Origin of the sequence: Pedobacter sp. ASV28 (assembly GCF_016428855.1) — a bacterium.
Lineage (GTDB): Bacteria > Bacteroidota > Bacteroidia > Sphingobacteriales > Sphingobacteriaceae > Pedobacter.
This window is the reverse complement of sequence record NZ_JAELTN010000008.1, coordinates 1-57,671: the sequence shown is the minus strand read 5'-3', so window position 1 is coordinate 57,671 and position 57,671 is coordinate 1. Positions and strand designations below refer to the sequence as shown.

The window sequence follows — 57,671 nt, the reverse complement described above, 5'->3', positions numbered from 1 at the left end:
ATTGGCCAATGCTTATGCCGAATATAAGTTCCTGAACTATTTCACCTTTAAGGCATCTGGTGGAATTACCAAAAGGGATACGAGGAAAGAAATATTTAACAATTCAAACACCAGATCGGGTAATCCACTTTCAAGTAGTAACGGGGTAAATGGCTCGATTATGAATTACGATGTGAATAATTATTTGAGTGAAAATACCATCACTTTTAAGCGAAATATTAGGAAGGTTCATAACATCAATGCGCTTGCAGGTTTTACCCTTCAACAAATATCAAGTTTCAGCTCTGGTTTTGCGGCTACGCAAGTACCTAATGAATCCTTAGGCATTAGCGGATTGGAAGAAGGAATTCCTAGTCGTATATATTCTACCAGTTCAAAATCGGCGTTAATGTCATTCCTAACAAGGTTGAACTATAGTTATAAATCTAGGTATTTGTTCACGGCTTCATTCAGGGCAGATGGTTCTTCTAAATTTGCTCCTGGGAACAAATGGGCTTATTTCCCTTCGGGCTCTTTCGCTTGGGTAGTGAGCGACGAATCTTTTATGAAAAGAATCAAGCCCATTACAAGTGCTAAATTAAGGGCCAGCTACGGTTTAACTGGAAACAACAGAGTGACTGATTTTGCTTATTTATCATCATACCAAATTATTTCCAACTCTGGCTATAACTTTAACAACAGTCCAGTGAACGGATCCATTCCAAATCTTTTAGGAAACAAAAACTTAAAGTGGGAAACTACCGCTCAAGCTGATATTGGCTTAGATTTGAGTTTATTGAAAAATCGCATTTCTGTAACGGCAGACTACTATGATAAAAGAACCTACGATTTGCTGATCAATTCATCGTTAGCTCCTTCGCAAGGCTTTTTAAATGGGATGCGCAACATTGGTAAAGTAGGCAACAAAGGTTTTGAATTTACTTTGAACACCACCAATATAAAGAATAAAACTTTCTCGTGGAACAGTAGCTTTAACATTTCCTTTAACCGAAATAAAGTATTAGAATTAACGGAGGAAGACCCATCCATCTTATCTAGAATCAACTGGGGCAACTTCAACAATGCCTATCCTTACATTGCTATTCCAGGGCGCCCAATAGGACAATTTTATGGTTACGTTTGGGATGGCGTGTATCAGTACAGTGATTTTAACCAGTTGGCCAATGGCAGTTATGTGCTAAAAGATAATGTGCCTAACAACGGTCAGTCCAGAGCAACCGTACAGCCTGGTTTTATCAAATACAAAGACATTAATGGCGATGGACAAGTAAACGGCTATGATCAAACCATTATTGGCGATCCTAATCCAATCCATACGGGTGGTTTTTCTAATAATTTCACCTATAAAGGATTTGACCTTAATATCTTCTTTCAATGGTCGTATGGCAATGAATTACTGAATGCCAATCGGATTGAATTTGAAGGTGGCGAAAATAGAAACTCATTAAACATGTTTGCTTCTTATGCTAACCGCTGGACACCAGAGAACCAAACCAACGAACTTTATAAAGTGTACGGACAAGGGCCATTGGTTTATTCGTCCAGAACCATTGAAGACGGCTCGTACCTAAGGTTAAAAACGGTTTCTTTGGGCTATACGCTAAGCCAGTCGCTGCTTAAAAAGTTAAAGATTAAAAACTTTAGGGTTTATGCTTCTGGTCAGAATTTACTGACCTGGACCAATTATTCAGGGCTCGATCCAGAGGTTTCTACTTATGCTTCGGCGCTTACCCCTGGCTTTGATTGGTCGGCCTACCCAAAAGCAAGAACCATCATTTTTGGAATTAACCTTACATTATAAATCATAATCACTTAAAAAATTGAACATGAAAAGGATTATTTATTTGATGTGCATCTTACTGATCTTGCCGTTTACTTCCTGCAAGAAATTTTTAGAAACAGAACCTACTGATTTCAAAACGCCAGAAAATCATTTTAATACCGAAAGCGAACTGAATACCGCTTTGGTAGGCGTATATAATAAATTGGCCGATGAAAGAACTTACCGTAGAGGTTTGTTTACCTACTTGGCCATTAGCGATGAGTTTTTTTACCGCAATGTTTCCACGGCTTCCATTTATGTATTAGATTTTGACGCGGCACATGTGGATATCGGCAGGTTTTGGGAAGCGCTTTACCAAGGCATTGACCGTGCCAATGCAGTGCTTGAAAACATCAATAAACCAGTGATGGACGAGCAGAGACGAAACAATGTGCGTGGAGAAGCATTATTTTTAAGAGCGTATTACTATTTTTTATTGGCAGATAATTTTGGTGGTGTGCCATTGAAATTGACTTCTACTAAAATTCCAACAGAAGTTCCACTGCCTAGATCACCACTTAAAGACGTGTACGCACAGATTTTAAAAGATATGACGGAAGCATACCCTTTGGTGCTGGATATTAAAAAAGACCCTGCTGATAAAACAGATACAGGTATTGAATACAGTGAGAGAATAACAAAATCTGCGGTAGCGGGCATATTGGCTAAAGTTTGTTTAACCATGGCAGGACAGCCCTTAAATGACCAGTCGAAATATACTGAAGCCCTGCAATGGTCTGAAAAAGTAATCAACTCAGGCCGACATGCTTTAAATACCGACTACAAACAGATTTTCATTAACGCTGCCAAAGACTTACAGGATCCTAAGGAGTGTATTTGGGAAGTTGGTTTTTATGGAAATAATACGGGTAGCTTTATGCAAGGTGGTACCCTGGGAATTAGCAATGGCATTACCAGTACAGATTTGGTTGATCCAGGATATTCTACGGGAAGTATCAACACTACTGCCCGTTTGTATAATTTATACGATGCCACAGATGTACGACGTGACTGGTGTATAGCGCCATTTAGGTACACTACTACCAATAACGTGACTACCCAAACGGCTTGGACTACCGCACAAATTTACGACCGTAACATTGGTAAATGGCGTAGAACTTATGAAAGTTTAATGCCTAAAACAAAAGATTTTAATGCCGTTAATTTTCCTGTATTGCGCTATTCAGATGTGTTGTTGATGTATGCCGAAGCGGCCAACGCCATTAATAATGGACCTAATGCTTTAGCAGAAAACTATCTGAACCAAGTAAGAAGAAGAGGCCACAACAAACCCGTAAACGTCGCAGACCCTACGGTGGATGTGGCCACAGGCTTAGCTCCAGCTAAATTTTTGGAAGAAATTCAAAATGAAAGAGCCAGAGAGTTTGCTTTTGAGGGGATGAGACAACATGACTTAAAACGTTGGGGCATTTACGTGACCAAAATGAATACCTTGGCAACGGAGATTACCGCAAGCGCACCATCTAACTGGAGATATGCAAGCTCGGCAGGTAAAAACACCTCGGCCAGAAATCTCCTTTTCCCAATTCCAAATTCAGAATTGGTGCTTAATCCAGGGATTGGCGTTCATGATCAAAATCCTGGCTGGTAAAATTTGATGACCATAAAAATTAAAAAAATGAAACACTTGATTTTTGCGATAAGTACTTTATTGGTTGTCTTATCGGGATGTGCAAAAGATACAGTAGAAACGCCTGAATTTGAGGTGAACACTACCGCCTTAACCTATAAAGTTGGTGAAGAAATAACCTTTAAATTTTCAGGAAATCCAGATAACATTACCTTCTTTTCTGGAGAAGATGGAAAGAAATATGAGTTCCGTAACCGTACCTCATTGCCTGGTAAGTTGCAAGTTCAATTTACCTCTTTGGTAGATAGGGGGGTGAGACAAAACCTTTCGTTAATGGTTACTTCAGACATTACCGGAGCCATTAATGCCACTACCGTTAGTGAAGCAAAATGGACCGATGTTTCCAGTCGTGCAGTATTTTCTACTGGTGCGGATAATACGCCTTCTGGGGCCATCGATTTATCTGATTTTTCAGATCTCGGAAAACCAATTTCTGTGGCATTTAAATACACAGATGTGAAAACCGCCGCCCAACAAAACCGTTGGGTCATCCGTACTTTTAATGCCAATTCGGTTCGTGGTACTTCGATTACGCCATTGGCCGTGATGGCAGATGCAGGTTGGGTGGGGATTAACTATAAGAACCCAGCAGCAGTATGGACCATTACCAGCGCACAGTTATTGATGTATGGTGGTGCAGTAGGTTCAGACGATAATGAAGATTGGGTGGTGTCTAAACAATTAGATCCAAATTTCATCAAGTCAGACGTAGGTTATGTGCTTAAAAATATCAGCACACAGCCTTCGGATTTTATTTACAAATATGATAAAGCAGGTGTATATAAAGTTTCCTTCTTGGTTTCAAACAGGTTGGGTTCGTCTGTTAAAGAAACCGTAAAAGAATTGACATTAAATATTGTTCAGTAACATACAATGACGCCTTAAAATACATCACTCACGTTAAAACAAAAATACCCATTGCTTAGCCATGACTTTTAAGAAAAAAAATGCGTTTTATATTGGCCTTTTGAGCTGCCTTATCCTCATCGCCTTCAGTAATATTGCTTGGCGAAGTAGTGAGGAGGTAATGCTGAAAGGATCAAAACTGGACTTTCGATGGAAAAAAGGAGAGAAAGGGTGGCGCATTACCAATATTGCAGTTAAAGGCCAACAAAATTGGATACAGGTGCCTAATCCAGAGGGGAATTATACATTGCTTTATACGGCCGTTAAACCAGATACGGTGGAGGCTCCCTTGTTTGATAAAAATGGCAAAAAGTCAAATTTCCCTGAACCTATTTACAAGTACATTACTTCTCATTGGAGTCAGGTCACGCAATCGGTGCAGTTAAATACTGCGGGGGAGGCTATTCATTTCTATCCAGATCAGATCACCAAAAATAAGGATCAATCCCTCAGCTTCTCTAAAGAAACAGGAACGGCAAGCGTCAATGCTTTATGGCAAATTGATCCAAAATTTCCTACAGATATTACGGTTAAAATAACCTTGAAAGCCAATAAAGACGGCTATTATTCTATCGCAAGCCCAACCTTGTCAACGGTTTCAAATGACCAACTCTCTTGGGGTTTAATGCCTGGATACTTTCAGGGAGCAGCGGTGGAAAAAGACTTGGTAAAAGCTTATGCCTATGGTCAAGGCATCCCAGATAGACCAATTGTGGTAAGAGAACGTACCGCAAGTACACTTTCGCCATTGATCAGTTCAAAAAATGGGGTAACCATGGCTGTTATTCCAGAGCCAGGCACAGGAAGAAACCCTTGGAGCAAAGATAAAAATACCCATAATGAATGGTTGTTGGGGCTTTCGCTCATGAATAGGGAGGCAAAACTTTCTCCAACGGCTTATCATCCAGTATTAGGACAAAAAGGATCCTTCCTTAAAAAAGGAGAAACTACAAGCTTTACTTTTAGGTACTCGCTTCAAGCCGCAGATTGGTATACGGTATTTAAACACGCCGTTTATGATATTTATCGTTTTAAGGACTTTTTGGACTTAAAGCAAACTTCGCAATCGCTAACAGACCGCATTTTGGCCATGCATAAATACGTGGTCGACGACAAGACCTCTATGTGGCGTACCGAACAGTATAAAAATTTAACGATTGGTGCGCAGGCCTATCTAGGCGGCGTGTTGGGGTCAGATAAAGATGCGATGAAAAATTCCGATTACGGAGCAATGTGGATGCTTTCAAGTATCATGAAAGACTCCGTTTTACAGCAACAACGTTTACCGTTTGCCCGTAATTTCAAATTGCTTCAACAAGAGGAGAAGCCAGGTTTTTTTGAAGGCTCTGCTGCGGGGCAATATTACTTATCTAAAAGCAAAAAGTTTACAGAAGAGTGGGGGCCATATGTTGAACCTATTGGCGTAACCTATTATACCATGATGGATATCGGCAACATCTTGTTGTTTGAACCAGGCGATGCCGAATTAAAAGATAAACTAAGGAAAGGTGCAGAGCGATTGTTGGCTTGGCAAGGGCAGCAGGGCGAATGGGCGGTAGCTTACGACCATGCCTCCGAGAAGCAACTCTTTACAGAACTTCAAGATTTACGACCAACGTTTTACGGATTGTTAATTGCCTATCGAGTTTTGGGAGATCAAAAATATTTGACAGCAGCTTGTAAAGGTGCAGATTGGTATATCAAACAAGCGGTGGATAGCGGTCATTTTTTAGGCGTTTGCGGTGATACCAGATTTGTGCAAGATTTTGCCACGGGACAAAGTATCCAAGCATTATTGGATCTTTACGAACTGACCAAAAAGGACCTTTATCTAAAATCGGCCATTAAAGCAGCTAAATTTTATACCACCTCTATTTATACGCATCCCATTCCTACTAAAGAGGTGAAAACGGTAAAAGGCATTAGTCGACAAGATTGGGAAATTAGCCAAGTAGGCTTAAGCTTCGAACATGGCGGAAGCATAGGCTCTGCCAACTCCCTTGGACCAATTTTACTGGCCAGTCATGCAGGCTTATTTGTGCGTATTTACGAGCTCACCAAAGATCCTATTTATTTAGATATGGCAAGAGCAGCTGCATGGGGCCGCGATGCTTTTGTGGACAAAAAAACAAGTGTAGCTTCTTATTATTGGACGGCTATGAATGCTGGGCCAGGCTCATTTCCGCATCACGCTTGGTGGCAAATTGGTTGGATCACCGACTATCTTTTGTCTGAGGCAAAACTACGTTCTTATGGTGAAGTTTCCTTTCCAAGAGGATTTATTACGCCAAAAGTAGGGCCGCATCAAAGTTATGGCTTTGCACAAGGGAAAATATATAACATGCCTGCTTCGTTAATGCTTAGTGATGGTTTGCTCAAAGCAGACAGCCCTTACTTGGATTATATCGAAGCCATCAACACAGATCAGAAAAAATGCTTTTTGGTTTTGCTCAATAACAGCAACAAACTGCTAAACACACAAATCCATATTAACCCCGAGAAAATTCAGGGGGCTTCGGTAAGCAAAATAAAAAGTGCGGTGTTTATGGACCCTGCTTCAAAAAAGCAAAAATTAGCCGCTACTGATCAAATATGGAATATCGAAATTGAAGCTTATGGTTTAAAAGTGATTGCCTTAAATTATTGATGATGAAACAAGGGGTTAATGCTGATACAAAGTATTTGAAAATAGGTTTTACGATATTGTTTGCTTGCTTTTTTGCTGTAAATACTCACGGACAAGCACCAATAAATTACCTGATAGAAGCAGAAGATTTTCAATTTCCAGGCGGATGGGCTTTTGGTAAAGAAGCAGGAACAAATGTTTCTGGAAAAGGAGCGCTCATTGGATCTGCTGCTGCTGAACCCACTGCTGACGCATTTACCATGGTTAAAATAGCCAATAAGGGCATTTACTTTGTGTGGACCAAATCAAGAGACTACGCTGAAAATAAACCAGGAACAAGAAAATATCTTTTGATCTGTAATGATGAGCCAGTGAGTACAGAATCTGGAGCTCATTTAAAAGAAGGATATTATTGGGAAAAAGTAGGCAAAGTGACTTTAAATGCCGGCGAAAATCTGCTAAGGCTAAAAAATACCAAGTTAAGTTTTGCCCGCTGCGATGCTATTTTTTTTACCACCGATGAATCTTTTGACCCTAACCAAAAAGAGCAATCGCTCAATAGCTATTATTTAAAACCTGTACAGGTTGCTCAAAGCCAAGCGCAGGTAAATATCACTACGCCAATTCGCTTCACTAAAAAAGAAAAAGTACTTGGTACATTAACCAATGGCAAGCTAAAACTGACCATACAAGAAGTTTTGGATGCTAAGACAAACAAAAAACAGATTGTTACCCTCTCCGAAGTTTTTCAGGATAACAAATGGGTAAGCCTTAGCCAAAATACAGAAGAAAATAGGATTTTCCTGTTAAGAGCTAAGAAACCTAAAATCGAATTTGGGCCCTATTATGCCTCTTGGAAAAATGCATCGAGCATCACCACCTTTTCTTCCAACGGAAAAACTTATCAGGTAATGGATCCAAATGGCGCTAAAAATCCATTTTTCTCTGGCGATTTGCTTTTGTGCAAACCAACATCCATTACACAAATATCGTCCGAAGAAATTAAAATTATCTATTTAACCGAAGAAGGAAATGAGGTAAAAAGCACTTGGAAACTAAAACCCGAGTCGGCCAATTACGAATTGAGTTTGGAGTACGCAGCCACAGAGGAAGGTTTTTACAGTTTTGTAGTTTCGGCTTTTCAAGCTGTTGCGGCCAATAGCGTAAAAAATGTGCAGTTGCCTCCCATGTTCAACTATACCCGCATTCCGCAGGAACCGCTATTGGTGCCTAGTGCCATGACACCCCAACCTTTGGCCATTGTAGAGGTAGTCAATACAGGTAAACCCCTAAGCTTATTTGTGTCGGGCGTAGCCGATGAATTTCCTTTAGATTGGGCAAAAGATGTGAGCTCACGCATGGGTTTTTCACTTAAAAATGAGTTTAACGAAGTACAGCCCGTGGCTTTTGCGCCAGTGCTCGGTTTAAGCGATTCGAAATTGTTGAAAGGAGCCACTTTAAAAAGAAAATTCAACATTGGAGCAGTTGCTGGCAATTGGAATGAGGCTTTGGTCTATATCTCTAACCATATTTATCAGGTAAAAGATTATCGCCTACAAGATTCGACCTCTTTAACCAATGCTGCCTTTAACATCATCGATCTTATCAAAAATGAGGATGCTTCGGGATGGAACCCAAAGCTGAAAGGCTTTTATGATATAGAGGCTGATCCTAAAATTGCGCCAACCGTAGCACAATCATCGCCTTTGGCCATTATTTCAGCCTCGGTACTTGGTAAAGATGAAGATTTGTACCTGACCCGTGCCTTGCCAACCATAGAATACACCCTTTCGCGTAGTGCATTCAGATGGGCAACTGGTGTAGGCGCACCGTATAATCCTACAAAGCAGTCGCTCGAATTAAATCCTTACAAAAACGTACAATTTAACACGGCTTATTTCGAATCGCTTAACCAACTGTTAGGACAGAAAAACCCTTGGTTGCTGCAAGTTGCCATGCCAGACCAGCTACCTCGCAAACTTTCGGGCTACTCGGTAAACATCCCTGCATGGACGCAGGAATTAGCCGCATACCGGCTTACAAAAGATAAGAAATGGCTTAATGAGGCCGTTTCGCATGCCAAAGAGTTTGTACAAAATGAGGTGTATGGCGCCAAAAGTAATCTGCTTACCGCTCAACCATTTTATAACACCTCGTTTTATCCCTATTGGTGGGACTTGATGGATCTTTATGAAGTGACTAAAGATGCTTCGTTTGCAAAGGCAGCAGAGTATGCTTCATTTTTCACCATTGCGGGCATCCTTTCATATCCAACGGTTGAAGATAAAATGCAATTAATCCACGAAGGCAATCAGTATGAAGGGAATACCAATTTATGGTGGAAAAATGGCGATAAATTTCGTTTGGGCTTTCCCCGTCGTGCTGGAGATGTGAAAGAGAAGGAAGTTCCACAATCTTTAATTTCTCCTGTAGGACTTGGTTTAGAGCAACCGAGCACCTTCTTTTTGCCGAATAAAAACGTTCGCCATATTTTCATGTCAACCTGGGCACCGCATTTGCTGCGGATGGCTGAATATAATAAACGTGATATTTTCGAAATATACGCTCGTAACTCTATTATTGGACGTTTTTCTGGCTACCCTGGTTATTATGCCACAGGTTTTACTGACCTTACTTACCGTGCCGAATATCCTTACAAAGGACCAGATATCAATTCAATTTACTATCATCATATTGCTCCGCATCTTGCTTTTACCTTAGATTTTTTAGTGACCGAAGCCGTACAAAGATCGCATGGACATATCAGTTTTCCTTGGGGCAAGCAAGAAGGTTTTGTTTGGTTTAACAACCGAATTTATGGTGGTGGAAAAGGAACCATTTACGACGATGCCGATGCCAGTATCTGGTTGAAAAAAGGCTTGGTCAGCATTGACATCCCCGAAATCAATTACCTTACGGCTAAATCAAAGGACCGTTTTTGGGTCATCTTATTAAACGAATCCAGCAAGCAACAACAGTTTAACCTTACGCTTAATGTCAACGAAATAGGGATTAAAAACACGGGGATTAAACTTTATCAAGGTCAAACTTCTGAACCAATAGGTGCACTGTCTGCTGAGCATAAAATAAAAGCAACAGTAGCTGGGAAAGGTATGGTCGCTTATTCTTTCCCACTTCAAACAAACAAGGTAGAAAAAGAACTTTTGCCAGTAAAGGAGGGAATGAAAGAAATTAATTTAGGAGCGCCTTGGGGCACCTTGTACGCTTTCAGAATTCGCTCTCCATTTGGTTGGGATTCTATTTATACCTATTTGAGTACTTCACCAATAACAGGTGCGGAGGCAGAGTTGGTCATCAATGATGATGCGTCTACTGGGGTTAAATGTTTGGCTTATCCTTATGAATGGTCCTTTAATAAAATCGATCCACATCAACCTGTGAGCATTAGTGTAAACCTAAAAAGCAAAGATAAGAACGAAGTACGCCAGGTTCACCTCACCTTAGAAGGCGTAAAACCATAACACCATAAATAAACTTGACGATGTTTTATAAAAAAGCTTGTTTAATCTTCGGATTGATGCTCTCTTTAGCTGGTTATGCGCAAAAAAACACAACTGTGAGTAAAGAAACTCAAGAAAGGGAGCGGCTTATTGCGGCCAGTCAAGCGGGGGCATTGCCGTTATTTTTTGATCCTTTAGTATCAGGAACACCTGCAATTACACCTGGCACTTTTAATGATCCCAATGATTTTTTTGTACGAAAAGGGCTTCCCAATTTTTTTAACAAGGCAAAAAAGAAACAACCCTTAGTGATAGGGTACATAGGCGGAAGCATTACCCGTGGCATTAACTTGTACAGAATGCAATCGGCCAAGTTTATCCAAGAGATGTATCCTAATACCAAAATGCAGTTTATTAATGCAGGGATATCAGGTACAGGAACTGATTTGGGTGCCTGTAGGATTCAGGAGCAAGTGCTGCAGTACAAACCTGATTTGGTTTTTGTGGAGTTTGCTGTTAACAATGCTTTTGCAGAAGGAATGGAAGGCATCATTCGCCAAATATGGAAAGCCAACCCTTTAACGGATATTTGTTTGCTATACACCATTTACAGTGGACAGACCAAAACCTACTCCAGCGGAAAAATTCCTCCAAATATTCTCGGACTGGAAAAATTAGCGGATCATTACCAAATACCTTCGGTACATATGGGCCTTGAAGCAAGTATGCTCGAAAAAGAAGATAAGCTCCTTTGGAAGGCACCAGCGGGAACCAAAACAGACAAGATCGTTTTCTCTAACGACGGTACACATCCTGTGGAAGCAGGAGGGAACCTATACGCACAGGCAATTGCACGTTCGTTCCTTAAAATGCAGAACTACGCCGAAAATAAAAAGCACGAATTGCCAAAGCCCTTATTGGCAGATAATTGGGAAGAGGCGAAAATGCTCGCTCCATCTGTCGCTCAGTTTAGCAAGGGCTGGACTAAGTTTGATCCCAATGGATTGGCAGATTTTAAGCAGTTTGCAGGCTGGTTCCCTTATGTAATGAAGGCCGAAAAATCTGGAGAATACTTCACGTTTAAATTTAAGGGCAACATGATCGGCTTTTTTGACATTGGTGGGCCAGAAGTGGGGCAGCTCACTTTAGAAATTGATGGAAAGAAAACAACCATCCATAAACAGGCAGGAACACTGGTGTTAAAAACCCAAACAGCAAACAATACCGAAGACCTGATCAACAGATTTAACTTCTATTGCAATAACAGGTATAGGGGACAGGCAGAATTTTTTGAGTTACCAGATGGCATACATACGGTGAAGTTTACCGTGTCTGATATTATTCCCGACAAAAAGCAGATTTTGGGAGAAAGCCAATCGGCGGATATTACTGCTAATCCAGCTAAATATAATAAAACGGTGGCCTACATTGGAAAAATTTTGATCAAAGGTGAGCTACTTCCTCTGAATTGATTTTGAAAATTAGAAATAATTCATAAATTTGATTTTTAACCATACCAGACCAAACCAGTTTGCTTTTCGTTGAGGACTTTAATTGACAAGCTACGTATTGAATTCAAAAATTATTACACAAATGAACTACACTAAAATGATCGTACAAAAGATCGAACATGCCAAAAAGATTTTCTTTTGGGCAATTGCCCTCATGCTGTTAAGCAATTTTACCTATGGGCAAACCAAAAACGATACCCTTCGCATATTTTTGATTGGCAATAGCTTTTCTCAAAATGCATCTGCCTACTTGCCCGAAATGGCTAAAGAAAAAGGAAAGCATTTGATCATTGGTAGGGCCGAATTAGGTGGTCATTCATTGGAGCAGCACTGGAAATACGTGGAGGCAGCAGAGACCAATCCGGAAAGTGCAGAAGGCAGACCGTATAAAGGAAAATCTTTACGTACGCTCCTGTCAGAAGGGAAGTGGGATATTGTTACTTTACAACAAGCTTCTTATCTTTCTGCAGATAAAGAAAGCTATACACCTTATGCCCAAAAGCTTTACGACTTCGTTAAGTCCATTCAGCCAAAAGCAGAGGTGGTACTACACCAAACTTGGGCCTATCGCTCTGATGCAAAAACTTTTGGTAGGGTAGCTACTGGACAGTTGGCGCAAAATCAGATGGAAATGTGGCAAAAATCTAGAGAGGCCTATCATGCTGCGGCCAAGCAACTGAAAGTAAGAATAATTCCAGTAGGAGATGCTTTTGAAGAGGTGGCTACTGGCGCAGAATATGCTTATAAAAAAGATACTGCATTCGACTTTGCCAATCCAACCTATCCTAATCTTCCAAATCAGATCAATTCGTTGAACATGGGTTATTCTTGGAAAAACAATAAGGAATTTACTTTTGACGCCAACCACGCTAACGAAGCAGGAAGGTACTTAGGCGGATTGATTTGGTATGCTTTTCTATTTAAAGACTCTCCTGAAAACATCCAATTTGTACCAAATAAAGTTCCTGCAGATTTTGCAAAGTATTTGAGAAAAGTAGCTGCACAAACCATTAAGAACTCAAATAAAAAATAGTTTAGGTGAATTGGGGATGTATTAGAGATGAACTTTTTAAACCCCGTCATTGCGAGGTACGAAGCAATCTTACAACAATCGCTAATCAATAAAACTGAGATTGCTTCGTACCTCGCAATGACGTTTAATACCCCTAACTTTTAAATATCAATACTTAATTAAGAATGAACTCGCTAATAGATACCTCCGTCATCGTTGTTTTCTCCGTATTTATCATGGTAATTGGTCTGCTGTTCTCGCGGACTGGCCGTAACCTCAAGTCGTTTTTCGCGGGCGGCGAAGCAGTGCCTTGGTTCATCGGAGGTTTATCGCTGTTCATGAGCTTTTTCTCAGCAGGTACCTTTGTGGCATGGGGTTCCATTGCTTATAAGTATGGTTGGGTTGCCGTTACCATTCAGTGGACCATGTGTATTGGTGGCTTGGTGACAGGTTTGTACCTAGCGCCCAAATGGAAAGCCACTGGAAGCTTAACGGCAGCAGAATTTATCAAAGAAAGACTTGGCGAGAAAGTTCAAAAAAGCTTCATCTACATCTTTATGTTGGTGTCACTGTTCATCAAAGGCTCGGTGTTATATTCAGTTTCTAAATTAGTGGGCTCCTCTCTCGAATTCCCATTAGTGCCTGTAACCGTGGTATTGGGTATCTTGATGATTGCTTACACCGCGGTAGGTGGTTTGTGGGCGGTAATGGTCACCGACATTTTGCAGTTTGTGATTTTAACGGCAGCGGTGCTGTTGATTATCCCTCTAGCTTTTACGGAAGCGGGTGGTGTACAGAATTTCTTAACCAAAGTTCCCGATGATTTTTTCCAGCCTGTTAACGGCGAATACACTTGGGGATTTATTGGTGCTTTTGCCTTGTATCACATTTTTTATATTGGCGGTAATTGGACTTTTGTGCAACGTTACACCAGTGTAGATACACCAAAATCGGCTTCTAAAGTAGCGTTTCTTTTTGCGGGCTTGTATATCTTAAGTCCAGTATTGTGGATGTTGCCACCCATGATTTACCAAACCATTAATCCTGGTTTATCAGGGATCGAAACCGAAAATGCCTACCTTATGGTTTGTAAACAAGTACTGCCTGCAGGTTTGATGGGTTTGATTTTAACCGGTATGTATTTTTCTACTTCGGCATCTGCAAATACCGCATTAAATGTAGTTTCTGCAGTATTTACCAATGATATTTATAAAGGCAACATTAACCCTGGTGCAAGCGATAAACAGTTAATGAAAGTAGCCCGTACTTCTTCTTGGTGCTTTGGTTTCGGGATGATTGCCATCGCCTTAATTGTCCCCTATATTGGTGGTATTGTAGAATTTACGTTAAGTGTTGGTGCGATTACTGGCGGTCCATTATTAGCGCCACCAATATGGGCTTTGTTCTCCAAGCGAATTACTGGAAAGGCAACTATTTTGGTGACCATGATTAGCTTAACCGTGAACCTGTTATTTAAAATAGTACTACCATTGGTGCTTGATTATAAATTAAGTCGTGCAAATGAGATGCTACTAGGGGTATTACTACCATTTATTTTATTGATCATTTACGAGACATATGCCGCATCAAAGGGATGGATCAGCAAAGAATACTTGCTATTGCAGGAGCGTAAAGCCCTGCGTAAAGCAACGGTTGTACAAGTCGACGAAGAAGAACTTGCTGAGACTAGAAAGCAGAATAAATTTGGTTTACAGGTCATCTCGTTTTCGTTGGCATTTATTGCGTTGTTGCTGTTTGTACTCTGTGCTTTTACAGCAAAAGCAACAGGTATGGTGGCAGTCATTGCAACAATCATTTTGTTGAGCGCATTAATTCCATTTAGCGCTTCCAGAAAAACAGCGGTGAGATAATATAAGCTGTTACTGAAATAGCTTCAAAGCCTGATTATTTTTGAATAACCAGGCTTTGAAGCACAAAACCTTTCATCAGAACGTCATTTCAGTGAAAACGGGAACCTTAAACGTCATAAAATCTACTATAGCTTTACGATCACGAAATAAATTTGTTTTGCGGCTACTACGTAGTCGGGGTGACGAAAGACTGTGGTGTTTTTCCTTATCATCCCATTAGAATAAAAAGTTTTTTCAAAAAAAATTGCATTTACGAAAATAACTAATACTTTTGGTTAAAATATAAACCAAACCAAACCAAACCAATATAAATCTTTTTAATTTAAAAATCACTTACGGGTTTTGCATAGGCTAGTTATCGAATGTGCCACTTGAAATAAGTTTGCTTCATTCATCACAGTGTCAGCTGCTTCTTAACCAACCCGTATGCTTAAAAAAATGGATATGAATAGAAAACTTTTACTAACCTGTTTATTTGCAATCGTTGTACGTACTGCTTTTTCTCAAACCGCATTTACGCCAGGCAGTTTGTCGGTGTTAAGGGTTGGAGATGGAACAACAACCTTAGGAACAGCAGCTCTTCCAGTATTTATTGATGAGTATTCAACCAGCGGAAAGCTGATCAGAAGTATCGCTTTACCAACCGCATCGGCTGGAAAAAACAAACGACTAACCTTAGATGGCAATACGCCTGGCGTTTCTTCCTTCGAAGGACTTTTGTCGCTTTCTCAAGATGCTAAAAAACTTTCCCTAGCAGGTTACGATGCTGCTGTGGGTACAGATGCAGTAGTTGCTTCAGAAAGTGATCAAGCTAACAGAGTTATTGGCGTGATAGATGGGGCAGGTAATGTAAATACCTCCACCTCCTTAAATATTTATACTAAAGTTTATATCAGTTCGGCAGTAACCGATGGAAATAACGTGTGGATTGCTGGTGGAAACGCTAATATTTATACGACTACAATCGGTTCAACCAATGCGACCTCCATCATTGCACGTTCTGGAAGGTCTATTCGCATCTTTAAAAACCAACTATATGCTGCTCAATCCTCTGGTTTGGTAGGTCCTTTAGTGACTATTGGAATAGGTTTGCCAACCACAGCTCCTCAAACAGCAGTTGCAGTTCCTGGTCTCACCATTAACGGAAGTAGCCCAACTGGCAGAGAATTTTTCTTTGCAGATATTAATCCAAATATCCCTGGTTATGATGTGCTATATATCGCAAATACTGGAATTACTGACGGCATCACTAAATATTCTCTCGTAGATGGTTCTTGGGTTTCAAATGGTACCGTAAAAGGACAATACACTGGTCTTACCGCTACCGTATCTGGTAACGAAGTAACCGTTTACGGAGTTAAGTATGGTGCTACTTCATCGGAGCTATTTAAAATTACAGACAATACAGGTCACAATGGATCTATTGCTGCATTAACCCGTTCAGTTCTTGCCAAAACTGGAGCCAATATGGTCTTCCGTGGACTTTCATTATCGCCTCAAAAACCTTAACCATTTATTGATTAATAAACCAAACTATAATGAAAAGAAAACTACTATTAAGTTGTTTGTTTGCTGTAACAGCCTATACATCTTTTTCACAAACTGCATTCACGGCGGGCAGTTTATCTGTATTGCGGGTTGGCGATGGGTCAGCAGCCTTGGGAACAAGTGCTACGGCTGTATTTATTGATGAATACTCCACCAGTGGGACATTGATTCGAAGTATTGCTTTACCTACGACAGTGGTCGGTGCTAACCGAAGACTAACATTAGATGGAAATACCGCAAGTGTTTCTTCATCTGAAGGACTTTTATCGCTTTCACAAGACGGAAAAAAGCTCACCTTAACGGGCTATGATGCGCCTGCCGGTACGGCTACGATAGCAACCTCGGCTAGTGCAACCTACAACAGGGTGGTAGGTGTAATAGATGGAACTGGTAATGTAAATACAAGCACTGCACTAGATATTTTTAACGTACAATTGATTTCCTCAGCAGTAGCAGACGGAAACAATTTATGGATATCAGGGGGAACTGCAAACATTTATTATACTACAGTTGGTGCTACTACGGCAACATCCATAGCTGGACGTACAGGAAGATCTATGCGGATTTTTAATAATCAGCTATATGCCTCACAAATATCAGGATCATCTGGTCCGATAGTTACCGTTGGTACAGGCTTACCGGTAACCGCTGGTCAGACTGTTACTGGATTGCCCGGTATGCCAACCACGGCACCATCAGGACGAGAGTTTTTCTTTGCTGATGTTGATCCTACGATAGCGGGATATGATGTTTTATACATTGCCAATTCGGCGAATACAGATGGAATCGCTAAATATTCGTTGGTCGGTGGCAATTGGGTGTTGAATAATGTGATTGCTGGGCAATATACAGGTTTAACCGGAGTGATTTCTGGAAATGAGGTTACGCTCTATGGCGTAAGATTTGCCGCCTCAGCCAATAAAATATTTAAAATTACGGATGCAACTGGTTACAACGTTGCAATGACTGCTACAGCTACAGATATTGCTACTGCAGCAACTAACACGGTATTTCGTGGTTTATCCTTATCTCCAACGGTAACCACAAATCCGGTATCTCTCATTTCGTTTACAGGCAAAGAAGCCGGCAATAGTGTTCGCTTAAACTGGTCAACGGCTTCCGAACAGAATAATTCACATTACGAAATTTACAGATCTGCCGATGGACAGCACTTCATCAAACTGGGCAGTGTTAGAGGAGCGGGAACGGCCAACGAAACATTAAATTATTCGTTTACTGATTTATCACCATTATCGGGTACGGTTTATTATAAATTACGTCAGGTAGATTTTGATAATCGTTTTACAGACTATGGCCCAATTCCAGTAAAATCGAGCCTTCAGAAAAACGACTTAAAAGTTCAGGTGAAAGATAATAGCCTACAGGTTTCCGTATTTGCTTCGACAAACTCAACTTCCGAAATTAAGGTCTACAATATTTCAGGAAATGCCTTGGCAAAAGTAACCGCAACCTTAACCAGCGGATGGAATACCGTTGAAGTGCCATTTACCGCTAGCACAGGCATATATATCGTTGCTTCTAAAATTGGTAATGAAATCACCAAAACAAAAATTGCGAAATAAATAGGGAAGGATGGTATTCAAATACCATCCTTTTCCATTTCTATAAAAAGAACTGCTGCTAAGTTGATTTCAGTGGTATCAAATGACTGTTGCTAATACAATAAGTTAAACTAACCAAAACTGTGGTATGAAACGATATGGCTATTTACTGCTGCTCATCTGCTGCACAGTACTGGAGCTGCATGCTCAAAATTTATCCAACAGAAACATTTTTGTGGTAAGAATCGGTGATGGAAGTGCCTCGCTTACCACTGCTGCAACACCTGTTTATCTGGATGAGTACAATACCTCTGGAACTTTAATCAGGACCATTGCCATGCCTATTGTCAATTCAGGGAGCAATAAAAAGCTAACCCTATCTGGCAAATATGCTTATGAAGGTTATCCGGTACTGTCTCCCGATGGGCAATCCGTTTGTTTATTTGGTTATGATGCTGCTCTTGGAACAGCTTCTATCGGTACTTCCGTAAGCAGTACTATCAACAGAACTGCGGGTATTATTTACGCCAACAATACCATCAATACTGCTACCAGTGTTACCGATGCCTTTTCGGCCGTAAATGCCCGTTGCGCCGTATTTGATGGAAATAACGGTATTTGGATGACGGGTGGAACAACGGGAGTTCGCTACGCACCATTAGGGGCTACCACCTCTACAGCATTAACCACCGTGACGGGACGTGCCATCAATGTTTTCGATGGACAATTGTACATGTCTTCTACCAGTGGCGATACCAGAATTGCTACCGTTGGACCAGGCGTGTTGCCTATTACAGGGCAGGCAGTGGCCAATTTACCTGGTTATCCCGCAACAGGTAGCCCTTGCCAGTTTTTTTTGGCTGATGTATGCAATACCGTACCTGGGCCAGATGTGCTGTATGTGGCTGATAATACCGCTGGAGTTTTTAAATACTCCCTGGTTAATGGAACGTGGGTAAGCAATGGAAAAATAGGCGTGGCTAATGACCAATATGTGGGAATAACAGGCAATGCAAGTAATGGTAGTGTGATGATGTATGCTACTCGTAAAAGTGGTACAGGCGACGCAGGCGGTGGAGAGTTGGTGAGCATTACAGATAACAGTGGATTAAATGGAACATTTTCGGCCACACCAATAGTTTTAGCAACCGCTGCCACAAATACGGTTTTCAGGGGAGTATGTTATTCGTTTACTCCCATTCCTCCAGATGAGGTGCTGCCTATTTCATTGCAGGCATTTTCAGTGCAAAAAAGCAACCTTACTACCACGCTTAACTGGTCTTCATCTTCAGAAAAAGAAAGTGCTTATTTTGAAATACAACGGGCGCAGGACGATGGACAATTTAAGGAAATTGGGAAGGTTTTAGCCAATGGTTATTCCGATAAAACCATTCATTATAGATATGTAGATGCCAATCCGTTCAAAGGGTTAAACTATTATCGCTTAAAATCGGTAGACACTAATGGACAGTTCAGTTTATCCGATGTTCGTTTCATGCAATTCACCAATACAGCTGCAACGACTATCCAAGCCATCTATCCCAATGATAAAGTGCTGGAAATGCTCATTAACATGCCCGAAGCCGGTTTAACCACCTTAAGGATCATTGATATGAGCGGAAAAGTAATAGGCACAGAACTGCTCAAGGTAGATGTAGGCTTTACCAAGATAAAACCACGGGTTAACCTTATTCAGGGGACCTATATTGCTGCCATAAGCACTAGACAAGGAGAGATAAGTACAAAATTTATTAAACAATAATGTTTGAGGTATGAAACAACCTAAAGTATTGTTCACAGGCTTTCTTTTTTTCATCAGCTGTCTGATTCAAATTAAAGCACAAACCACTACCAATACCCTTTTGGTAGAAGCCGAAGAGTTTCAGTTTCCCGACAGGTGGGTGAGCGGTAATGAAATTGGCGTTTCGGGCGGTGCCATTTTAAGTGTGGGGCAAACCACTACACCAAACGCCAATGCCTATACCTCCATTAGCGTTAAAACCGCTGGCACCTACGATATATGGACCCGTTCTCGGGATTATCCCGATAATAGACCTGGTACACGACGATTTTTAATTTACGTGAATGAGGTGGCCATGAGCCAGGAATCTGGCATACACGGACAAGATGGCTATTACTGGGAAAAGGTGGGCACCGCTACACTTGATACTGGTGAAACGCTTTTACGCATCAAGGACACCAGAGGTTATTTTGGACGTTGCGATGCCTTGTTATTAACTACCGTTACCTCTTTTAACCCTAACCTGCAAAGTTTAGCCGCATTGCAGGGTTTTAAAATAAGTCCTAAAAAACTGGAATCAATTCCGCCCTCAGCTTTAGTGGCAGCGCCGTATCTACCCATAACCAGTTCCGCAACAACCAATGCCGAAATGAACAACGGTCATTTAAAATTGCAGTTTGTTACGGTACTAGATGCGGCCACTAATTCACCTCGTATCGTCAGTACCACCAGTTTGTATAATGGTGGCCAATGGACTGCCGTGAATACAGGAGTGGAATCCAACAGGATTTTTTTGCTACATGAAGCTACGCCTGATGTCAACTTTATTGGGGTTAATCCCGCTTGGGAAAATGCTGCAGGAATGAGTACGTTTCAAAGCATGGGGCAAACCTTTTCGGTATTTGACCAAGCCAACGGTAAAAATCCGTTTAGTGCTGGCGAACTGCTATTGTGCAGGGCTACTGCAGTTACCAAAATATCGGACGAGGAAATACACGTTACATATGCTACGGATAGTGGATATACCCTAACAGGAACATGGAAATTAGCAGCAGGAACCAATCACTTGAGTTTAACGCTTAATTACCAGGCAACCGCAACAGGCTATTACAGTTTTGCCGTGGCGGCTTTACAGCCAATTGCCGCAAATGCTGTAAAAAATGTGCAGTTGCCACCCATGTTTCAATACCAGCGTTTGCCCGACCAACCGTTGATGGTTCCAAGTGCGCTCACGCCACAACCCGTAAGTATTGTTGAAACTACAGTGAACAATACGCCGTACAGTTATTTTGTGGCAGGTGCATTATCAAACTTTCCGTTAGAATGGGCCACAGGCGAAACTTCTCCAATGGGATTTTCGCTGAAAAATGAGAGTAACCAGGTACAACCCTTAGCTTTCGGACCCATTTTAGGTTTTGCCGATTCAAAGCTGAACTCAGGTCAGTCCATCACTCGCGAATTTATGATAGGAGCTTTGCCAAGTACTTGGGATGGTGCTTTAGAATACCTGTCCAATAAAGTTTACGAGGTTAAAGATTATCGCAAACAAGGCACCACATCCTTAACCAATGCAGCCTTAAATATGGTAGACCTGATTAAAAACGACAATGCATCAGGTTGGGATACCACCATGAAAGGATTTTACGACATTGAACAAAACCCTGTCATAGCGCCAGTAGTGGTTAATACTTCTCCCTTAGCGTTGCTTTCGGCGGCAGTACTTGGACAAGATGAAGATATGTACCTTAAAAGAGCCCTCCCCGCTATCGAATATACTCTCTCACGACGTGGCTACAGGTGGTCTAACAAGCTTGGAACTTTGTACACGCCTACCGAAAGCTCGCTCAAATTAAGTCCATACAGTAAGGAGTTTAACGTGGCCTATTTTGAAGGTTTGGATAAACTGACCAAAGGAGCTAACCCTTGGTTGGTGGACTTGGCATTGCCCAATGGAGAACTGCGAACCACCACCAATAGTTGGACGGAAAAATTGGCGGCTTACCGAATGACCCAAAGTGCATCATGGTTAAGTGATGCCATTCGGGGTGCTGATTTGTTTCTCACCAACGACGTCTATGCTACCAAGACCACTGCCCTAGATGAAAACGGTTTTTATAATACCTCATTTTACCCTAACTGGTGGGATTTGATGGATATTTATGAGCTCACAAAATACAGCCGCTATTTAACGGCGGCAGAGAAATCGGCCTTTTATACCATTGCGGGCATCAGGTCCTATCCTAAAGTAGCCGCAAATCAGCAAACCATTCACCCAGGTAATAACTACAGTGGAACCACCACCATTTGGTGGAAAGGTGCGCAGCAATATCGTTTGGGCTATCCTCGTGTAGCTGGCGATGTGCAGGAAAAGCAAGTGGCTCAAGACCTTGTTTCTCCTGTAGGTTTAGGCTTCGAACAACCTGTGACGCTTTTCTTCCCCAAAGCTCAAATTCTGCACGTTTACATGTCTAACTGGGCACCCAACTTGTTGCGTATATTCCAATACAATAATCGAGATATTTTTCAAACCTACGCACGTAACTCTATTATTGGCCGTTTTGCCAACTATCCAGGTTATTATGCAAGAGGTTTTACCGATGTCCCTTTAAAGGCAGATTATCCGTATGTAGGACCTGATGTGACCTCTATTTATTACCATCATATTCCTTCTCAATTGGCTTTTTCGGTTGATTTTTTAGTGACCGAAGCCATGCAACGTTCTCAGGGAAATATCAATTTTCCATACAGCAGGCAAGAAGGATTCGTTTGGTTCAACAATCGGATTTTTGGGGGAGGAAAGGGTAAAGTGTATACAGATAAAGAAGCAACTTTATTACTGAAGAAAGATTTGGTTCAGGTAGATAATCCCGAAGTGAATTACCTCACGGCCATTTCCGAAAACAAATTTTGGGTCATCGCATTAAACGAATCTCCAAACCCCACTGCGGTCAGTTTAACCCTTACAGATAGCGTAAAAGTTGCATCTAATTCATCAAGTGAACTTTACGCTAATGATAATTGTACACCAACTACTAAGGTGATGAATGGTCGCACGACACAGCTTACTTTAGGTGCAAAAAGTGTTTCGGCGCTTTCATTTCCGTTAAGCACACCGTTTAAGGAAATAAAGGCGCCCAAGTTGCCACAAGGAATGTATACCACTATTGTAGATAGTAACTGGGGTACTTTTTATGTGTTCAGGATAAGGTCACCGTTTGGTTGGGATTCCATTTACGCCTATTTGGATACCCCGCCATTGGAAAATGCAGCAGCTAATTTGAGCAGTAATATTGATTCGGCTACCCTGCAACGAGTGGCCTATCCCTATGAGTGGTCTTTGAAAAAAATCTCTTATGGCCAGCAAGTGGTGCTCAACTTACAATTGACACTGAATGGGGTAAATAAGAACCTGTCTGTAACGGTAAACGGCACCAGTAATTAGCCACAATTTCTTCGGATAATTTTCAGTTGGATGGAAATTTATAAGATTTATTAATATATTTACAGACCAAACCAAACCATACCAAAATTTATAATAATCAAGATAACCGAGTATTTTAATATGATCATATCAGAGGCAACACATTCCCGTAATTTAAAATCTAATCAATTAACTACAGATTTTGCAGTTATTGGCGGTGGACTGGCAGGGGTTTGTACTGCCATTACTGCTGCACGTAAAGGTGTAAAAGTAGTTTTAGTACAAGATAGACCCGTTTTAGGCGGTAACTCATCCAGCGAAGTTCGTTTATGGATTTTGGGGGCAACCTCTCACATGGGCAACAATAACCGTTGGAGTAGAGAAGGCGGCGTTATCGACGAAATTTTGGTAGAAAATACCTATAAAAATAAAGAAGGAAATGCCTTAATATTTGATACCATTTTATTGGATAAAATATTGGCCGAGCCTAATATCACGCTTTTGCTAAACACCGCAGTTCACGAAGTACATAAATCTGACCCAGAAAAAATTTCATCAGTAAAAGCTTTTTGTAGTCAGAATTCTACCGAATATCATATCCATGCTCCTTTGTTTTGTGATGCCTCTGGCGATGGAATTGTTGGCTTTTTAGCAGGTGCTGCTTTTAGGATGGGTGCCGAAAGTACGGAAGAGTTTGGTGAAAAATTTGCACCATCCAAAGAGTATGGCGAATTGCTTGGCCATAGTTTGTATTTCTATACCAAAGACACAGGCAAACCTGTAAAATTTACGGTACCCAATTTTGCCTTGCAAGACATCACCAAAGAAATTCCACGCTTTAGAAACTTTAATACCAAAGAGTACGGTTGTAAATTATGGTGGTTAGAATATGGTGGAAGATTGGATACCGTGCATGATACCGAAAAGATTAAAATGGAGCTTTGGAAAGTAGTTTATGGCGCTTGGAATTACATTAAAAATTCGGGCAATTTCCCAGAAGCAGAAACCATGACCTTGGAATGGGTAGGGACCATTCCTGGTAAAAGAGAAAGTCGCCGTTTTGAGGGTGATTACATGCTGCGCCAACAAGATATCATCGAACAAAATACTCATCATGATGCCGTTGCATTTGGCGGATGGTCCATAGACCTTCACCCAGCAGATGGTGTATTCAGTGAAAAACCTGGTTGTAACCAATGGCACAGTAAAGGGATTTACCAAATTCCTTACCGTTGTTTATATAGTAAAAACATCAAAAACCTTTTCCTTACAGGACGCATTATTAGTGCTACACACGTAGCATTTGCCTCTACAAGGGTAATGGCAACCGCGGCACACGTGGGTCAAGCGGTGGGTATGGCTGCTTTTGTGGCTAAAGAGAAGGACTTAAATCCAGCGGAGATCATTCACCAAAACTTAATTGGTCATTTGCAAGATGAATTGCTGAAAAGTGGTCAGCATATTCCTGGCTATGCGCTAAACGATCAACAAGATTTGGTACAAACAGCGAAATTATCGGTTTCAAGTGAATATGTGTTAGCGGAATTGCCTTCAGAATTACTGAAAAGCTTAGAAATTTCTACTGCACAAATGCTTCCTTTAAACGAAGGTAAAGTGCCTCAAGTCATTTTTCATGCAGAAGCTGACGAAGCTACGGCACTAGAAGTTGAACTTCGAATCAGTGGAAAATCGGCAAATTATACACCTGATGTGATCCTTGAAAAACAAACCTTGGCGATACAGCCTGGTCGCAATTGTTTGCACGTAGATTTTTCTGCTGAGCTTACCGAAACGGCGTATGCATTTATCGTTTTCCATAAAAATCCTAAAGTAAAACTACATCTTACTCAACAACGCGTTACAGGGGTGATTTCTGTATTTAACTCGGTAAATAAAGCGGTGTCTAATTTTGGTAAGCAAGTTCCAACGGAAGACATTGGTGTAGATGAATTTGAATTTTGGTGCCCTCAACGTAGACCAGAAGGACATAACGTAGCTTTTAAACTGAATCCATCCTTAAACAAATTTGGGAAAGAAAACGTCAAAAGTGGGGTTTACAGACCTGTTAACGAGCCAAATGCATGGGTGGCAGCACAAGAAGACAAAGCGCCAAGCCTTAGGATAGCATGGGATGAAGCACAAACCATTCAAAAGATAGAACTGTTTTTTGATACCGATTACGACCATCCGATGGAAAGTGTTTTAATGGGACACCCAGAAGACGTGATGCCTTTCTGTGTACGTAATTATACCATTAAAGATGATTTGGGCAATGTTGTTTTTGAAAAGACAGCCAATTACCAAACCCTCAACACCATTGTTTTGGACAAAGCCATTAGCACGGAATACTTGACGATAACATTAGAACATCCTTCAGAAAATGTGCCTGCTGCTTTGTTTGGGGTAAGGTGTTACTAAGCATAAAGATCTCTAAAATTGAAAACGGAGACATTCGGCTCTTGATTACTCGACACTGGTTGAAGTTGAACCGGTGGTGCAGAACAATAAATAATATCAAAACAGTTTAAAATGTATTTACTTTTTCTGTTGTAGTTCCATTGCGTTCAATTATTGCCTAAATGACAAACAAGTACGATTCTACTGCGAAACCCTTGCCCTAAATCAAGAATGCTTAAAGTGACGTAAATTTAGATCTAAGTATAACTAAACTTTAGTGCTATTAAGGGTAGTCTGTTAGTCTATCAATGCATTTTTCTGGTCCCATTTTATCATGCTTTTTTGACTCTTTCGAAAAGTGGGTAATTGTAATTGCTTTTAACCCTTCATCAAATAGATATTGTTCGTTTATTATGAGTACCTTTAAAAAAAATACCTACTCGACCAATAAAAGCAAATATGGATTATGATTTCAACTCATGCCGTTAAGATAAATTAAACCGTACTAGCTTCCTATCTTCTTTCCTAAGCGTTTTATTTTTGATTGAATTTTACCCCTTATAAATCAATGTCAATAATTAAACCACACCATATCATTGCAATAGGCGCCTCTGCAGGCGGTATGGAAGAGATCAATTCTTTTTTTGACCATACACCTTTAGATGGAGTTTCTTATGTGATTGTTCAACATTTATCTTCAGATTTTAAAAGCAGGATGGTGGAATTACTGGCTAAACACAGTAAACTTGTTGTTGAACAAGCCGAAGACGGGATGAATGTTCAATGTAACCAGGTGTATCTTATTCCAAGTGATAAATTCATGACCATACGGGGCAATATATTATATTTAACGGATAAAGAAAAAATTAAAAGTCCCCATTTGACGATCAATACCTTTTTTAATTCACTAGCACAAGATTATGGTAAAAAGGCAATTGGCGTTGTTCTATCTGGTCTAGGTTCAGATGGCACAGAAGGTATTAAGGCCATTAAAAAGGCAGGTGGAATGATAATGGCACGCAATCCTGAAACTTCGGAGTTTGGCAGCATGCCTTCCCATGCTATTGCTACAGGTTTAGTGGATTTTGTCCTAGAACCCAAGGGCATGCCGGATATCATAGAAGATTATGTAAAAAACGAAGGAACTTTAACTGTTGATCAGGCAAATGATGAAGAGAACCTAGCGGTAATTATGGAACTGATCAAAGAAAACTCGCCACTTGATTTTACTGACTATAAATTGCCTACAATATTAAGAAGGACTAAAAGAAGGGCCTCTTATGGAAATTTTACAACCTTAGGGAATTATCTTGAATTTCTGAAAGTTACTCCGAAAGAGGTAGAGAGTCTAAGCAAAGAATTTCTGATCAGTGTTACTTCATTTTTCAGGGACAAGGAAGCCTTCAATTTTATTCAAAAAAAAGTGCTGCCCGATATATTAAAAAAACTCAAGCTGGGCGAAGAACTGAAAATATGGGTAGCTGGTTGTGCTACAGGTGAAGAAGCCTATTCCATAGCTATGCTGATAGCCGAGCAATTAACTGGTAGATTGGCGGATACCATAGTGAAAATTTTTGCTACTGATATTGATAGTGCTGCTTTAGTACATGCTGGCAAGGCGGTTTATAATAAAAGCATTTCAAAAAATGTACCTGCCAACTTACTTGAAAAGTATTTCCTAAAAGAAGGGGATAATTACCAAATAAAACCAGTTATACGCAAGATGCTGATCTTTTCTCAGCATGACTTAGTGAAGAATCCACCCTATTGTAATATGCATTTGATCAGTTGCCGTAATCTATTGATCTATATGACACCTTTTTTGCAAAAAAAAATATTTGGCATGATGCTCTTCGGACTTAAAAAGGACGGCTATTTATTTTTAGGTTCTAGTGAAAATCCAATGCCGATAATTAAAAATTTGGAGGTAGTACATAAAAAATGGAAGATTTATAAGAACCTGGAAACAAAACGTGCCGTAAGCTTCGATGCATTTTCAATGCCGGAATTTTTGGATACTAAACGTAAACCCTCCCACTTTTTGCAGGAAGGTGCATCTAAAAATACGAACCATACATTGGCCGAGGCCATGCATGAAAGCCTAGCTGAAGAATTGGATTACTTTGCAGTTTGTATTGATGAAAATAACCAAGTTATAAAATCCTATGGCGACAGTACAAAATATTTACTCCATAAACATTTCAGTTCAAACCTTTCACAACTCTTACCTAAGCCACTTGCAGTGGCTTTTAATACATTAAGCAAAAAAGCGCTAAAAGGAAATGAACAGGTTACCTTAAATGGCATAAAAATTAAACAGGGGCAAATGATAGTTAAGGTAAATCTTTCTGTAAGCGTTTTTATGTTAAAAGGTGAAGAGAATTTGCTAATGGTTACCTTTAGTGAAGATAAATCCAATAACTCAGTACAGAGCGATACCGTATTTGATGAAAAAATATACCTGGATCAATATGTTGTTAATTTGGAAGAGGAATTAAAAGAACTCAAAAATAAACTTCACGTTTCTAATGAAGAGTTGGATGCCTCTAATGAAAATCTACAATCCTTTAATGAAGAGCTGATTTCTTCGAATGAAGAAATGCAGAGTACCAACGAGGAAATGCAATCTGTAAATGAAGAACTTCATACCATTAATTCAGATTACCAACTAAAAAACAAAGAACTGCTCGAAATTAATGATGATCTGAATAACTATTTCAGGAGTAATATCAATGGGCAATTGTTTATTGATAACGAATTGCGGCTAATGAAATTTTCGCCAGGTACCACCAAGCAGATCAACTTGTTGGAAACAGATATTGGAAGACCGCTGAGCAATATTTCTACCAATATCAAATTTGAAACCATTATTGATGATATTAAAAAAGTACTGGTTGAAGGATGCGTGATCACCAAAGAAATTGAAACGAATAATGGTAAATGGTACCAGATCATGACTATGCCCTACGTGCAGCAATCGGATCATAAAAATACAGGGGCCATTATTACATTTAATGACATCACAGAACTAAAAAAAATACAGCAGGAATTAAATATCAGCAATAAAATGCTTGGTATTGCTATTGATTCGGCCGAAATGGGAATGTGGTCTATAGAACTCAAAACCCGTGAATTTGTCCCGTCTCAACGGCTTAGGCAAATATTTGGTTTTTATCCAGATGAGCAAATGACGTACGAGACAGCTATTGCGCAAATTGATAACGAATATCAAACTTTAGTAGCAAACGCTGTTGAACTCAACATCACCAATGGAATAAAATTTGATATGGAATATCCATTGGTGGGCTTTCATGATGGTAAACAACGCTGGGTAAGAGGTGTCGGGGATCTTTCTTATGACCACGAAAATAAACCAGCTTATTTTACTGGAGTTTTGCTTGATATTACCATACACAAACAAGATGAAATTCGGAAGAACGATTTTATTGCCATGGTGAGCCATGAGCTTCGAACTCCTCTTACCTTACTTCAGGCACATATACAGATATTATCCTCAAGAGCAAAAAAAGAAAAGGACGAATTTAATATCACGAGCCTCGATAAGGCGCATATTCAAGTAAAGAAAATGAATGGCTTGATTAATGGCTTTCTTAATGTATCAAGCTTTGAAGCAGGAAAAATCTATTTAAACCCGCAAGTTTTCCGGATGGATACTTTATTGGATGAAATAGTGGAAGAAATGGCATTGATCACCAAAAGCCATAAGATTGTATTAAAACACTGTTCGGTATTAACCATTAAGGCAGATCGAGATAAGATCGGACAGGTTATTAATAACTTTTTGAGCAATGCGATAAAATATTCTCTTAAAGGTGGAAATATTGAAGTGTCCTGCAAAGAACTAAATGGCACAGCACAGATAAGTGTAAAGGATCAGGGAGCGGGAATTAAGCCAGAAGATCAAAAAAAGCTATTTGATCGATATTACAGGATAGAAAGTGTACGTAATCAAACCATTTCAGGTTTTGGCCTTGGCCTTTATTTATCTGCTGAAATCATTCAGCGGCATAATGGAAAGGTATGGGTAGAGAGTGAAATAGGCGTGGGTTCAACATTTTACTTTAGCTTACCTCTTTCTGATTAATTGGCTCTTACAGATACGAACAAAATCAACTGGTAAATAATTGTTCAACCTATAATGGTCGAAGGTTAGTGATTAGATAGAATTTGACTTCTAATATTTTCTAATATTTTTTAAAATCGATTTTAACTAAAAGAGCCTGTATAAACCAGGCTCTTTTAGTTAAAGAAATGGAATTAATTTTGTACATAAGTTTTATTACCATTCTTATTAATATAATATCTTCCTCCGCGTGGGCCGGTTAATATTTGTTCGCCATTGGGGCCTTTCATGCTTCTGTCTACTGTTGGTTTATAGGCTTTGGCTGGTGAGGCAGCTGCTGTTTGAACCGTATTGGTCTTGGTTTCTTTTACGGCAGGTGCAGTAGCCGTATAACGCTTATCTGGCGTACCATCTTTTTTAAGCTTTTGACCTGTTGCACTGCTTGCTGCTGCTTCTTTGACTGTAGCATTTTTTTTAGCTGATGCTTTGGTCTCTTTTATAGTAGGTGCAGTAGCCGTATAGCGCTTATCTGGCGTGCCATCCTTTTTTAATTTTTGACCTGCCGTACCGCTTGTTGTTACTTCTTTAACTGTAGCGTCTTTCTTGGCAGCAATTTTGGGTTTCGTTTCTTTTTTGGGCTTATTGCTTGTCGCACTTTGTTTATCGGCAGCTTTCTTGGTAGTTTTTGTCGCCTTGGTTTCTTTTTTTGCTTTTTGACCTTTTGTTGCAGCCGGAGTTTTTTGTGCCATACTTAAGCTTATACATAAGCTCAAGATGGTCAGTAGTGAAAGTAGTTTTTTCATATTTTTTGTATTTAGATAGTTTTTTGTATTCGATTGTAACACAACAAATAAGAAAGCAATTTGTCGTATTTTTTTTCAAAAAAATGTTCTTAAGTCGAAAAGTTTATGAAAAACAAAATGGAATTGTAAAATGGTCTGGGTTGATATTTTGTACGAAATATTTCGTATATTGGTGTTTGACTTGAAAAATAGATGAAAAAATAGTTCTACTTCTCTTAATGCTGTTGACAGGCTATTATGTCCTGGCGCAGAAAAGTGATAACGCTATGAAATAGACTCTTGATACAGTAGTTCTTCAACTTATGGCAACTTACATGAAAGATGGGAAAAGGGTGGGGATTTCCATTGGGGTTGATCTTAATGGGAAATCTTTTAAATATAACTATGGAGAAACTGCTCCTGGATCTGGCATATCACCTAGCGATAAATCCATTTATAAGATCGGTTCGATCACCAAAACATTTACAGGGCTGCTTGTGGCGCATGCCATAACTGAGGGGAGGATTGCTCTAAACGATGATATCAGAAAATTTCTGCCAGGGAATTTTCCTAATCTTCAATATCCAAATGGAGACCCCGTAAAAATTGGTTATTTATTGGTACATACGGCACAATTTCCAAGCAGTATGGGAGAGCAGTTGAGCTTTCCCGTCAGCGATGAGGTGTTCCTTAAATTTTTGAATGGAATTAAGTTGGATTCGCTCCGCTCATTTAGGTATGTATATTCAAATGTAGGTTATCAATTATTGGGGTTTATCTTGGAGAAGATTTACCATAAATCTTATGAAGAGCTCGTCAGTAAATATATTACTATACCTTTCGGTATGACACAAACCAAGGTGGAATATGGTGCAAATAGTGCCAGCATCTTATTAAAAGGGTATGGCACCTATAAAGAGGCTATTAACCCTATGCCAATGACTTTACCGGGAGCAGGTGGATTGGGTTCCTCGGTAAGAGATATGCTAAAATACCTGTATTACCAAAATATGGAGAAGAGCCCTGAAGTTAGGTTAATACACCGGCTCATTATTGGTGATGTTGATAAGGAAGCTTATGGGTTCCAATGGGCCATTGGCAAGAACTGGAATTGGGATCAATATATTAGGACAGATGGCGTAATAAAATGGATTTCGTAGTTTTTGTGTTATGTATCCGCTTCAGCGCATCAGTATTGTAATTTTATCCAACCCAAAAGATGATTCGACAGGACTTGGCCTATATAAGGTAGCTATGGGCATTTATGCAACGGTAAAAAAACAGTTGCTTATATTAAGTAGGCATTTATGTATTAATAACTAGTCATTTTACTATTGTAAAATAAGAAGGTGTACAAAGCTCATGTCTTATCCCTATTGAGTATCTTAAAATAGCGTTTATGTTGAATTTAATGATATTTACTACTTTTAGCGATCTCTGTTTTTGAGGAGATAATGCTAAGATTTTATGTACACCTTCTTTATATTTAAAATGTTAGCTTTATTTTTGAGTTACGCGTATATCTATTCGACGATTTTGTGCCCTGCCCTCGGCAGTATCATTGCTCGCTATTGGAAAATCTGCGCCATAACCTTCAGCTTCTAACCGTTTAGAATCTACACCCAATTTTATGAGCTCTTTCATGGCAGTACTTGCACGCTCATTCGATAATTTCTTGTTTATGGCAGCATCTCCAGTATTGTCAGTATAACCTCCCAGTTTTAAGTGCACATTCGGATAAGCTTTTAAAATGGCGGCTATATTTTTCAACTGTTGTTGAGATTCGAACTTTAAGGTATTTTTTCCGGTTTCGAAGTATAAACGATCAAAGGTGAACCAAGTGGTTTTATCAACCATTTTGTTTTTGTCTTCAATAAATGAGATGAGACGGTTTTCTACAGAGTTTTCAGCAATAGTAATCTCTGTGCCATCAGGTAATTTTTTCTTCATTGTAGCGCCCAGATCTCTTACAAAATCTCCAGCTTCGTTTAATTTACCAGCAATAACGGCAGTTGTTGTTGCTGCGGCCTCTTTAACGGTATGGGCCGCAGAGTCCATGGTGTGGCTCATCGAATCGACTTTAGCTGTTATGGCAGATTTGTGATTACAGCCAGACCTGCTCATTAACCACCAAGCGCCTATTATAATGATAAGTAACCCTATTAACCACTTCAAAAAACCTCCTCCCGATTTAGTTTCTTGACTTGAACTATATGTTATAGGAGGTACTTTAACCTTAGGTATTTCTACCTTTGGGGTACTCATATTTAAATCAGGAACATTGACATGTTCGGTGTCCAGGAAATTGCCTAAACCATGTGGTAATGCAGCAGCAATGTCAGTCTTGCTCTCTGAAATTTTCCCTAACAGATCGGAGGTACTCCAACCCTTATTGGCCATCAACTTTGAAATAGAACCTGTAATAAGGGGAACAGCCATAGCCAGTAGATCGGTAGCTTTGCCTGTACTTAATCCACTGGCAGAGGAAACCGCATTGGTTATGGCACCACTGTCGTTGCCAAATAAATTGCCCAACATTGATTTTCCTTTTTCTAATAGAGAGTCGTCGCCATGGCTTAATACATCTTCTGGTTTACTATCGGCACCATAACTTGGCAGTATCTTGTCCAGAAAACCCGAACCTGCTCCAATTCCATTTTTCACAATACCCGCTAAAATAGCAGGTATACCAGCAGATAGACCAGTTTTTACCTGATCTTCGCTTACGCCAACTTTTTGGCTTAAAGATGAGATGGCCGAACCACTGATCTCATTCTTTAACATTTCGATTAAATTCATTTTTTGTAGTTTTTTAGATTAGAAATTTTGAAAAACAGCATCTTCTAAAAGGGAATTGCTTAATTGATATATTAAGCTTGGCATTGCTTATGCTTAATTTTATATTTGTTTAAGCACTTGCGTTTGGAAATCAATACATTAAACAAGAAATGAAGTTTTTTGTTTGGATGTGAGTTCCTTGTAAATAACCGAAATGTAGCTATGATCTATATGGTAAATTGATATGATTAGCAGGGCGATTTTTTCTTTGGGATCAAATATTTGAGTTTTATCGTTTTTCAGGCTGGTTAGAATTAATGGTTACCTTTTATCTTCCACCTTTGCCGTTTTGTTAAATGTATATAACCACCATAAATTTAACCTCATCGATAAATTGTAGATCAACATCGGAATAATGGTACCCAATGACCAAGTAATTAAAAATAGCAAGGGAATATTATCGATTTTTAATAAGGTTGACGCTGAAATTCGGATAAAATTCATCACAATGATCTGCATACAATAAATAAAAAGTGAATGAAAACCTACAACCCTTAAAAAGGTAAATAGTTTATATTTCTGTAAAAGAAAAGAAACGCTCATGGAAAGGGCACAACCAATAAGTGCTTCAATGAGGAAGAGAAAAGGTAGTTTTCGTTCTACAAAGGTCATTCCCGTTGAATTTGGTTGTAGGTTGATTTGGGTAAAATAATATTGTGTAATTATAAAGATGAATAGCAATGGAAAGAAAACCCAAGCAGAAGTTAACCAACCTGCACTTTTATCTGAAAGTATGACGCGTGAAATGAAATCACCTATGGCAAAGAATATATAGTATTGAAAGATGTCGGTGAAAAAGCCACCATTAATATCATTCAGGTGTATATAGGCAGATATAGAATAAAGTACAAACCCGCATAAAATTTGCTTGGAAGCACTGATCTTAAACACAGACTTTACAAAGGAGTAGATAACGCCAATGCAAAAAAGAGCATTGAGATACCAAAATATCCCTGTTTTACGAGGATCGATCAGTAGATTTAGGTAATCCATTAAATAGGAACCATTTTCTGTACCGGAGCCTTTGGTGAGTATTTTAATGCTCACTTCAATAAATCCCCAGATGATTAGGGGATGTAATATATTGTTTGCCCTACTGGAGATGTAGCCGCTTAATCCTTTTTTATGTAGGCTCTTGCCAATAAGCAGACCAGAGATAATAAAGAAGAGAGGCATTCTGAAACCATATAAAAAGACACCAATGTAATTGAAAAGGGGATAGGCCTCAAAATTTAATCCATGGCCCTGTAGTATGGCAAAGCTATGGCCATAACCAACTAAAAGTATACTGATACCTTTGTCGTAGTCTATCCATAAGGTACGACGTTCCCTTAAGATCGATTTTGTATTAAATAAATCCATAAGATGATATTGGGAGATTTGAAGTGACTTTTATGGTGGAGCTAGAGGAGCGTATAGGTTATATAGACATGGTAGAGATTGGGCTATGCCAGTCCGATTACAGGAAAAGCTCCATTACAATAGTAGGCTAATTTTTTGATAAATTATATGGATTTATTTTTGTGTGAAATAACTGTGCAATTTGCACAGTTATTTCACACAAAAATAAGAAGCCTCTGAAAGGGCTATCGGTAATTTCGTATTTGATAGGAAATTAGTATTACTTTTTATTGAAGATAATCAATAATAAATGAAATAGACTTTTGGGAATCCTATTCCATTGGATAAACCTTGTTATTTTAATAGATGGGCATGGATTATAATTAATGATCCCTGCCTACCATATGGTAGACAGGAGATCATTGCCTTAAATTAAAAATAGGAAAATCAAAAATTTAGAAGCCATTCTAGGTTCAATAACATATTTATATGATAGATAAGGCGCTAATAATAGGTTTATCGATATTTGAACGGTATTTATTATGTCTTTACTAAAAAGTAATCGAATAATTGGCTGCGGTATTGATGTTTCTTTTATAGGTAAGCAACGCTATGGTTTCGGTCTGGGATAACTGTTTTCCGCTGGCATCTTGTACAACTGGTTTTGAAATCAACAGTTTTAAATTATTTTCCAGTAATCCAGTTAATATTGGAGAAACTGGATTCTGTCTCCAGTATGGTGCAATAATGTTCAATGTTCCGGTAATTGTTTCACTTCCTTTTCTTTTGGTGAGATAGGCAGATGCTTTCATTGCGGTCTGTGATTTCTTATCATAATGATTTTGGATGGTGATATTGGTCGTTTTATTGCTGCCACCATATAGGTTAGAATAACCAACCTGAATGCCATAACCACCATTATATTCAGTTTTACAGTTAAGTATGCTGATGTTTTGTAGCTCATCTGTAGGTGCTTCTGGTTCAAAGTTCATTCCGCACATAGGAGATACACCTGTGCTATTTCCAGCTATAACAGACTCTAAGACAAGACCATTTACACTGGTAATAGACATCCCAGCTCTTCTATTATATTGGATTACTGTATTAGTGATCTTGATGTTTTTATTTGTGCCGGCACTGCTGGTAGTAGAAAGGTAAACCCCATCTCCCCAACAGTTGGTAATTGTACCATCGTTTATGGTAATATTACTTGAAGAAAGGATAACAATTCCATTTCCCCATTCTCCTGCAGTGCCCAAGTGTCGACCCACATCCCCAACAATTACAGGGTTGTTCAAGGTTACATTCGAAGCACGGTCAATACGGATGAGGTTATAATTTCCGCTAGCTGTTGGTTTAAGTACAAGTTTAGATCCTGTCAAAAAGTTTAATGTACGGTCTGATGGAACTACGATCCCTTTTTCATTGATCATGATAGGAAAGCCTGGAAAGGATACATTGCCGTATTTAGAGACGGCGGTTTGAACATAAGATGTGTAATCGACACTTCCGTCTTTTACATATCCCGAAGGAAGGCTACTGGTAAGATCATAACTTCCGCTAGGTACAGACGTAAGTGCCGCTACGGAAAGTTGTGGTTTGAGATTGTCCTCAAAAATAGCATTTTCACTATTCGTAGCTTCTGCACTTTTCTTACATCCAACCGTAATTACGGTCATTAACAGTCCCGTTAAAAGTCCTCTGCATACTAAAGTAAGTTTTTCTGTTTTTTTCATGTTTATTTTCTATTTGTTTGGAAGGTAACGGGAGGGGATATATGATATTATTATGAATACCCCTCAAAACAGAATTTATGTTATAAAAACAGAGACTTTTAGTAGTAATACGCGTACTTATATCACATAATTGCTATGTTTTAATGCCTGTTTTCTGATTATTTAGTACATAATATAGTGCTGTTTGGCTGTTTTTTTCACAGAAAGTATGATAGCCTTTCATATATCTATGCATAAAAATGTAAATATTATACATTCTTCTACACAATTGCCGGAAGCTTAAAAACTGGGCTGATTTATTATCTAAGTTTACCAAGCGTTTACAATTAAACAAATAGTGTTATGCAATCTAAAACTACTACTCGGCAATTTCAATTCCTTTTACTAGGACTAGCTTTGTTAATTACTTCATGCAGTTCAAAGCGGAATCTGGTTTATCTAAGTGATTTTCAAAATCAAGATAGCTTATTGTCAAATCGAACGGTTAATGCTTTGGAAACGAGGATTATTCCCAATGATATACTTTCTATTTCCGTAAATACAATGAGTGTCGAATCCAATAACCTATTCAATAGCAATAGTAATATACAAGGTAACGGGCAAGGACAGGTACAGCCTGGTTATCGTGTCGATAAAAATGGCTATATCAACTTCCCGGGAATAAAGGAAATTAAGCTTGGAGGGCTAACCTTGTACGAGGCGAAAACGAAATTGACCAATGCCTTGGCAGAGCTGACAAAAGATCCTAATGTAAGCATTGGCTTTATGAATTTTAGGGTAACCGTTATTGGAGAAGTCAATAAGCCAGGAACCTTTAACGTAGTTAACAATGAAATTAATCTGCTCGAAGCATTGGGCATGGCCGGCGATATGACCGCTTATGGTAAAAGGGATAACATTTTATTGATCAGACAGGTTGATGGCGTAAGGAAGATCACAAGACTTAATATTAATTCTGTTCAGGTACTCAGCTCACCCTATTATTACCTCATGCAAAATGATGTGATCTATGTGGAACCAGATAAATCTAAAGAACAGACGATTAATCAGAACAATAGGTTCATCCCTATCATAGCGGCATCATTTTCTGTGCTTGCAGTACTGGTAAGTGTACTGGTCAAATAATCGTTCAATGTTAACTAAGTTAATTCCATTAAAATGAATTTGTTATATAAATATTTAAAATACTGGTATCTATTTCTGATAAGTATTGTTATTTGTCTTTTGATTGCCCCAATCATCATTTATTTTACAACGCCTTATTACCTGGTAAGCACAACACTGCTTTTGGAAGACGACAAGAAAGGCGAGGGGGTATTAAAAGAAAGTGCTTTTAGCGATTTGAATATGTTTCACACTACTAAAAGTATAGAAAATGAGATGCAGGTACTGCGTTCGGTGAACTTGTTTAAAAAGGTGCTCAATAAGTTGTCTATTCATACCAGGTGTTACCTGATGGGTGAATTTACCAATAAAGAAGTTTATGGAAAATCGTCGCCCCTGTTCATTGATGTACATAAAATAAGTCCAAGCGCCTATTTGGAAAAAGTAAAGGTCAATATATTAGATGATTCGAAATTTGAACTGGTCACGTTTAAAGGCGACTTGGCCCATATCTATCACTTTGGTGATCGCATCATTACGCCTTATTTCATCATTACCATAAACAAAGGTGCCGCCTTTAAAGGAAAACAAGACAATATAAGCTTCTCGTTTATCAATGTTGACGAATTGGCCAAGCGTTATCGCGACAGTAAACTGGAAATTAATACGATGGTGAAGGACGCAAATGTCTTACAGTTGAGCTTGTATGATAATGTACCAGAACGTGGGGTAAATATCTTAACGCAATTGGTGAAAGAATATAATCTCGAAGACGTCACCAATAAAAATCAGATGGCCATTGCGACCATTAATTTTATAGATACACGACTTAAATACCTGACAAATGATTTGGGCAATGTAGAGCGTAATGTACAGCAATATAAACAGTTGAATAGGGTAACGAACATCGCAGCCGATGCGCAATCTAACCTGCAAAGGGCCGAAGAATACAAACAACAGCTTGAAGCCATAAACGTACAGTTGGGCATACTGAATGCTATTAATATTTACCTCAACAACTCTGGAAAGCTACTGCCAATTGTGCCCGGAACTGCAGGCTTGCAGGATGGATCACTTTTGGTATTGATCAATAAATACAATGATGTACAGGAAAACTATCAGCATTTGCTGAATGGAAATCAACCTAATAACCCATTGGTGATCAATGCTAAAGATAAACTTAATGTGATCAGACAGAATATAACAGCGAATCTCAGCAGCATTAAAAATAATCTATTGATCAATAAGAATAACCTGATGATGAACTCGTCAAAATTTGAATCAAGGATCAAGACTTCGCCAGCTATAGAGAAAGGCTTACAGGAGCGGGATAGGGAACAAGCCGTTAAAGCCAACCTTTTTCAATACCTCATTCAAAAACGCGAAGAAACAGCACTTTCCTTATCTGCAAATGTGCCCGATGCCAAGATAATAGATGCAGCAAATTATGATAGCGAGCCTGCAAAGCCTAAAAAACAATTGATCTATCTTTATGCTTTCCTGTTTGGTTTGATTATTCCTGTTTCCTATATCTATGTTAAGGATATGTTTAATAGTAAGATAGATAGTGCAGAACAGATAGCCTTGCAAACCAATGTAAAGATTTTGGGTGAACTTTGCCATGCCAAAAGCAATGAGGTATTGGCCATAAACGGGAAGTATAGGAACAACATCACAGAGCTGTTCAGGTATATCCGTAACAATTTGCGCCACCATGACCTTGAGGATCGAAATCAGGTTTTGTTGATCACTTCTTCTATACAGGGAGAAGGCAAGACATTTACCAGTATAAACTTGGGGGCAACACTATCAAACATTGATAAAAGGGTGGTTATCTTGGAATTTGACTTACGTAAACCAGATCTGATCTCAAAAATGGGTTTGGACAAAAGCTTAGGTATTACCGATTATCTTAACTCCGATTTTATTTCTATAGATGATATTATTAACCCCTCGGGTATAGCACCAAACCTATTTGTAATTGGTTGCGGTACTTTGGTGGCCGATCCGGGTAATGAAATGATGAAGCCCAAGATTTCCTTGTTGTTTGAACGATTAAGAAGTAGGTTTGATTATATTATCATAGATACTTCTCCAATTGCATTGGTAGCAGATGCCTTTAGCCTTGATGCGCATAGTGATGCCACAATTTACATTATGCGATACAACTATACGCAAAAATCACACTTGAATATATTAGTAGACATAGAAAAGAACAATAAGCTTAAAAACTTGATGGTTATCCTTAACGACGGCAAGGTAGATCACCTTAAAAATTACGGATACGGAAGTACGGTGTATGCCTAATAGCCATCGTTAAAACCTGTTCAAATACCATTCTAATCCAACTTAATACCCTCTTAAAAATTTTTAATGAATAACCCACTTAGTTGATGTAACTGAGATAGCGAAGCTTTGTGATTGGTCTAAAAATAATAGGCATAGAGCGATTGCATTTGGCCAGGCTTTGCTTGCTTAAATAATGTTTCTCAAAATAAATAAACATGAAAGAACTGTCAATTAAAAAAGAATTGCTCCAACGCCGTTGGAAAGTAATTTATACCCGCCCAAGGTGGGAAAAGAAAGTTGATGCATTATTACAAACTGGAGAAATAGACTCTTACTGTCCGGTTAAAAAAGAGTATCATGTTTGGGCCGATAGAAAAAAGATGGTAGAAGTACCGCTGTTCAACTCTTATGTATTTGTTAACTGCAACTTAAAAGAGGAAATACAGATTAGGCAAACGCTAGGTGTGATCAATTTTGTCTATTTCCAGGGCAGGCCTGCCATGATTAGAGAAGAGGAAATAGAAAGAATTAGATACTTTACCGAACATTGCCAAGATATAGAAGTACTTAATGTAAGCCAATTGGCACCTGGAGATAAAGTATTGATCAAATCGGGAGCACTAACAAACTATAAAGGAGAGGTTTTACAGGTGCAGGGAAAAAATGTAATGATGTTGCTAGAGTACCTTGGCTGTGTAATCGTTACCAAGGTTGCCATCAATAATACCATACTTACCACCTAAGCATCAAATGATGAAAATTGAAATAAATGAACTCCCAAAAATCGCCATTATTGGCCTTGGTTATGTTGGGCTTCCTCTCGCTGTAGCCTTTTCCAAGAAATATAAGGTTTTTGGATTTGACATCAATCATGACCGTATAGCTGAGATTAAAGAAGCTGTGGATCATACCAATGAGATCAGTACGGCAGAGCTGAAGACAGTGCTTACAAAAGATTGTACCACCCTAAAAGGACTTTTCTGTACCAATGAAATCCAGCATATTGCCAACTGTTCTATTTATATTATAACGGTACCTACACCCGTAGATCGTAACAATAGGCCAGACCTAACACCTTTGCTCAAAGCGAGTAAATTGGTAGGCGAAGTGCTTAAAAAAGGAGATATAGTCATTTATGAATCGACCGTTTATCCGGGTGTTACCGAAGATGAGTGTGTACCAATTTTGGAAATAGAATCTGGATTGAGGTTCAATATCGATTTTTTTGCGGGTTATTCCCCCGAGAGGATCAACCCGGGAGATCGGGAGCACACAGTAGTCCATATCAAAAAGGTTACTTCCGGATCTACACCAAAAGCAGCCACCATTATCGACGAATTATACCATTCTGTTATTGTGGCTGGAACATTTAAGGCTTCGTCTATAAGGGTGGCAGAAGCTGCAAAAGTGATCGAAAATTCCCAAAGGGACATCAATATTGCCTTTGTTAACGAGCTTGCCAAAATATTTAACCTCTTGGGAATTAACACCAGTGATGTACTAGAGGCTGCAGGAACAAAATGGAATTTTATGAAATTCCAGCCAGGCCTGGTTGGTGGACATTGTATTGGGGTAGATCCCTATTATTTGGCCCAAAAGGCACAGGAAGTAGGTTATCATCCAGAAATTATTTTGGCGGGCAGAAGGCTTAATGACGGGATGGGTGCTTATGTAGCCGATGAATTGGTCAGGCTGATGCTGATGAAAGGGATCATTATTCTAAACAGTAAGGTGTTGATCTTGGGCTTTACGTTCAAGGAGAACTGTCCTGATGTAAGAAATACTAAGGTGATCGATATTGTAAGGCGTTTGGAAAGCTTTAAAATTAATGTGTGCATACATGATCCTTGGGCTGATCCTGAAAAAGTTAAGAAAGAGTATGGGGTAGTGTGCCAAAACGGAGAGGCAAAGGAAAGAAAATATGATGCCATATTATTGGCTGTTGCCCATCAGGCTTTCCAAGATTTTGATCTTGCCTCGCTACGCATGCCACATACCATAGTGTATGACATAAAATCTGTACTGCCAAATGAAGCGGTAAGTGCTAGGTTATAACAATGAAAAAAGATTTAAACAGCAAAGATTATGATGTATGATGTTTCCTACCATGGGCCCACAGATTTATCTAAGCACAGCTTTCTGGTTACAGGTGGAGCAGGCTTTATCGGCTCGAATTTAGTAGAGTATCTATTAAAATATGAAGCTGGAAAAGTGAGGGTACTAGATAATTTCTCAACAGGTTTCAGCAATAACATTGAGCCATTTTTTAAGCATAAGAATTTTGAACTCATCAGGGGGGATATTCGAGATCGACAGACATGTCAAAAAGCGGTAGAGGGGATAACCTATGTGTTGCATCAAGCTGCATTAGGTTCTGTTCCAAGATCTATAAATGATCCTTTTACCAGTAATGAAGTTAATATTTCAGGTTTTTTGAATATGGTCATTGCCGCACGCGAAGCTAATGTAAAAAGAATTATTTACGCAGCCTCCTCGTCAACCTACGGAGATAGTACGGCAATGCCCAAAATGGAAGAGCTGATTGGAAGGCCATTATCTCCCTATGCCGTAACCAAGTTGGTCAACGAATTGTACGCCGATGTATTTGCAAAGCTATATGGCATGGAGCTTATTGGTTTAAGGTATTTCAATGTGTTTGGACAGAGACAGGCTCCTAATGGGGCTTATGCGGCAGTAATTCCCAAGTTTATTAAGGCATTTATTCAGCATCAGAGCCCCGTTATTAATGGCGATGGAAGGGCGTCTCGTGATTTTACTTACATTGATAATGTGGTTCAAATGAATATCAGGTCTGTTTTTACGGAAAATCCAGCGGCCATTAATCAAGTATTTAATGTGGCTTGTGGCAAACGTATTACCATTGGTCAGTTGGTGCATCATTTGAAAGAATACCTTATAGACCTTGATCAGGATGTAGAAAAAGTTCAGGTGCGGTTCGGCGCTGTTCGGGCTGGCGATATCCCACACTCATTGGCCTCTATAAAAAAGGCCGAAACACTTTTGGATTACGAACCTAGATTTTCGGTTAAGGAAGGATTGAAAGAAGCTATTCAATGGTATGCCAAACAGGCTAATCTCTATCAGGATGTTCAGGTTTAGAGACTATTAAAATGGATTTGGCACAACGATTGGAAGGTATTCATGCCGTTAAATGGGCATTGCTGGACAAGTTTGGCGCACAGCTTATTCTACTTGTAAATATGCTGGTGCTTGCTAGGCTCTTAAGTCCCAAAGATTTCGGGCTGATTGGGATTCTCTATATTTTTTTGGCCATTGCAGGGGCATTGGTCGATAGCGGTATGGGAGGCGGATTGATCAGAAAGCAGCACATGACCAAAGAGGATAGTTCGACCTTTTTCTACTTTAATGTAGCAGTAGCCATTTGCTGTTATCTTATGCTCTTTTTTGCTGCCCCTTTTATAGCGAGATATTACAAGGACCAATCATTGGTTATACTTTCTAGAATACTGGGTATTTCCATCTTTATAAATGCATTTGGGCTAGTCCAAAAAGTTTTATTGATCAAGTCCTTATTATTTAAGTATGTAACCAGATCATCATTATTAGCTTCGGTTATCAGTACTGTTTTTGCTATGATTTGTGCATTTAATGGATATGGAATATGGTCTTTATTGGTACTTCAGCTTACACAATGCTTAATGAATACTATATTTTTATGCTTTTATGCTAAATGGTTTCCAAGCTTAAATTTTTCAATAACCTCCTTTAAGGAGTTGTTTTCATTTGGATTTAGCCTACTCTTGACCGCATTATTGAATATAGGTTTTGCCAATCTTTATCAACCACTTATAGGTAAGTACTTTTCTATTGTTTATGCAGGCTTTTACTATCAGGCCAAGCGTCTTTATGAAATACCAATCTTATCGATATCTCAGGTGGTAGATTCTGTAACCTACCCTATCTTGGTACGCGACCAAAACAATAGAAGCGAGCTGGCGGCCAATTACCGTAATATTATCACCTTATTGATATTCATCTCATCGCCGTTAATTATCATGATTGCATTGTTGTCTAAAGATATAGTGCTAGTACTTTTGGGTAGTAAATGGCTTTTTACAGCACAACTGCTCAGTATTTTGAGTTTTTCTGGAATCTTCCAGATTTTGGAAACCACCAGTGGAAGTTTGTTAAAAGTAGAGGGCAGGACAAAATTGATATTGAAATTAGAACTGGTCAAAAAACTACTGATACTCATTAACATTCTGGTGTTTTATAGGTTTGGTATTATTGCACTAATGTTTGGTATTGTGGTCAATTCTATAATTTCATTCCTGATAAACCAATACTTTACCAGTATTCCCATTGCTAATTATGGAAGATTGCTCACCATCTGCTTCAATGCGGTACTGATGGGCGTTGTGATTGTACTCTTGAAATTGATAATTGTCAATTCCTATTTAATAATCATCACAGCTGTAGCATTAGGTCTGGTATTTTATTTTCTGTTGGGGCATGTACAAAAACTGCCAGAGCAGCTTAAGCTATATACTTTACTGATAAGCCGAAGAGCTGTTGCCCTTAAAGCTGGTTAATCTATTTACCTTAAATCTATATTATCGTGTTAAGGAAAGCTATCATATTCGTGTTAATGTTATTATACATATATGTATTAACATTCGATATATTCTTGAACCAGTATTTTAAGTTCCCCGCGGTTTTTATTGGGATCTTGCTTGCGCTTGTATTTCGTGAACCACGAAGTAAAACTTTTATTTTTAGTTGGGAATTGTGGTTTTTGTTCTTGGCCAATTTCTTTTATTATGCCATAGGACAAAGTGAGCTCAAACCTCTAGTAGTCAATTTTTCCATATTTGCTTGTTGTGCCTTTTACTTTAATTTTTTTGTTGGGCAGAGCAGAAGAAGGCTAAACCTATCTGTGATGATTTTCTTTTCCTTCCTGGCTTTGTCCGTTTTGGTCATGTGTGCCGATCATTTGGCACCAAGTACCATCGTCTTGCTGAGAGAAAAACTGATAGGTTCGCAAGTAGTACAAAGCCCCTCTGGAATTTCTACCAATATATTTACTTTCGGTTACCAGGTGGCTGCTTTTTCAACCTTTGTGTTTTTGTACACGATATTTAAAAGGAAACATTTTGTGTTGGTAGGCATGGTATTTTTGATTTGTTTGGTGCCCATATTTTATGGTATGCAGCGCTCAGCCCTGATCGTTTTTGGGATCAATGTTGTATTATCGATTATCATCTACTTCAGGTTAAAGGCCATACCAATATTGGTGGGTATAGGAGCTTGTTGTTTTATTTTTTTCAGCATAACTTCTAGTTACAATACCTCTACACAATACAATATTTTAAACAAAGCGGAACAAAATGCAGAGATGGGCGAAAATAGGGCTGGTCTCATTACGGAAAATATCAAAATTTATAGTGATTATCCTTTTGGCTTGGTATTCTATAATAGGAAATGGTCTGAGGTATCTCAGCACAATCCTACCTATCAGGGTGGCTTAACTTCTCACAATGGTTACCTTATGTTCTTTACCTATTTAGGGCCTATAGTGGGATTATTCTTCCTAATAGCGATATATCGTCGTTTAATCTTGGTTTTTAGGACTGCCATTTTAAATATAAGAAATATTGATTTTGCATTATCGGCCAGTTTATGCTTTGCTTTCTTGGCGCTATCTATGAACTCTCTTTTTCATAATGCATGGTTGATCAATGCAAATGGCCCAACGGTATTTTTATTCTTCTGCATATTACAGCTGAATGAAATTAAATTAAAGCAAGAGCCATGATCGTTTTGAAAAAGAAATTATTTCCTTTCTTGGATAGACAGGTGATCTGGTTTGAGCCAAAACCAAGCAAGCTAAAGTGTTTTTCTACTCTGTATAAGCAAAGTACGGCTCAGCATAACATATTTGGTTACAAAAGATCAGAATTTTATACCAAGTTGATCAACTTATGGGCAAGTGAAGAAGAAATATGTAAAGGATTTAATAAGGATACGGCATACGAAATCAGAAGAGCGAGAAAAGATGGCATTGTTACCGGTGTAGAATTGGATATTTATAGGTTCGTAAAATTTTATAACACTTTTGCCCAAACCAAAGGCCTTCATCAACTAGGTAATCATATACTGCATTATGGAGAACACTTAATGATGACCAAGGCAACAGCAGAAAATGAGGATTTGGTTATGCATGCTTATATTCTTGATTTATCTGACAAACGAGTGAGGCTGTTGTATTCAGCCTCACAATATAGAAATGAGGTGTCTGGAGCTAGTAAACGGGCATTGGTGGGCAGAGCAAATAGATTATTACATGCGGAAGATATGTTGCTGTTTAAAGCGCAGGGTTTTGCTACTTACGATATGGGAGGGTATGCTTTTGGAACGAAAGAGGTTGATCTACATAGGATTAATGTTTTTAAGGATGGCTTTGGAGGTGAACTGATCCTTGAAAATGATTACTGGCCTCGCACTTTACTTTTGGCATTGGGGCTCTTGGCATTAATGAAAAGGGCCAAACGACAAATTATGCTGTTTAGCGCTGCCTACCTTCATTAACAATCTTTTATAAATTCATTTAAGATGTTATTTAATTCGATACATTTCCTGTTATTTTTTCCAGTGGTCACAGCCATTTATTTTCTGTTGCCACATAAATACAGGTGGTTTTGGTTGTTGGCATGTAGCTGTTTTTTCTACATGTTCTTTAAGGCGATATATATACTCATTCTGTTTGTTACCATTATTGTCGATTATTTTGCAGGGATTTATATTGAACGGACAACCCATCCGAAAACAAAAAAAAGGCTCTTGTGGTTGAGTATTGTTGCCAACATTGGTGTATTGGCAGTTTTTAAATACTTTAATTTTCTTAATGATAATTTGTCTGGCATCCTAACTTGGGCAGGTTACCAAAACCATATTCCCAGTTTATCGATACTGCTACCTATTGGTCTTTCTTTCCATACGTTTCAGGCCATGAGTTATACTATAGAGGTATATAGAGGAAGACAGAAGGCCGAAAAAAGATTTGGTATCTATGCATTATATGTGATGTTCTTTCCACAATTGGTGGCAGGTCCTATAGAACGGCCTCAGAACATGATCCCGCAGTTTTATAAGAAACAGGTTTTTGACCCTATTGCGGTAAGTGAGGGCTTAAAGAGAATTTTGGTGGGTCTATTTAAGAAAGTAGTGGTGGCAGATCGGTTATCTGTATATGTAGATACAGTTTATGGCAACTATGAACAACATGGCAGTTTAACCCTGATTTTGGCCACAATTTTCTTTTCTGCGCAGATATACTGCGATTTTTCTGGTTATTCTGATATAGCCATTGGAGCAGCAAGAGTAATGGGATTTAACCTGATGGAGAATTTTAAAAGGCCCTATTTTTCAAAGACCATTAGCGAATTTTGGGGGAAATGGCATATTTCATTGTCTACCTGGTTTAGAGATTATGTCTATATCCCACTGGGCGGTAATAGGGTGGCTAAGCATAAATGGTTCTTTAATTTGTTTGTGGTGTTTATTTTAAGTGGCTTTTGGCATGGAGCAAATTGGACATTTATAGTATGGGGAGCTTTGCATGGGCTATACCTGGTGGTGGGGCTTTATAAGAAAGATCTTCCGAAGGGGCCAGTTGGTTCTTTTTTAGCCAAGCATGTTAGCTTGGCCAATTATTTGAATATGCTGACCACATTTGTGCTGGTATCTATAGCCTGGGTATTTTTTCGGGCAGATAATATGAGCCAGGCCTTGGGTGTTTTACAGCGTATATTTTGGTATAGACCAGGCTTTTTTATTGGTGAACCTAATTATTTTCTCTATTCAATTATGGTATTAACAGCCTTGTTTTTATATGAATTTAAACAAGAATATGGGATTCCGTCTATAGCTTTTCTGCACTCTAATCGATTTTCAGTGCGCATGTTTACTTATGTAGTGCTCATTTTTACCATTCTGCTTTTTGGTGTTTTTGATGGTAGCCAATTCATATATTTTCAATTTTAAATCATGGTTATGGTAAATCGAAACAGGGCCATAAAGATTTTCTTTATTAAAGGTATATGTCTATTACTGATCGTGATAACTCTTGATCAGCTTGTAGGCAAGCTACTGCATACTTTCTTTAAGCGAGAAACTACCGGCGAATATTCCATTGCAAACCATTTGGTTTACCAGCTAAAGGAAGATGTATTGATCTTGGGAAGCTCTAGGGCCTCGCATCATTATAACCCGGCACTCATTGCCCAATCACTTGGCTTAAGCTGTTACAATGGTGGCCGTGATGGACAAGGTATTCTTTATTATGCAGCTATGTTCAAATTGTCGCTAGCGCAACATCGACCTAAGGTGCTTATTCTTGATATGAACAATAGGGATCTCAATTTCGATGCGAGAAAAAGAGATAATCTTTCTTGTCTATTGCCTTATTTGAGCGATTCAAGGTTGATCGACAGTTTTCTGCTTAAAAAAAGTCCGTTTGAACTGCTGAAAGGTCAACTACAGACTTATCGGTATAATGGACAGGTATTCTCCATCATTCAACACAACCTTCTGCCTGGGATATCAAGTGGCGACATTGCGGGTTTTAAACCGATCATTCAAAAAATGGATGTCAGTAAGTTAAATAACAAAGTGAAAAATGCAGAAGTAGAAAAACTTGATGACGATTATATAAACGCTTTTAAAATGATCATCTCGACTTGCAGAAAGAATGGAATTAAATTATATGTATTTGTTTCTCCCCGTTATCTCTCAGCAGCGCCAATGACAATGTCGGTTAAAAAAATCAAGGCCATATGTAAAGACTATCAGGTTGAATTTAATGATTTTACAAATAATGTCGAATTTACAAAAGCGGCCTATTTTGCAGATGTTTCCCATTTGAATGTCGATGGGGCCAATTTATATACCCATGCGGTAGCTGATCTCATTAAAAAGGAAGAAAAAGTAGGTGATCAATTGACATTTCGGTAAAGATGAAGAAGAAAGTTTTCTTTGTGGTCAGTTCACTTGGTGCTGGTGGCTCAGAGCGGGTTTTTTGGTTGTTGGCACAAGGTTTCGATAAGGAGTTGTATGAAGTTTTTATTGTGCACCTCGGGTCAGACAAAACTGCTTTTTCCATAGTTTTAGATCAGGTAACCGTAGTTGACCTAAAGACAGTAAAGGCTTCAAGATCATTTTCGAGTTTCTACAGATTAGTTAAAAAGGAGAAACCATATGCTGTATTTTCCACAGGTGCACACATTAATATTTTGGTAGCGCTGGTTTCCATAATTATATATATACCATATAAAATTGCCCGAGAGTCGAATGTATATGAAGAAATGGCCAATATAAAAGGAAACCATATAGGTTTATGGGGTTTGTTAATGAGTGTTTTTTATCGGGTATTTGATCACGTGGTATGCCAATCCGTAGAGATGAAAATATCCTTTTTAAAAAAGATTAGGTTGCCAGCTAGAAAACTGATCATCATACCTAATCCCGTACTGGAATATTTTCCAGACAAAAGGGTAAAATATACAGATGGCATATATAAGATTTTGATCGTGGCAAGACTGGCACCAGAAAAAGCGCATTTTCGGCTGTTGGACATTATGGCCAAGCTCCCAATGCATTTTTATTTAACCATTGCTGGAGATGGGCCTTGTAGAAAAGAACTGACCCAGCAAATAGAAAAACTAGGTATTGGGCCAAGGGTGATGATGTTGGGCGAGGTAGATTATGTAGAACAGCTTTTGATCTCTCATGATGTATGTGTGCTGACTTCATTGACAGAGGGCTTTCCAAATGCGTTACTGGAAGCAATATCGCACGGTACGCCAGTGGTGGCCTATAAGGTTGGCGGCCTTAGCGATCTGATTATATCTGGTTTTAATGGGTACGTGGTAGAGCAGAACAACGAATTGGCATTTGCCAAACGTTTACAGCAGGCATGTTTGAGTCAATGGGATCATACGGCAATGATCAAAGACATTCAGCATCGTTATGCCTTAAAGAAGATAGCCAATTCCTACCAAGCATTGATTGGATAAAACTTCACTTTTATTAACTCATTTTCTCAACATAAAAACGATGTGTGGAATATATGGATCCTCTATTTATTATGATGATGCCCTCGTTGCTGCTAAACTCAAACGTGTTGAATTTCGCGGACCAGATTTTTCAGGTTTCGAAAGAAACGATGGGGTGGTTTTGGGACATAACCGATTGGCCATCATAGATCTAGATCCCCGTTCTAATCAGCCTTATACTTATAGGCATTTGAAAATTGTGTTCAATGGAGAGATATACAATTATATAGCGATAAGAAATACCCTTATAGGTTTGGGATATGCGTTTGCCACAAGTTCGGATACAGAGGTAATCTGTGCGGCCTATTTAGCCTATGGAGAACAATGCGTTGTTCATTTTAATGGAATGTTTGCTTTTGTGATACATGACTTGCAGGGAAAGAAACTGTTCGGGGCAAGGGACCGCCTAGGCAAAAAACCATTCTATTACCATCATCATAATGGATTTGAGTTTGCCAGTCAGCCTTCACAGATCAAACTGGGGAAAAATATGCAGGTAGACCAAGCTGCAATTGAAGCTTATCTGTTTTGGAACTATATCCCCGATTCGTTATGTATTTACAGGGACATACATAAATTAAATGCCGGACATTCTTTTAGTTATCATTTGCCTTCAGGAACATTAGAAGTTAAAAAGTATTGGGATATAAAATACGATTGGGCCAGTAAATTTACGGGCACATATAGCGAGGCCAAAAGCTATTTATACGAGCTGATCGAAGATTCGCTAAAAATTAGGCTTAATGCCGATGTCCCACTAGGAATTTTTCTTTCTGGAGGTATAGATTCATCGCTGATTACTAGCATGGCCTGTAAACAGCAGTCTAATGTGAAAACTTTTTGTATCAGCTTTGAAGAAAAAGGTTTGGATGAAAGTGCTTATGCACAAAAAGTAGCGCAATACCTGGAAACTGACCATCATACCATCAGCTGTAACTATCAGGATGGCTTAAAACTGATCGAAAACTATAGCCATTACTATGACGAACCTTTTGCTGATCCGAGTGCCATTCCCCTTATGTTGCTTGCTAAATATACAAAGGAACATGTGACGGTGGCTTTAAGTGGCGATGGCGGAGATGAAGGCTTTTTGGGATATAATAGATATGGCTGGATGAAAAAGGCGCAATGGATTTATAGATTTCCTTTGGTGTTAAGAAAAGCATTGTCTTGGTTTATGAACCTGTCGCCAAATTATAAACACAGGTTAATTGCCAACGGCCTGATAGAAACAGATATTGCAAAACTTTATATTAGGTTGTGTACGGGAATGGATAGTTCATGGTTATTAGATCCAAGGCCAGAAGAAAGCCAACAGCATAATTTTATATTGGACCTTAACCATAAACCATTGCTTGAACGAATATCCGACTATGATATCAAGACCTATCTTAATGAAGATATTAATACCAAAGTAGATCGGGCCACTATGAGTTTCATGCTGGAGGCAAGAGCACCGCTAATGGACTACAGGATTATAGAATTTGCCAATAGCTTGCCCACTAAATTTAAAATAGATAGCCTGCACGGAAAAAAGAGGATTTTAAAAGACTTGCTATTTGACCATGTGCCAAGTTCGCTGTTCAATAGACCTAAAGCAGGATTTACACTCCCTATAAAATCATGGCTCAGAACAGAACTGAAAGAATACGTACTGGATATTTTAACCCCATCCAACTTAAAAAATATACCGGGTATTAATCCTGTAAAGGTAAAATACATGATTGATGAGCACTTGGCAAATAGAAATAATTTCAGTAGCCAAATCTGGTCAATGCTCATTTTGAGCAATTGGTTAAACCATGCCAAATAAGATCAACTAAATGAGAAACTATTTAAACAAATTATTTTACACTGATAAGTGGAATATTGGCTATGTACATCAGTCTGCCCAAGATTTTATTGCCCGTAGGCAGCTTGATGATAAAGTAGTATGGTTAAAAGAATCAAAAGCCGATTATGCAGCAGATCCATTTGTTTTTGTACACCGTTCTGAAGTTCATGTTTATTATGAAGAACTGACGGATGTTTTGAGCAAGGGTAGAATCAATGTAATAAGTGGATTAGACTTCTCTACAAAAAAAAGAGTAAAAGGTTTTAAGCCAAAAGATATACACCTTTCCTATCCCTACATTTTCGATGATCAGGAGCATACTTATTGTATACCAGAAACAGGTCAGGCAAAAGAGGTTGCCCTGTATGAAATTGATGCGAACGATCTGAGCAAAATAAAAAAAATGAGGGTATTGCTAAACGGTAAAAGTTATGTAGATACTTCAATTATTTTCTATAAACAGAAATTCTGGTTATTTACAAGTGTAAGTGGAAAACCTAATGTGTTCTACATCTATTATGCCGATAGCTTGGATAATGAGTTTATTTCACATGCACAGAATCCCATAGAAACGGATAATAAAAATTTCAGAAATGCCGGAAACCTATTTATTGTTGGGGACCAGCTTTATAGGCCCACACAGAATATGGAGCTTGTTTATGGTGGATCGGTAGTGATCAATCAAGTAATAGAGCTTTCTGAAACCACTTTTGCCAGCAAGGTATTGTTCGAAGTAAAACCCAAGGCACCATATTCTATTGGTCTGCATAACATTAGTATGCTAGATCATATGATCGTATTTGATGGTAAAAGATCTTTTTTTTCCTCAACAGTGGGCATAAAAAAGATCTTGAAAAAGCTCATCGGAAAAAGCGCCTCAATTTACATAAATGTGAAAGCATTTCTATTCAACTGAACCAAATATCCATTATTGGCTTCGAGGGTGTGGTAAAACCATCCAAGACAAAAGCTATTCTTTTAAAATTATACGCAGATGAAAATTTTAATTACAGGTTGTGCCGGATTTATCGGCTTTCACCTCACCAGACAATTGCTCAATTTTAATTATGAAGTCACCGGTATCGACAATATCAATGATTATTATGATGTTGATCTAAAATATGATCGGCTTGCCGAATTGGGTATAGAACGGAAAAGTGTCATGGCAAATCGATGCCTTAAAAGTCAAAAATATACTGGTCTGGAATTTTATAAAATAGATCTTACGGCACAAGATGAAATTTTTACGCTGTTCAATGAAAAACGCTTCGATTGGGTTTGCCACTTGGCGGCCCAAGCCGGAGTGAGATATAGCATAACTGATCCACAAGCTTATATTGGAGCAAACTTGCAAGGGTTTTTTAACGTGCTTGAAGCCAGTCGAAAGTTTAAGATAAAGCATTTGTTCTACGCAAGTTCATCTAGTGTATATGGTCTCAATACAAACATGCCTTTTTCTACTATCGATAGTACGGACCAACCCGCTTCGCTATATGCGGCCACAAAAAAATGTAATGAACTAATGGCACATTCCTATAGCCATCTATTTGATTTGGGTACAACGGGGATGAGGTTTTTCACTGTATATGGTCCATGGGGTAGACCAGATATGGCCTTGTTTCTTTTTACCAAGGCTATAGTAGAAGGAAAACCAATTCAGGTATTTAACCAAGGACAAATGAAACGTGATTTTACCTATGTAGATGATATTGTGAATGGAATAATGAAGATCATCAATAAAGTAGCCTATAAGTCTGTAATGAAAGAAAATAAACAACAGGGCAAACCACCTTATCATATCTATAATATTGGCAAAGGCTTATCCATTGCTTTGAGTGAGTTCATTTATGAAATAGAAAAAAATCTTGGCACTATAGCCAAGAAGGAATATTTACCCATGCAGGATGGTGATATTGAAATGACCTGGTCTGATATTACGGCCATGAAAAAAGACTTTGGGTACCAACCTTGCACTGGTATTGCCGAAGGGGTTAAAAATTTTGTGGATTGGTACACCATGTACTATGCACAAAGAAAAGAACTTGTCCATTCATAGTTTATTTTTTGGGATGAAAGATAGGTTATTGGTCATCTCGCTCTCTGATCACATGGGGGGTGCAGAGCAATGTTTAAGACTTATTGCTGCCGAGGCTGGTTGTCATTTGATGTTTCTTAAAAGAAGCGGATCAAATTCGATACAGGATATTGATGTGAAAAAAGTGAGCTATATGACTACTCTGCCATTGATCTGTGCATTTGCACTGCTTCCTTTTTGCTTATATAAATACAGAAAACAATTCACCATTATTAGTTCGCACTCTTATTTGAATGCCGTATTGGGTGTTTTAAGACGTATAGGTTATCTAAAGGGAACCTTAATTGCCAGAGAGTCTACCTCTATATTTACGAGATACAAGGGGATAAAGAGAGCAAGCTATAAGCTTGCTTATTGGTTAGGGTATCCAGCTTTGGGTCGAATCATTTGCCAAAGTGAACTTATGTCGGCACAATTGTTAAAGAACAATTCATATTTGTCGTCTGCCAATGTCAAGGTTATACCCAATCCAATAGATTTAGTCAAGGCAAAGAATAATGCCGATTTGGAAAGACCTCATATCACGGATGAGTATATCTGTGCTGCAGGCCGGTTAATTTCCATAAAGGGGTTTGGAATGCTGATTGAGGCTTTTTCACTGTTGGTCATTGAAAGACCTTATATGAAGTTGGTGATATTAGGCTCGGGCCCATCTTATGATCATTTAATTCTGCTCGCAGAACAGTTGGGAATTGCACAGAGCGTATTGTTGCTCGGACATAAAGAAAACCCTTATCCTTACTTTAAATACGCCAGACTTTGTGTAGTGCCCTCCATCATGGAAGGTTTTCCAAATGTGCTATTGCAAATGATGGCGGTCAATCCCAATGTTGTAAGTACTTTATGTGCGGGAGGGATAGCAGAGATCCCACTTATTGTTAAGGTTAAAACCAACGACGTTCAAGATTTATATAAAGGACTTTTAACAGCACTTGGCAATATAACCACGGGCGCCGCTACTGTGCTGGAAAATTACTTGGCCCCACGAAACCCTAAAAGTTACCTGAAAGAGGTATTGGCAGGTTTGGATCTTGAGTAAGGTTTATCATGATATAAAATTACTTAAATATGAAGGATTTACTTCTACTGATCATGACACCAAATATGAGCCTGGAAAAATGGCATAAGGCGGGACTGCTATCTAGAGAGCTTGATATTTATAAAAAGTTATGCCTCAAAACTGGTCTTAGATTGTGTATTTATAGTTATGGCAGAAATGAACAGGCCTTTATAAAGAATAAGGATATCATTCTGTTGCAGATGCCTAAATGGATCCCGCAAAAGATTCCATTTAAGGCCCAAAATCTATTTTATAATCTAGTCTCACCCATTTTCTATTATGGTAAATTTAGAAGAAGCAGGATAGCAAAAACAAATCAATATACAGCTGGCTTTTTTGGCTTATTGTTAAAAATAATTTTTCGTATTCCATTGGTAATCAGAATGGGATATTATCATACACACCTTAAAAAGATAAGTAGGACCTCTCGCTTTTTAGAATATGTCACCTTTCATATCTGTGATTGTATATTGGTGACTTCGCTAGAGGCAAGTTCTTTTATTAGGTATACCTATGGTATAAAAACAGAAAAAATATACGCCTGTTGTAATGCTATAGATCTGGAGCAGTTTAGGCCAATGCAGATATCCAAGGATGTAGATGTATTATTTGTGGGGAGATTGGAAAAAGTTAAAAACATAACATTATTAATATCCTTTCTGCAAATGACCGAACTAAAGGTATTGATTATAGGAGATGGCTCTATGTCTGGTTTAATAAAAGATATTTCGGCATTAAAAAGGAACATCACTTGGATAAAAAGGATTGATAATAAAGACTTGCCCATCTACTATAATCGTTCCAAAGTATATATTCTGATTTCAAGTTTTGAAGGCAACCCTAAAAGCTTATTGGAAGCCATGGCTTGTGGCCTGCCTTGCATTGGTACAAATGTACCTGGCATAAGGGAATGTATAGTGGATGGGGTAACCGGTAATTTGATAAACAATGATTTAACGGCATTGAACAGTCGTATCAACCAAATTTTGGAGAGCCCTAATTATGCAGCAATAATTGGACAAAATGCTCTTTCATGGGTGCTGAAAGAATGTAATATGCATGAAAATATATCCCGCGAATATAACTTCTATCGGCACCTCATTGGCGATGAAGACGATGTACATAGTACTCCAAATTTCATTTAATCATTTAAAACCTAATGGCTATGTTAATTTCTGTAATAATGTCAGTCTATAATGCTGAAAAATATCTTAACGAGGCTATAGATTCTATTTTGGGCCAAACCTATTCTTCGTTTGAGTTTATCATTATAGACGATGGATCAAGTGATGGAAGTGCTGACATCATTCAGCACTATGCCGATAAGGATAGCAGGATTGTTTTTCTGAAAAACATGGTAAACATTGGCCTTCCAAAGTCTCTTAATAAGGGAATACATATGGCTAAAGGCCTATATATCGCACGGCAGGATGCAGATGATAGATCAACGCCTGATCGTTTTGAAAACCAGTTGTACTATGCACTTAAGCATGAAGACATAGATATTATTGGCAGTAACGCTTACATTATTGATGTGAACGGAGATATGGTTTGTGAGAATAGGAGCTTTTCGGACATTAAAGATCACAAGCAAGCACTATTGGACAGAAAGGCCATATTTTATCATGGAAGTGCACTTATCAAAAAGTCTACGCTAATTGAGGTCGGTCTTTATGATAATCGATTCTATTATTCACAGGATGGAGAGCTTTGGCTGAGGTTTTTGGCCAATGGAGCAAAGATACACACCATCGCAGACCCACTCTATCAATATCGGGTACTTCCTATAAAAACGGTTAAAAAATATAATGCCCAAGCCTCTTTTAATGTGGTTAAGCATATGATTTACGTTCATCACTGTAGTGACGCTGAAATTAACCAGAAACTCATCCAGATTGGGAAGGCCATTGCCCAGGTCAAACCACAGCTAGTTGTACCCAATTTTATGGCCATCTATTGGAAATCATTAGCCAATACCGCTTATTTTAATAAGAGTATTTCAAAAATAATTCCCTATAAATATTTAATCAGAGCATATAAAGAGAACCGTTCAAGTATTAGCCGGATACATTTTTTTAAACTGGGGCTGATGTATGTATTGCCAAAATTTATAATCAGAGCAAACCGTGCCAAATGAAGCATAAACTAATGAGAATCACAACGGTCCCCATATCATTATTGGTATTGTTAAAAAATCAGTTGAAGTTTATGGCTAATCATTTTGACGTATTGGCCATTTCATCTGGTGGCGATATGTTGGACCGTGTGGGTATTGAAGCTGCTGTAGATGTACGTAAAGTTCACATGACCAGGAAAATAACGCCATTTACAGATTTGAAGGCCCTTGTCCACCTGGTATTTTTAATGCATATGGAAAAACCCACAATTGTGCATACACATACGCCAAAAGCTGGTCTTTTAGGCATGATGGCGGCAAAAATTGTAGGTGTACCTGTTCGCTTGCATACTGTAGCTGGTTTGCCTCTTTTAGAAAGAAAAGGCTTAATCAAATGGATACTGGTTAAAATGGAGCAACTTACCTGTTATTGTGCTACTGGAGTGTATCCAAATTCTAAGGGCATAATGCAGATCATCCTTAAAAACAAGTTTTGCAAGAAAGGCAAATTAAAAGTAATTGGAGAAGGAAGTACATCGGGCATTGATACCAGTTTTTTTAACCCTAGTCTTTTTGATGGATCAGAAACCACACAAACCTATAGGCAATTTTTGCAGATTGGGGAAGATAATTTTGTTTATTGTTTTATAGGCAGGATGGTGGGGGATAAGGGCATAGCTGAATTGGTGACCGCATTTTGCAACCTGTATCGGCAATTTCCAAACCTGATCCTATTAATGGTAGGACCTTTCGAGCCTGAACTGGATCC

Annotated in this window: 37 protein-coding genes (1 of these 37 running past the window's edge); 33 read left to right on the top strand and 4 right to left on the bottom strand. The window is 38.8% G+C overall.

The genetic code is table 11. The features are described 5' to 3' along the window. The 14 genes from JHD79_RS04455 to JHD79_RS04390 form a co-directional block, all read left to right on the top strand. Nucleotides 1–1,801, top strand: partial view of a TonB-dependent receptor gene (locus JHD79_RS04455; protein ID WP_199118001.1) — the 3' portion only. 1,343 nt of this gene lie to the left of the window's left edge; 1,801 of the gene's 3,144 nt are visible here — the last part of the coding sequence; its start codon lies beyond the left edge, outside the window; the stop codon is at nt 1,799–1,801. A gap of 25 nt (nt 1,802–1,826) precedes the next feature. Beyond that, nucleotides 1,827–3,434: a RagB/SusD family nutrient uptake outer membrane protein gene (locus tag JHD79_RS04450; protein WP_199118000.1), complete on the top strand. Its 1,608-nt coding sequence runs from the start codon at nt 1,827–1,829 to the stop codon at nt 3,432–3,434. A 27-nt stretch (nt 3,435–3,461) separates the two neighbouring features. Further along, on the top strand, nt 3,462–4,340 hold the full coding sequence (locus JHD79_RS04445) for a DUF5017 domain-containing protein (RefSeq protein ID WP_199117999.1): 879 nt from the start codon (nt 3,462–3,464) through the stop codon (nt 4,338–4,340). A 61-nt stretch (nt 4,341–4,401) separates the two neighbouring features. Continuing rightward, the gene (locus JHD79_RS04440) at nt 4,402–7,026 is read left to right on the top strand and encodes a glycerophosphoryl diester phosphodiesterase (protein WP_233164562.1); all 2,625 of its coding nucleotides are present in this window, start codon (nt 4,402–4,404) and stop codon (nt 7,024–7,026) included. Then, nucleotides 7,026–10,487 carry a hypothetical protein gene (locus tag JHD79_RS04435; protein WP_199117998.1) on the top strand — a complete coding sequence of 1,154 codons (3,462 nt, stop codon included), beginning with the start codon at nt 7,026–7,028 and terminating at the stop codon, nt 10,485–10,487. Before JHD79_RS04440 ends, JHD79_RS04435 begins: the two co-directional genes overlap by 1 nt. Before the next feature lie 95 nt (nt 10,488–10,582). Further along, nucleotides 10,583–11,938 (top strand): SGNH/GDSL hydrolase family protein, encoded by a 1,356-nt coding sequence (locus JHD79_RS04430; RefSeq protein ID WP_370583303.1) that lies wholly within the window; start codon nt 10,583–10,585, stop codon nt 11,936–11,938. Between the two features lie 121 nt (nt 11,939–12,059). Then, on the top strand, nt 12,060–13,010 hold the full coding sequence (locus tag JHD79_RS04425; RefSeq protein WP_233164561.1) for a DUF4886 domain-containing protein: 951 nt from the start codon (nt 12,060–12,062) through the stop codon (nt 13,008–13,010). A 164-nt stretch (nt 13,011–13,174) separates the two neighbouring features. After that, entirely contained in the window at nt 13,175–14,860 is a 1,686-nt protein-coding gene (locus JHD79_RS04420; RefSeq protein ID WP_199117996.1) for a sodium:solute symporter family protein, read from the top strand. Between the two features lie 444 nt (nt 14,861–15,304). Beyond that, a complete protein-coding gene (locus JHD79_RS04415) occupies nt 15,305–16,369 on the top strand; it encodes a hypothetical protein (protein WP_199117995.1) in 1,065 nt (354 codons plus the stop codon). 29 nt (nt 16,370–16,398) lie between these two features. Further along, nucleotides 16,399–17,991 (top strand): T9SS type A sorting domain-containing protein, encoded by a 1,593-nt coding sequence (locus tag JHD79_RS04410; protein ID WP_199117994.1) that lies wholly within the window; start codon nt 16,399–16,401, stop codon nt 17,989–17,991. 127 nt (nt 17,992–18,118) lie between these two features. Continuing rightward, on the top strand, nt 18,119–19,732 hold the full coding sequence (locus JHD79_RS04405; protein ID WP_199117993.1) for a T9SS type A sorting domain-containing protein: 1,614 nt from the start codon (nt 18,119–18,121) through the stop codon (nt 19,730–19,732). Between the two features lie 10 nt (nt 19,733–19,742). After that, on the top strand, nt 19,743–23,153 hold the full coding sequence (locus tag JHD79_RS04400; protein ID WP_199117992.1) for a hypothetical protein: 3,411 nt from the start codon (nt 19,743–19,745) through the stop codon (nt 23,151–23,153). Nucleotides 23,154–23,273: 120 nt separating this feature from the next. Beyond that, a complete protein-coding gene (locus JHD79_RS04395; RefSeq protein ID WP_199117991.1) occupies nt 23,274–25,550 on the top strand; it encodes an FAD-dependent oxidoreductase in 2,277 nt (758 codons plus the stop codon). Nucleotides 25,551–26,097: 547 nt separating this feature from the next. Next, nucleotides 26,098–29,634 carry a chemotaxis protein CheB gene (locus JHD79_RS04390; protein ID WP_199117990.1) on the top strand — a complete coding sequence of 1,179 codons (3,537 nt, stop codon included), beginning with the start codon at nt 26,098–26,100 and terminating at the stop codon, nt 29,632–29,634. Nucleotides 29,635–29,807: 173 nt separating this feature from the next. Here the strand turns inward: JHD79_RS04390 and JHD79_RS04385 are convergent, their stop codons facing one another. Then, nucleotides 29,808–30,416, bottom strand: coding sequence for a hypothetical protein (locus JHD79_RS04385; RefSeq protein ID WP_199117989.1), 609 nt, complete (start codon nt 30,414–30,416; stop codon nt 29,808–29,810). 302 nt (nt 30,417–30,718) lie between these two features. Between JHD79_RS04385 and JHD79_RS04380 the strand changes: the two genes are divergently transcribed. Then, on the top strand, nt 30,719–31,555 hold the full coding sequence (locus tag JHD79_RS04380) for a serine hydrolase (RefSeq protein WP_199117988.1): 837 nt from the start codon (nt 30,719–30,721) through the stop codon (nt 31,553–31,555). A 340-nt stretch (nt 31,556–31,895) separates the two neighbouring features. Here JHD79_RS04380 and JHD79_RS04375 read toward each other — a convergent pair whose 3' ends face one another. From JHD79_RS04375 to JHD79_RS04365, 3 genes are all read right to left on the bottom strand, one after another. Continuing rightward, nucleotides 31,896–33,194, bottom strand: coding sequence for an OmpA family protein (locus JHD79_RS04375; protein ID WP_199117987.1), 1,299 nt, complete (start codon nt 33,192–33,194; stop codon nt 31,896–31,898). A gap of 300 nt (nt 33,195–33,494) precedes the next feature. Next, a complete protein-coding gene (locus JHD79_RS04370) occupies nt 33,495–34,595 on the bottom strand; it encodes an acyltransferase family protein (RefSeq protein ID WP_199117986.1) in 1,101 nt (366 codons plus the stop codon). A gap of 530 nt (nt 34,596–35,125) precedes the next feature. Continuing rightward, the gene (locus tag JHD79_RS04365; RefSeq protein WP_199117985.1) at nt 35,126–36,310 is read right to left on the bottom strand and encodes a right-handed parallel beta-helix repeat-containing protein; all 1,185 of its coding nucleotides are present in this window, start codon (nt 36,308–36,310) and stop codon (nt 35,126–35,128) included. A gap of 468 nt (nt 36,311–36,778) precedes the next feature. Between JHD79_RS04365 and JHD79_RS04360 the strand changes: the two genes are divergently transcribed. From JHD79_RS04360 to JHD79_RS04275, 18 genes are all read left to right on the top strand, one after another. Then, a complete protein-coding gene (locus JHD79_RS04360; protein ID WP_233164560.1) occupies nt 36,779–37,435 on the top strand; it encodes a polysaccharide biosynthesis/export family protein in 657 nt (218 codons plus the stop codon). Between the two features lie 33 nt (nt 37,436–37,468). After that, nucleotides 37,469–39,721 (top strand): polysaccharide biosynthesis tyrosine autokinase, encoded by a 2,253-nt coding sequence (locus tag JHD79_RS04355; protein WP_199117983.1) that lies wholly within the window; start codon nt 37,469–37,471, stop codon nt 39,719–39,721. Nucleotides 39,722–39,918: 197 nt separating this feature from the next. Then, on the top strand, nt 39,919–40,446 hold the full coding sequence (locus JHD79_RS04350; protein ID WP_199117982.1) for a UpxY family transcription antiterminator: 528 nt from the start codon (nt 39,919–39,921) through the stop codon (nt 40,444–40,446). A gap of 7 nt (nt 40,447–40,453) precedes the next feature. After that, complete coding sequence (locus JHD79_RS04345; RefSeq protein ID WP_304622298.1) at nt 40,454–41,758, top strand: nucleotide sugar dehydrogenase; 1,305 nt, start codon at nt 40,454–40,456, stop codon at nt 41,756–41,758. A gap of 30 nt (nt 41,759–41,788) precedes the next feature. Beyond that, complete coding sequence (locus tag JHD79_RS04340; RefSeq protein WP_199117981.1) at nt 41,789–42,823, top strand: SDR family oxidoreductase; 1,035 nt, start codon at nt 41,789–41,791, stop codon at nt 42,821–42,823. 11 nt (nt 42,824–42,834) lie between these two features. Next, the gene (locus JHD79_RS04335) at nt 42,835–44,277 is read left to right on the top strand and encodes a lipopolysaccharide biosynthesis protein (protein WP_199117980.1); all 1,443 of its coding nucleotides are present in this window, start codon (nt 42,835–42,837) and stop codon (nt 44,275–44,277) included. A gap of 347 nt (nt 44,278–44,624) precedes the next feature. After that, entirely contained in the window at nt 44,625–45,500 is an 876-nt protein-coding gene (locus JHD79_RS04330) for an O-antigen ligase (protein WP_199117979.1), read from the top strand. Continuing rightward, nucleotides 45,497–46,273, top strand: a complete 777-nt coding sequence (locus tag JHD79_RS04325; protein ID WP_199117978.1) for a hypothetical protein — start codon at nt 45,497–45,499, stop codon at nt 46,271–46,273. Before JHD79_RS04330 ends, JHD79_RS04325 begins: the two co-directional genes overlap by 4 nt. 24 nt (nt 46,274–46,297) lie before the next feature. After that, nucleotides 46,298–47,728, top strand: a complete 1,431-nt coding sequence (locus JHD79_RS04320; RefSeq protein WP_199117977.1) for an MBOAT family protein — start codon at nt 46,298–46,300, stop codon at nt 47,726–47,728. A 9-nt stretch (nt 47,729–47,737) separates the two neighbouring features. Then, nucleotides 47,738–48,697 (top strand): hypothetical protein, encoded by a 960-nt coding sequence (locus JHD79_RS04315; protein ID WP_199117976.1) that lies wholly within the window; start codon nt 47,738–47,740, stop codon nt 48,695–48,697. 2 nt (nt 48,698–48,699) lie between these two features. Further along, the gene (locus JHD79_RS04310; RefSeq protein WP_199117975.1) at nt 48,700–49,758 is read left to right on the top strand and encodes a glycosyltransferase; all 1,059 of its coding nucleotides are present in this window, start codon (nt 48,700–48,702) and stop codon (nt 49,756–49,758) included. Between the two features lie 40 nt (nt 49,759–49,798). Continuing rightward, nucleotides 49,799–51,610 (top strand): asparagine synthase (glutamine-hydrolyzing), encoded by a 1,812-nt coding sequence (gene asnB / locus JHD79_RS04305; protein WP_199117974.1) that lies wholly within the window; start codon nt 49,799–49,801, stop codon nt 51,608–51,610. Between the two features lie 10 nt (nt 51,611–51,620). Then, nucleotides 51,621–52,547, top strand: a complete 927-nt coding sequence (locus tag JHD79_RS04300; protein ID WP_199117973.1) for a hypothetical protein — start codon at nt 51,621–51,623, stop codon at nt 52,545–52,547. A gap of 78 nt (nt 52,548–52,625) precedes the next feature. After that, nucleotides 52,626–53,687 (top strand): NAD-dependent epimerase/dehydratase family protein, encoded by a 1,062-nt coding sequence (locus JHD79_RS04295; protein ID WP_199117972.1) that lies wholly within the window; start codon nt 52,626–52,628, stop codon nt 53,685–53,687. A gap of 13 nt (nt 53,688–53,700) precedes the next feature. Further along, nucleotides 53,701–54,765, top strand: coding sequence for a glycosyltransferase (locus tag JHD79_RS04290; protein WP_199117971.1), 1,065 nt, complete (start codon nt 53,701–53,703; stop codon nt 54,763–54,765). A 29-nt stretch (nt 54,766–54,794) separates the two neighbouring features. Beyond that, the gene (locus tag JHD79_RS04285; RefSeq protein WP_199117970.1) at nt 54,795–55,931 is read left to right on the top strand and encodes a glycosyltransferase family 4 protein; all 1,137 of its coding nucleotides are present in this window, start codon (nt 54,795–54,797) and stop codon (nt 55,929–55,931) included. 38 nt (nt 55,932–55,969) lie between these two features. Beyond that, nucleotides 55,970–56,923, top strand: a complete 954-nt coding sequence (locus JHD79_RS04280; protein WP_199117969.1) for a glycosyltransferase — start codon at nt 55,970–55,972, stop codon at nt 56,921–56,923. A gap of 11 nt (nt 56,924–56,934) precedes the next feature. Beyond that, nucleotides 56,935–57,671: glycosyltransferase (locus JHD79_RS04275; protein WP_233164559.1), on the top strand; the 737-nt coding region annotated here is incomplete at its 3' end.

Bases quoted from the DNA above. Each gene is read 5' to 3' on its own strand.
- JHD79_RS04450 (WP_199118000.1), top strand. From the start codon at position 1,827: ATGAAAAGGATTATTTATTTGATGTGCATCTTACTGATCTTGCCGTTT.
- JHD79_RS04445 (WP_199117999.1), top strand. From the start codon at position 3,462: ATGAAACACTTGATTTTTGCGATAAGTACTTTATTGGTTGTCTTATCG.
- JHD79_RS04440 (WP_233164562.1), top strand. From the start codon at position 4,402: ATGACTTTTAAGAAAAAAAATGCGTTTTATATTGGCCTTTTGAGCTGC.
- JHD79_RS04435 (WP_199117998.1), top strand. From the start codon at position 7,026: ATGATGAAACAAGGGGTTAATGCTGATACAAAGTATTTGAAAATAGGT.
- JHD79_RS04425 (WP_233164561.1), top strand. From the start codon at position 12,060: ATGAACTACACTAAAATGATCGTACAAAAGATCGAACATGCCAAAAAG.
- JHD79_RS04420 (WP_199117996.1), top strand. From the start codon at position 13,175: ATGAACTCGCTAATAGATACCTCCGTCATCGTTGTTTTCTCCGTATTT.
- JHD79_RS04415 (WP_199117995.1), top strand. From the start codon at position 15,305: ATGAATAGAAAACTTTTACTAACCTGTTTATTTGCAATCGTTGTACGT.
- JHD79_RS04410 (WP_199117994.1), top strand. From the start codon at position 16,399: ATGAAAAGAAAACTACTATTAAGTTGTTTGTTTGCTGTAACAGCCTAT.
- JHD79_RS04405 (WP_199117993.1), top strand. From the start codon at position 18,119: ATGAAACGATATGGCTATTTACTGCTGCTCATCTGCTGCACAGTACTG.
- JHD79_RS04400 (WP_199117992.1), top strand. From the start codon at position 19,743: ATGAAACAACCTAAAGTATTGTTCACAGGCTTTCTTTTTTTCATCAGC.
- JHD79_RS04395 (WP_199117991.1), top strand. From the start codon at position 23,274: ATGATCATATCAGAGGCAACACATTCCCGTAATTTAAAATCTAATCAA.
- JHD79_RS04390 (WP_199117990.1), top strand. From the start codon at position 26,098: ATGTCAATAATTAAACCACACCATATCATTGCAATAGGCGCCTCTGCA.
- JHD79_RS04385 (WP_199117989.1), bottom strand. From the start codon at position 30,416: ATGAAAAAACTACTTTCACTACTGACCATCTTGAGCTTATGTATAAGC.
- JHD79_RS04380 (WP_199117988.1), top strand. From the start codon at position 30,719: ATGGCAACTTACATGAAAGATGGGAAAAGGGTGGGGATTTCCATTGGG.
- JHD79_RS04375 (WP_199117987.1), bottom strand. From the start codon at position 33,194: ATGAATTTAATCGAAATGTTAAAGAATGAGATCAGTGGTTCGGCCATC.
- JHD79_RS04370 (WP_199117986.1), bottom strand. From the start codon at position 34,595: ATGGATTTATTTAATACAAAATCGATCTTAAGGGAACGTCGTACCTTA.
- JHD79_RS04365 (WP_199117985.1), bottom strand. From the start codon at position 36,310: ATGAAAAAAACAGAAAAACTTACTTTAGTATGCAGAGGACTTTTAACG.
- JHD79_RS04355 (WP_199117983.1), top strand. From the start codon at position 37,469: ATGAATTTGTTATATAAATATTTAAAATACTGGTATCTATTTCTGATA.
- JHD79_RS04350 (WP_199117982.1), top strand. From the start codon at position 39,919: ATGAAAGAACTGTCAATTAAAAAAGAATTGCTCCAACGCCGTTGGAAA.
- JHD79_RS04345 (WP_304622298.1), top strand. From the start codon at position 40,454: ATGATGAAAATTGAAATAAATGAACTCCCAAAAATCGCCATTATTGGC.
- JHD79_RS04340 (WP_199117981.1), top strand. From the start codon at position 41,789: ATGATGTATGATGTTTCCTACCATGGGCCCACAGATTTATCTAAGCAC.
- JHD79_RS04335 (WP_199117980.1), top strand. From the start codon at position 42,835: ATGGATTTGGCACAACGATTGGAAGGTATTCATGCCGTTAAATGGGCA.
- JHD79_RS04330 (WP_199117979.1), top strand. From the start codon at position 44,625: ATGATTTTCTTTTCCTTCCTGGCTTTGTCCGTTTTGGTCATGTGTGCC.
- JHD79_RS04325 (WP_199117978.1), top strand. From the start codon at position 45,497: ATGATCGTTTTGAAAAAGAAATTATTTCCTTTCTTGGATAGACAGGTG.
- JHD79_RS04320 (WP_199117977.1), top strand. From the start codon at position 46,298: ATGTTATTTAATTCGATACATTTCCTGTTATTTTTTCCAGTGGTCACA.
- JHD79_RS04315 (WP_199117976.1), top strand. From the start codon at position 47,738: ATGGTAAATCGAAACAGGGCCATAAAGATTTTCTTTATTAAAGGTATA.
- JHD79_RS04310 (WP_199117975.1), top strand. From the start codon at position 48,700: ATGAAGAAGAAAGTTTTCTTTGTGGTCAGTTCACTTGGTGCTGGTGGC.
- asnB (WP_199117974.1), top strand. From the start codon at position 49,799: ATGTGTGGAATATATGGATCCTCTATTTATTATGATGATGCCCTCGTT.
- JHD79_RS04300 (WP_199117973.1), top strand. From the start codon at position 51,621: ATGAGAAACTATTTAAACAAATTATTTTACACTGATAAGTGGAATATT.
- JHD79_RS04295 (WP_199117972.1), top strand. From the start codon at position 52,626: ATGAAAATTTTAATTACAGGTTGTGCCGGATTTATCGGCTTTCACCTC.
- JHD79_RS04290 (WP_199117971.1), top strand. From the start codon at position 53,701: ATGAAAGATAGGTTATTGGTCATCTCGCTCTCTGATCACATGGGGGGT.
- JHD79_RS04285 (WP_199117970.1), top strand. From the start codon at position 54,795: ATGAAGGATTTACTTCTACTGATCATGACACCAAATATGAGCCTGGAA.
- JHD79_RS04280 (WP_199117969.1), top strand. From the start codon at position 55,970: ATGTCAGTCTATAATGCTGAAAAATATCTTAACGAGGCTATAGATTCT.